Genomic DNA, 55093 nt, shown 5'->3' with positions numbered 1-55093 from the left:
CCCCGATCTTTTGACAGAAAGATTTGTTTTAAGATGTTTGCATCTTTTTTAGTGGGTTGTTTATTGGGGAGCAATCATCTTTTTAGGATCAACTAATCGGTCATAATCCTCTACAAAAACACCTGCTTTTAATGCTTCGGTGCGCAAAGTTGTATCATTTTTGTGCGCTGCTTTGGCAATTTCAGCAGCTTTTTCATAGCCAATTTCTGGTGCAAGAGCTGTGACTAACATGAGTGAGCGCTCCATGAGCGAGTGAATATGAACACGATTGGCCCGTAATCCTTGAATGCAATGCATATCAAAAGAACGCATGCAATCACCAAGAAGGGTAATTGATTGTAAAACGTTATAGCCAATAACAGGTTTATAAACGTTGAGTTCAAAATGTCCTTGGCTTGCGGCAAAGGTTACGCTGGTGTGATTACCAAAAACTTGGCATGCGACCATGGTTAAGGCTTCACATTGCGTGGGGTTGACTTTGCCGGGCATAATAGAAGATCCGGGTTCATTTTCAGGAAGACTGAGTTCCCCTAAACCGGAACGTGGACCAGAGCCTAAAAAACGAATGTCATTGGCAATTTTAAACAGATCAGCAGCGAGAGCATTCAAGCTCCCGTGGAAATGCGCAAGGGCGCCATGATGGGCAAGTGCTTCAAATTTATTGCTGGCAGTTTGGAACGTTATTTCTGTGAGAGTGCTCACTGTTTGCGCAAAAGCAACGTCAAAACCTTTTGGCGCATTCAGCCCTGTGCCAACAGCCGTACCACCTTGAGCAAGCATTTGGACATCGGTTAGAGCATTTTCAATACGCTGAAAATTGGCTTCTAATGCGGCACGATAGCCTGAAAATTCTTGCCCTAAGGTTAAAGGGGTTGCATCTTGCGTATGGGTGCGGCCGATTTTAATGATATCTGCAAATTCTTGCTCTTTTTGTTTTAATGTCGCAATAAGAGCTTCAAGGATTGGCAGTAAGTGTTGGCGTGTTTGCAACGTGGTGGCAATGTGAAGCGCCGTGGGAAAGGAATCGTTCGATGATTGGCTCATATTGACATGGTCATTGGGATGAACTGGTTTTTTGCTTCCAAGTTTTCCTCCCAAAATCTTACTAGCACGATTAGCAATGACTTCATTGACATTCATATTGCTTTGTGTGCCAGAACCTGTTTGCCAGACGGACAGTGGAAAATGCGTATCAAAATCGCCAGCAAGCACTTCATCAGCGGCGGCAATAATTGCTTTTCCAATATTTTCTGGTAGTTTTCCTTTGCCCATATTTACAATCGCTGCTGCTTTTTTGACAAGGACTAAGGCATAGATGATGGCAAGAGGCTGCTTTTCACTGCCAATATTAAAATTATGCAGAGAACGTTCAGTTTGTGCGCCCCAATAACGATCTTGACGTACCGAAATCGTTCCAAAGCTATCCGTTTCCTGACGTGTTTCAACCATGATAAGATCCTTTTTTGTTCACGGGTTCTCAAAAAAGATAGATAACGCGAAAGTGCAATAAGAGGCAAGACTTTGAAGCTTCATTTAGAGAAATTATTTTTATGGCTATTCTTGACATTGAGAGATGCCGATTTTATATCTAACACATGCTAGCACTCGTAATTTGAGAGTGCTAGCAAGAACTTTTAAGATTAATTCAATTATGTTCAGTTTTAAGGATTTAAAACATGGCTAATATACAATTCCGCCCACTTCACGACCGTGTCGTTGTCCGTCGGGTTGAATCTGAAAATAAAACGGCTGGTGGGATTATCATCCCTGATACAGCAAAAGAAAAACCCCAAGAAGGCGAAGTGATTGCTGTTGGCAATGGCGCTCTCGATGATAACGGAAAGCGCGTGCCTTTAGAAGTCAAAACAGGAGACCGTATTTTGTTTGGAAAATGGTCTGGAACTGAAGTCAAGATTAATGGGGAAGACCTCCTCATCATGAAAGAATCTGACATTATGGGAATTATGGGCTAATTGAAGCACTTAGTTTTTCATTGTGTACTATTTTGAGAAAACTCCAAGGAGAAATTAAATGGCTGCTAAAGAAGTCAAATTTGGCCGTGAAGCGCGTGAGCGTTTGTTGCGCGGTGTCGACATCCTTGCTAATGCTGTTAAGGTGACACTCGGCCCTAAAGGTCGCAATGTGGTGATTGATAAATCATTCGGTGCGCCTCGTATCACAAAAGATGGTGTATCCGTTGCAAAGGAAATCGAACTGGAAGATAAGTTCGAAAATATGGGTGCACAAATGTTGCGCGAAGTTGCTTCTAAAACCAATGATATCGCTGGTGATGGAACAACAACAGCAACTGTTTTAGGACAAGCTATTGTGCAAGAAGGTGTTAAAGCTGTTGCTGCGGGCATGAACCCAATGGATCTTAAACGTGGGATTGATGCTGCTGTTGAAGAAGTGGTGGCAAACCTCTTCAAAAAAGCAAAAAAAATCCAAACTTCAGCAGAAATTGCACAGGTGGGAACAATTTCCGCTAATGGCGCTGCTGAAATCGGTAAAATGATCGCTGATGCTATGGAAAAAGTGGGCAATGAAGGCGTCATTACCGTGGAAGAAGCTAAAACTGCTGAAACGGAATTAGAAGTCGTTGAAGGAATGCAATTTGACCGTGGGTATCTTTCCCCTTATTTTGTCACAAATGCTGAGAAAATGGTCGCTGATCTTGATGATCCTTACATTCTCATTCACGAAAAGAAATTGTCTAATTTGCAATCTCTTCTTCCTGTGCTTGAAGCTGTTGTTCAGTCTGGAAAACCACTTCTCATTATCGCTGAAGATGTGGAAGGTGAAGCTTTGGCAACGCTCGTTGTCAACAAATTGCGTGGTGGTTTGAAAATTGCTGCTGTAAAAGCTCCTGGATTTGGTGACCGTCGTAAAGCAATGTTAGAGGATATCGCTATCTTGACATCCGGACAGGTTATTTCTGAAGATGTGGGCATTAAACTTGAAAATGTCACTTTGGATATGCTTGGACGTGCAAAGAAAGTGAATATTTCTAAAGAAAACACCACCATTATTGATGGTGCTGGACAAAAGGCTGAAATTACTGCTCGCGTCAATCAAATCAAGGCTCAGATTGAAGAAACAACTTCTGACTATGACCGTGAAAAATTGCAAGAAAGACTTGCTAAACTCGCTGGTGGTGTTGCTGTTATCCGTGTGGGTGGTGCAACAGAAGTTGAAGTGAAAGAAAAGAAAGACCGTGTTGATGATGCTTTGAATGCAACACGTGCTGCTGTTGAAGAAGGTATTGTTGCTGGAGGTGGTACCGCATTGTTGCGTGCAGCAAATGCGTTGACCGTTAAGGGAAGTAATCCTGACCAAGAAGCTGGTATTAGTATCGTTCGTCGTGCTCTACAAGCACCAGCGCGCCAGATTGCAAGCAATGCTGGTGAAGAAGCCGCTATTATTGTGGGCAAAGTGCTGGAAAATAATGCTGACACTTATGGTTACAATACCGCAACTGGTGAATTCGGTGATTTGATTGCTTTGGGAATTGTTGATCCTGTGAAAGTTGTGCGCTCTGCTCTTCAGAATGCGGCTTCAATTGCGAGCCTTCTGATCACAACAGAAGCAATGGTTGCTGAAGTTCCAAAGAAAGATACACCAATGCCTCCGATGCCTGCTGGCGGAATGGGTGGAATGGGCGGAATGGATTTCTAAGCTTTTTTCCATAGAAATAATAAAGAAACGGGTCTTCTGTGCCCGTTTTTTTTATGCTTTTTCACGTTTCATACAGTTTTTCCTTTTATGATAGTTTCTTTATCTTATAGGATTGTTCTATTCTCCTCTGGTTGATCTACCGTTATTGTGAATGAATTTCACTCTTAATCCATAGCTTTTTCTCTTGTTTTTATGAAATGTTTCTATTGTGCGGGGATCGTGGTTTCCTTTGAAAATATTGTGCTAATAAAAATATAACTATTTGATTTATAATCATTTATTCATAATACAGTTCTGTTTTTTCATTTCAGGTTTATGCATGCACCGTTAAAAAATCCTGTGTTTGTGCTTCATAAGGTGAGAGGTCACTACGGTTTTTATGAACCAACGCAATCATTAAAAGTCAGTAGTTAAGAGTTAGTACCTATTGAGCGTTGGAAAGACAGAGTTGAAAAGAGCATGATGGGGCTGGTTTGTTTTTTATGAATAAGATGCTGGTATTTCAAGCTTTTGCATAGGAGAATAAGCATCTCTCTGTTTCGTTGATCTCTGAAATGGGGAGACTGCTCCATTTGAGAAGCTTAAAGATAAAAGCTAATTTTTCGCCTTGCTCTCATCTTTTTTTCGGTAAGCTCATCACCTAAACTGGAGCCAAACCCATATTGTTATACTCAAGTTCTGTTTGTTGCCTATATTGTGACAGAAAATTCTTGAGTGGGGAGCCATTTTTGAACTAAGGGGACCATGACAGGTAGCCGAAAAAAATCATGACAAGACAGTAGGCGTGCTTGTGTTAGAATTTTTAATGCTTCTGATGATAAAGGCACGCGAAATTCTGTTGTAGCCTCATGCCTTCTTTTCATATTTTCGAGCCAAGGATTTTCCATATATTCTCTTCAACTTGACCTTTATGCATAGAACATAAGGGAATTGGGAGGGTGGAAATTGGGAGGGTGGAAATTGAGAGGGTGGAAATTGGGAGGCAGGGCATTGAGAGGGTGGAAATTGGGAGGCAGGGAATTGGGAGGCAGGGAATTGGGAGGGTGGAAATTGGGAGGCAGGGAATTGGGAGGCAGGGAATTGGGAGGGTGGAAATTGGGAGGCAGGGAATTGAGAGGGTAGAAATTGGGAGGCAGGGCATTGAGAGGCAGGACATTGGGAAGGTGAGAGGAGCCTGCTTGCTTTTTTATTCAACGTAAAGATGAGAGGCTTTATGTAAGGCTACCATTACATTGCTTGTTTATGCACTTCTTTAAAAGAAATGTCTTTTAATACAAATTCTTGGCAATGCTATTTATGAAGAGTATAAAATCATTTGGATATCAATAGTTTATTAAAAAAATGTATGTTGGTATGATCCTTTTCTTATGTTACCAAAGTTGCTGACTTACGCGTTGGTTAAAAATCTCTCTTCATACCCCTAAATTCATTTCATGAAAGTGTTTGTGAAGAGTGTATAAAAATTTCTCGTGAGACATGAAAAATCATCAATAAAATCTCCATGTTTTCAAAAAATAACGAATGGCTTTTTATATTTAAAAGATTTAACACGTCTCACGTTTTTTATTTATTTTAGAGCTGAATATTCGATTTTTGTGTAAAAATACTTCCCAGCACATCTACGATCCGTGAAAAATCAAGTGCTAATAAGAAAATGATGAATATAATCCATTTCGTATAGCGTGACATCATTTTTACACTTTTATACGTTGTGATGATTTCTTGTAGGACTTCTTTTTCCTTTTCTGTAAGCTCTGTTTGTTTTTCCGTTTTTTTTCTAGCCATGTTTCCACCCACACATGTGTTCCCCTTGTTTGTTATGCTTTAAAATATCTCTTGCGAGATTTGAACTGATGATATTGAGATCTTTGTTGTCTAAATAAATGGGCATCCAACCAACGCAAGAAAAAGGCTCATTGATTGTTTTTATCGCGCAACCAGTGAGTAAGAGCAGCGCGTATATCAGCATCACTTTTTTGATTAATTTCATTTTCCACCTCTAGCCGTGTTGTTGATGACTTTAGCGTTTTTTCTATTTGCTTTTGTTGTTCAACCTTCTTTCCAAGAGTGAAAGCTTTTGCTAAAGCGATAAAAAAAGCGGTCAGAGCCGCTCCTGTTATCATCAGATTTTTTTTCAACCACCACATCATAAGCGCTGCTCCCGAAACCGTTTTGCCACAAAGAAAATGCCAACGCAGGCGGCTAAAACCATAATGGTTGCTAATGCCCATTGGATGGGACCATTGCCTGCCAATAAGCCCCCAAGTCCAGAAAAAGAACCAATAATCGGTGTAAGCGCTTCTGCTTTGAAAAATCCCATTGGAGCTTGCGTTTCTACAGTTTGGTAGTTGGGAGAAACATAAGCCCCTTTTGCCCATAATCCCGATTCTGCTGCACGACGGTGCACTAAACCGTGAAGACGTTTCCCTCCTGCTTTAGTCCACTTTTGTAACTCAGCAGGGACGGCTTCATATTCGCCATTATTGAGTTTTTTGAGCAGGGTCGAATTACAAAAAGCCGATGTTCCTATATTATAGCAAAACGATACGAGCGCGGCGAATTGTTCATCCGTTAAAGAAACCGTCACATGTTTTTCAACGGTATTTTCAAATTGTCTTAAATCTTGAGAAAGAACTTCTTCTGCTTGTTTTTCAGTAATGATCATGCCCTTGTGAACGAACGGTTTGCCAGCCGCGCTGGTATGACCATAGCCAATTGTCCACACCCCGATGGCATCTTTATAGGCTTGTAAACGCAATCCTTCCCATTGTTTAATGAGCGCAAGCCCTGCTTTAGATATTTTTCTCATTTGCTTCTCCATAAAATAAAGCCTCACGGTAACGTGAGGCTGGTTGACAGATTAAAAATGAATTTTTTCACGCTTCAAAAACAGAAGAGATGTGAAACTTTTATGAAATCAAAAGGTTGGTTGTGACATCTTAGGGAATGGGGGAATGGTTGGCCAAAAGGGATAATAGTTGGGTAAGTGGAATAATGGCTGGGCAAGAGGAGTAATAGTTGGGCTGGTGTTTTCCGTTAAGAGAGGTTGTAGATTTTAAGAGCTTGTCCTGGTGTTTTTTTATGGAGCCTTCTTGGTGTGCGGGCAGTTGTTGGGTTGATGCACGATAAGTGTGGTCTATTGCGGTTGTTTGGTCGTATGGTATTGATGTGGGGGTGTTTGAGATACGAAGTGGATACTCTCAGAAAAAAAAGACATATGCTTTTACTGAAGACGAAAGCATTAAATATTTTATGTATCAAACGTTTTGCTTATCCAAAGAGTCTCATTGTTACACAGAGCTTTGGGCTAACAAGAGCTGTGGAATTTTGATACAATTTTAAGAGGGGCTGGTTTTTATAGGACAATGGTGCTTTTTCTTTAAGAGGAAAGTTGTTGGCTATTTTTGTTTTATGAACGCAAAAGCTGGTTTTCTTAGAGAAATCTTAGCCGTAAAGCAGCCTCTCTTCGTTCTTTGATGAATAGGAATATGGAAAAAGCCTCAATTACATCGTTAAAGATTTGTATTCAGTAATCCTTTTTTGGTGCGAGGAAACAGAAACAGTTTTTCCTTCTGTTGTTCTTAAGTTTTTTTTCAAATCTCTCTCTCAGAGTTTCACCTTTTTTGTTGACTGTTTCATGTTCAGCATCCGGATTGGCTTTTAAATAGTGTTCTAGACGTCTTCTTCCTTGTGCGTGTTTATAAAAAGTGGTTGGAAGATAGGAATCTAACTTTTCAGCAGATAAAGATGAATTGGGTTCACATAATACACCCTTAACATTATCCTTATGCAATCTTGCTAATTTATCAGATTCAAGATGAAGCTTTTTGGCAAGGCTTAAGCTGAACATCCCGCATTCAGAAGAGCTTCGCTGAATATCCATTTCTGCCGTGGTAAAAGAATAAGGAGGCAGTTGAAGACATTGAAGGGTTTGATTTATTTTTCTCTCTAGTTTGCAAGCCGCGATATTCTGAAATGTTGTAGGTTCAAGCATAATCAAAGAGATTTTCTCATCAACTTTTTGATAATCAAGGACTGCAAAGTGGATTGTGCTTCCCGAATTGACTATAAATCGGGCAGAATTTGCGCCGCTCTCAACGACTTCTTTTAGGGCGTGCGAAAACTCTTCTGCTGTAAGAGCCAATTTGAGATTCATTTCTGGATATTTGCTGTTTGCTTTTTCTACGAGAGATGGCATCAATCTAATATCTGTGTTTTCATAATCCGCGTAAATCCAACGGCCGGTGACGAGATCATCTTCTAAGCCTGTAATAATATCTTTTAATTCGTCAGAACTCGGTGCAACATGTTCTTCTTCTGTTTGGATGGAACTTTGCATCAAACGTGCAATAAGGTCTTCTAAAGATTCATTTGCACTTGCTCCTTCTGGTGTTTGTGAGGAATGAGGGAGGGAAGAATTTTGTGGCTTCATAATCTTAGCCTCTATATTGATGATCGATAAATGATATTATTTCTTCAATTTTGGCTAAACAATGTTTGCAGGAAAGATTTTTATCTAAAAAAAACAAAGAGATGAAATCATCTTTATTTTAAAAAATTTTTGTTACGAAAGACAAAATCCCCCGCTTTTCAGAGTCAAAGGTAAGGTATCTTTTTATCTTTTAAGAGGTCACGTTGCTTACTGTTTGCATCTTTACCTCTTTACCTCAAAAGAAGATTTGCTAACAGCAATTTATGCCTTACCGTAAAGCCGCAGAGCTTCATTCTTTGTGGATGTGGAATATGGCTATGGCCAAAACGCTTATTACATCATTAGAGATTTGTATTCTGTGGCTCTTTTTCTGTGTTGTGAAACAGAAACAGTTTTTGTCTCTGTTTCCACTAAGCTTCTCTCAAATCTTTCGGTTAGGGTTTCGCCTTTTTTGTTTACTTTCTCCTGTGCTGCTTCTGGATTGGCTTTTAGATATTCCCCAAGACGTCTTCTGCCTTGCACGTGTTTGTAAAAAGAGGTTGGAAGATATGTATCTAACTTTTCAGGAGATAGAGGTGTATCTGGTTCACATAATACACCCTTAACATTATCCTTATGCAGTCTTTCTAATTTTTGAGATTCGGTATGAAGCTTTTTAGCAAGGGCTAAGCTGAACATTCCACATTCAGAAGAGCTTCGCTGAATATCCATTTCTACCATGGCAAAAGAACAATTGGGCAACTCATGCGCTTTAAGAGCCAATTGTGTTCTTAATGCCAGCACTGCTGGTTTCATATTGTTGAGTGTTGTAGGTTCAAAAAATATCACGGAGGTTTTGTCATCGATGGTTTGATGATCAATCACTGAAAAATGGATTCCCCTGTCCTTTGTGTGAATAATAAATCTAGAAGATTGAACGCCGTTTTCGATGGCTTCTTTGAGTGCAAGGGCAAAGTCGTGAGATGACGCTGCCAATTGAAGACGCATGTCGGGATATTTACGATTTGCCTGATCGACCAAGGCTGGCATTAGTTTAAGGTCTGTACTTGCATAATCAGCTGTGAACCAACGACCAGTTGAGATATCATCCTCTAAACGGGCAACAATATCTTTTAATTCTTCACGATTGAATGGGATATTTTTGCCTTTTTCGCTACTGGGTTGTTCTAAATGTGCAGTAAGAGTGTCTAACGATGCATTTGCACTTGCTCCTTCTGGTGTTTGTGAGGAATGAGGGAGGGAAGAATCTTGTGGCTTCATACTATTAGCCTCCATATTGATAATCGATAGGTGATATTATCTTCTTCAATTCTGGCTAAACAATGTTTGCAGGAAAGATTTTTATCTAAAAAAAACAAAGAGATGAAATCATCTTTATTTTAAAAAATTTTGTTACGAAAGACAAAATCCCCCGCTTTTAAGAGTCAAAGGTAAGGTATCTTTTTATCTTTTAAGAGATCACGTTGCTTACTGTTTGCATCTTTACCTCAAAAGAAGATTTGCTAACAGCAATTTATGCCTTACCGTAAAGCCGCAGAGCTTTATTCTTTGTGGATGTGGAATATGGCTATGGCTAAAACGCTTATTACATCATTAGAGATTTGTATTCTGTGGCTCTTTTTCTGTGTTGTGAAACAGAAACAGTTTTTGTCTCTGTTGCTACCAAGCTTCTCTCAAATCTTTCGGTTAGGGTTTCGCCTTTTTTGTTTACTTTCTCCTGTGCTGCTTCTGGGTTGGCTTTTAGATATTCCCCAAGACGTCTTCTTCCTTGCACGTGTTTGTATAAACGAGCTGGAAGATATGGATCTAATTTTTCAGCAGGTAAAGGCGTGTCTGGTTCACATAACACACCCTTAATATTATCTTTGTGTAGTCTTTCTAATTTTTGAGCTTCGAGATAAAGCTTTTTGGCAAGGCTTAAGCTGAACATCCCACATTCAGAGGAGCTTCGTTGAATATCCATTTCTACCATGGCAAAATGAATATTCGGAAATTGGTGATGTTCAATGGATTGTCGCGTTCTTAATGCAAGTAATGCGGGAAGCGTGTCACGCAGTAAGGTCGGTTCAAAAAAGATCAAAGATGTTTTATTATCAATGGTTTGATGATCGACAACCGCAAAATGAATTCCCCTATCTTGTGCGTTAACGATCAGCCTAGAAGATTTTATGCCCTTTTCGAGCGTTTCTTTGAGAGCAAGGGCAAAGCCGTCAGGGGGGCTTGTAAGTTTGAGATTCATCTCTGGATATTTACGATTTGCTTGATCGACCAAGGCTGGCATCATGTACAGATCTAGAATATCATAATAATTTTTGATCCAACTGCCATCGGCATTATGCTTTTCTAAACCGGCAATAATATCTTTTAATTCCGCACGATTAAAAGGGGTGTTTTTTATTTTTTCAATGTTAAGCCGTTCTAAATGTGCAGTAAGAGTGTCTAATGATGCATTTGCATGCGTCCCTTCAGGTGCACTTGCACCTTCTGGGGTTTGTGAGGAATGTGGTGGGGGAGAATCTTGTGGCTTCATAATCTTAGCCTCTATGTTGATGATCGATAAGTGATATTATCTTCTTCAATTCTGGCTAAACAATGTTTTGAAAAACAAGCCTTTGCATCTTGAAAGGTGAGGCGATGAGAGCATAATAATGCTGTTTTCATATTTTTATGCGTGTATTGCTCATCATTGCTGTGATGTATGATATTGGTATTTTATGGGGGGATTATTAGGGCGTTCTATTGAGAGCCCTTATTGAATACCACTTGTTTTGAAAATCTCAAAATTATAGAGTTGTTGGTGATGCAAATTGTGTAATGCAAAAGAAAACAGTCAGAAAAGGACGAAAGATACCTTCAAACCGTAAAGTTTTAAACATTGTCGCGAAACACACTGTTTTATAACAGTTTATAATAACTTATAATAGTCTATGATAATGCGAAAATTTTACGATGAAATCTGGACGCAGAAAACCCCTTGCCGCATCCATCATTAAATACGATTTTTCATATTCTGTCAACCGCAAAACGATTATTTTTCCTCCTTTATCGCGGGAAAAATCTACAGAAAAAAGCTCATTCATTAGCTATGCAGCAAAATATCTTGTTTTAATGGAAAAGTTTTTGATGTGGCAAAAAACATTTTCTCCTTTGAGAAAGGAGGGGAAAGGTGAAGGGAGAATTGTGGTTTTGAAATCCGTGGTATTTTATTGATGAAATTGGGAAGGCGGTGGTTGGAAGGTGTTGCGGGGCAAAGCTTTAGGTGTTGGCGATTTGTGGGGGTGATTGGGGTTGTGCTGGCTGTCGTATTAGTGGTGGTGTGATGGGTGTGGAGGGTTATCGGTGCAGTTGTTGATGAGGGAGAAGATTGTTAGTAGGGGCTTTTTCTTTCGTTTAAGGGATGATGCTTTTAATTGTGTCAAAAATCAACGGGTTGTTTTAATGATAAGCTATTGATTTATAGTGGATATTTTATCATTATTTATCTTGAATGAGAAAACCAGATTATGCTGAAATAAAAGCCATAGTTTTTGTCCGTCATAAGATCAGAAGAGCCATATAGAATTGTACAAGAAAAGACGTAAAATGACGATAATGAATTGTCTGAAGAGCTAAGGATGTTGCGATATTGGGTGAAGTGTATGATGAGGGTGGTTTGTTACAATGGGGGTAGAGAGAAGAATGTTGCTGTTTTTTAAAGAGGGGGCAATATTTATCCTGTCCATGCCGTGAAATATTGTCCTTTGAGGCATGGATTAAGTGAGGCACTGGTAGGTATAAGGTTAAGTCTCTTTGACAGTTGAAGTATTTTTTTAAAGGGCGTGGTGGATATTTTTAAGCTTGTTTGTTGTGCGCTTTAAGCTTGTCAATCCCATGAAATTCTATGAAAGGGCATGCTCAGAGGTTCTCAAGTGTCATTTGCCAAAGGGGGACTTTATAAAGGCGCTGGTTATAAAGAGGCATGTTATAAAAGAAGGGGGAGAATCTTTATCCTGTGAGGGGGAGGAAATGATGGGTGTTTTAGCCAAGGCTCTTTTGGGTAGAACTGTCAAAATGTTTATAAAGGGCATCAAGAATAATACGCAACGAACCAACAAGATTAGGCAGCGGTTGATCTTCTATAACAAGATAGTGTAATGCCGCATGAAAGTTGTGTTGACGATGTAGATATTGTGCTTCTTTAATCGCTTCTTGCATAGCTTCATAGTGTTCCGTTGCTCTTTGGACCCATTGCTTTTTTGCTTTCTCATCTGATGCGCTGTGCGTAAAACCATCATAATAACCGTTTGGTAAACCTTTTGCACATAAATAGTCGTTTCTAATTTGCAAGTATTGTTGCGCCGTGTCATATTGCTCTTTACTGATGCCTGATGAAGCCTCTTTATAGCCAAGCAAACAAAGACGCCCAATATAGGTTCCGACAAGCGGATTTTTCGCTTCTTCGAAGCTTAAACCAAAGTGTTTTGCACGCATTTCAATCGCAGATTGAAGCGCAGATTCGCTGGAATTTTGGGCACGTGAAATACAGCTATTGGGCTCTCGCTTTCCTGTTATTTTCGATCTACCGCGTTTTTTACGTATTTTCATGAACTTAACCATTTGAATGAAAAAGAAACTGTCTGTTGATGGGGGACAGTGATGTAAAAAGCACTTGGCGCAAATGTTGGGGGGAGCAAATACTTAAGAGGAGGAAAATACTTAAAAGGAGGAAAATACTTAAGAGGGGGAAAATACTTAAAAGGGGGAAAATACTGGGGGGGGAGTGAGCAAATACCGGGAAATATCAGCCGTTGCAGATCAAAAAACAAACGATACTAAAGGCGTTTTAAATGCAAAGAAAAGCAACGGTTTGGGGCGAAAAAATCATCTTTAAGGTGGTTTCTTACCTTTTTTATCTTATCCCTATCAGTCTTATCTTCCGCCCCTGTCATGCTTATTTTTTTATTGCTAGCGGATTATTTGCTTTCTAAATATTTCTTAACTGTTCTTGAGAGATTGAAGGAAAATTTTTGTCAAATGTGAATGAAAAAATAACAATGGATTTCAAGGGCATGTCATCGTCTTTCTAATAGGAAGTTTTTTCTAATGGGATTATTTGTCTCTTTTTTCACGAGCGCTTTGTGGAAATTTTTCAATTCCACTTTTGAAAGGTCATTGTTTTCTTAAGTTGGAAGCTTTTTATTTGGGTTCTCTTATTTTTTTGTTGTTGGGCGCTTTCCCAAGATATTTGATATACATCACGCTGTTAAGCATACTTTTATCCTTTATAGGAGATATATTGTCTTCTGTTGAGTGGCAGAGAGCGGCAAAAAGCAAACCTCCGCATTCTATTATAATAACATAAGATGCCCTATATTTTCAAATAAAATATCGTTTATCGGCTTAAAATAAACTGTGAATGATCTCGCTATTTTGTTTGGTGTATCCTTTGTAAGTATCCTTTATAGAGTATAATTTTCCGTTTTAATGGATCTCATCATAAGACGAGGGGATGTCGTTTAAAGGACGGAATGCATTATCGAAAGAGGCTGTTTTTATAAGAAGAAAATGCCTTTATAAAAAGATGCTTTTATAAGAGATGCCTTGATGAATGTAGGGGCTATACAAATGTAGGGGCTGTGAGATATTTCATCTTTAATGAAGAATTTTTAAAATGAAGCCTTTTTGATTAAGAAGCTTTCAAATGAGGATTAAGGTTGTTTGTCGCACGTTTTTTATACTGGATAATCGATTGCTTGTTTGACTTTGTTTTGTGTTGTGTTGCTTTTTAAAGAGCCATGTCTTAGGGCTCTCTTTTGCCCATTTTGCAAGGGTGCTCATGAAGGGTATAACGATAAAGTCCCCAATGAAATCCATATAAAGTTTGAATAATATAAAATCTATTGCACACTTCCATTTTTACGCTTGTGAAGAAGAAAGTCTATAGCATCACACATTTTGCCAGCTCTCATTGTTGCGGACAGCTCTTGGCATTTGAGGCGCTTCCTTAGAGGCATTTATCATCCTTTCTTAATGTTTTACTCTATATGGCTCTTTCTGCTTGTAACGCACAAGAGACATGGTTTGGGTTGATTTAATATGGAATAGGTTTGGAATAAGACAATCCTACGGTATTTAGGGTTCTCATTTAATATGAAAAACAATAAATTGTTATAAATCAGCGTATTGTTTGTAAACTTTACACATCAGATATTTCTTAGATTGAATATTTTTGCTTGTTGAGTTTTGTGAAACATTGTCTTTTGAAGTGTGGGTAATAGATAAGAGGATACAATGGCATTTGTGCTTGTAAGGTTTAGGGATTGTATGTTGTCACGTATGAGAAATTTTAAAAATAGACTTAAAGGGGCTTATAGCGCGTGTTTCATGGTGAAAAGAGTGCTAGATAAACCGGTTTTGCTGGTTGCATGTTCTCAAAGAGTGAGTGGGCATGTTAGAAGTGAGAAAATATCCGTATGATCGAAGATAAATCACAACACCAATCTGCCCATAAGGGAAATACGGCTTTTGCGTCACAGCCCGTGTTAAATCAGTGTGCGGTTTTCAAAAAATGGACGGCTCTCTCAAGAAAAGATTACGTCATCATTTTGTGTTTGGCTATCCTCTTGTTGGTGCTTTTTGCCGCGACTGTCTATATGAATCCTTTGGAGTTTTTTCACGTTATATCCAAAGAACAGTTTCAAGCACTGGGACAAATGGAACAAGGAGATCTTCGAAAAATGATTAAGGAGATCTTGAAACAGCCTTTTGAAAATAATCCTGCAATCGTGTTTTTGCGTGACGCGGGATGGAATAGTGTTTGGGCTTTTTTATGTCTCTTGCCGCAAATGATTTTTGGTGTTCTTGTGGTGTTCTTTCCACTCTTTTTTGTCTTTAACGCTATCTCTAAACGGGAGGTGAAGGAAATGATGAAGCTGTGGGATACATTGCCAGAGCAGCAACAGCTAGACAACCAATCTCTCAACAAAACACAATAGGGAAACAAGTGGCTGCTTCTTTTATAAGTACTTTTGTAATTTTGACTACAGTATGGTGGAGTACTGTCATGTTTCTCGGGGAGATCATGATACTTTTTTCTACTCTGATGACAATCTTGGTACTTTATTATTCTTTGATAAAACGGACAATATTGTTGTGTGGGATGCGGCGGAAATTAAAAAAGGGTGCATTACAGAATTTGGGGCATAATCAGAAAGTCAGCATAGGACAAAATACAGTTTTTGCAACAGAGCTCAGCTCCCTTTCTTTTAAAGAATCTTTGGAACTTTCAAGAAAAGATTATTGTATCATCTTTTTTCTAGCTTTCATTGTGATTGTGGTTTTCGCAGTTTTGCTCGCTTTTTTTGCTTTTTTTCCAAAATCTGTGATTTTTTTACACAATTATATGCCTCTATTGTTTAAGGTTGGCGTTTTTGGCATGCAGCTGCTGTTTTGGTTTTGTGCGTGTATTGTTGTCGCTTTACCTGTCATTTTAATCTTCCATAGTCTCCTTCATTATGGCGTGAAAAAAACAATAAAGAAATTAGAAATGGTTGCTTGAGAAGAGAATAAAAATGATGATTTCACATCAATGCGATAGGGGAAACACGTGACTATTGTTATAAAATTTTTGGCTTTTTTAGGGTTCACCATCATTGCCATTGTAATGTTTATGGTTATGATCCGGCTTCCTTACCGGTTGATCAAACATATCAGGTTATCTTTTAAACTCTCTCAAGACTTGAAAAAGAGTACAACGCAAAAAAAGCAAGCCATACAACAATTGTGCAATGATCTGGGAGAAATGAAAAGACACAATCTCGCCCATAAGACCCTTGATGCGACAATGCGCTTTCTTAACTTCAAAGAATTTCTGCCTCTTTCTTCAAAAGAATGTAAAATAATCTTTTTTATCTTTATCCTCTTTACTGTTTTGCAATCTGCTTTCTTTGTCGCAAATTTGGTATGGTGGAAGAGCGATATGGTCGGCGTTATCATGCAGCTGTTGAGCATTCTATGGTTTGGGCTTCTTCTCTTTTTTCCGATCATTGGGATCATGTGTATAAAATTAACGAGAAAATTGAACAAAAAACTTCAACAATTGAAAGAAGCAATACAACAACGCGATCAGGCAATTCGTATGAAGAATGGGCGTGGAGGATAAAATGACCAGTAGTCTTATAACATTAATGGCCTTTTCTTTCCTGTTCTTTATGGTCTTAAATGTTTTATTGTGGGTGCCAATCGTTGTCATTTATTACCTGTTTATCAAGCGTGCGCGGCTTTATTGTCGCGTGAAAAAGGAACTGAAATGCGTGCTGAATGAACGCGATATCGCCTTAAAACAGATCTCTCAAAAATAAAAAGCAGCTTTCTCTTGTTTGGCAAGACTATAAAAAAATATGCTATCTTTCTACGGTCATATTGACAGCTCCAACGGTTATAACTGTTGTCGTTAAGATATGGAGAGGGCAGGACTTTGTTTCTCTTGTCGTATTCGAGCCACTGGCATGGCTGCTTGCCTGTACTTTTTTATTCTTACCGATTGTTTTTATTATGCGTTTTATCGTGACCCGTCAGTTGAACAAAATGATACGGCAATTAGAAGAAGAGGTTGAGCAGAAAAAAGCACCCGTCATATTATACGATGTGAGTGAGGGGAAAATGAGCGAGGGGAAAAAGTGAAGAGAGGCTTTCGTTGAGCCTTGCTTTTGACTTGTTCATTAAGGAGCATGGGGGACACTTCTCGTTTTATGCTTTTTTTATATTTGTGTCGTGTTTTTTTAAAGAATTGAGGCTCTTACTTGAGTAGGATTCTTGCTTGAGTGCTGAGGGGAAAGTGAAGAGAGGCCGCTCTTGGACTTTACTTGCTGTTTCTGTTCTCTTAAAGAGAGAAAATCTTGTAACTTATTTTCTTTTTATCAAGCATAAAAATGTGTTTTACCAAGCGATATTGAGAGCGAAAAATCTATACTTAAAGCAAAAGATATTCTGGTGTTTGGGGAAGAAGAGCCCATTTTCTTGCAGGTGGAGAGGTAAGACGCATAGAGAAGATGAGCCAAAAGCACACGTTTTGCTCCATAGAAAGTGTAACAGTGCTTTTAAAGAGCCTGGGGTAGAGGGGGAAATTGAAAGAAAAGAGGGACATCTATTTATTTACGAGACCGTGAAGGACAGTTTCTCTCTCTGGATGAAAAAGGTTTTGTGCAATTTGGTTATGGAATTGTGAGAGACGCTGGTATCCATGCGGCGGCTTGCCAAATGATTAATCCTTATCATTTTAGGGCTTTATCATTTTGGGGGGGCCAGATTGACAACGAGGCATTGAGGCAAAGGGGTGGATTTTAAGGCAAAGGGATTGAAATTTTTTGAGGAAGAGGTAAGCGTAAGGCGTTTACGTCGTGCACTTGAGGAAGCTTGAGATAAGGGCAATGAATGAGGTTGATTTGGGACTGAGGTTGATCTTGTCTGCGTGCTTGGCTTTCAATAGAACACCCTTCCTTGGGAAAAGGGGTGTTTTGGGGCTTGTAAGCGCGCATGTATAAGCGCGTATAGGGCAAATGAATAAAATACGTAGAGGGGATTTATAGTGCTTGCATTACTCTGAGAAGGGTGCTAAGCGAATTTACCGCGCTGGTGGCGTGCTATCAAATATTGAAGAGTGGGAATTTTAGAAGTGGGGGAGTATCCGTATGATCGAAGATAAATCACAACACCAATTTGCCCATAAGGGAGATAAGGCTTTTGTATCACAGTCAGTGTTGGATCAATCGGCAACTTTCAAAAAATGGATGATGCTTTCAACAAGCGATTATATCATCATTTGTTGTTTGGCTATCCTCTTGTTGGTGCTTTTTTCCGCGTCTGCCTATATGGATCCTTTGGAATTTTTTCACGTTATATCCAAAGAACAGCTCCAAGCACTGGGACAAATGAAACAAGAAAGTCTTCAGGAAAGACTTCAGGAAAGTCTTAAACACCCTTTCCAAAATCCTATAATTCAGCATGTTCTTGATGCGGGGTGGAATAGTGTTTGGGCTTTTTTATGTCTCTTGCCGCAAATAATTTTTGGCGTTCTTTTTGGGTTGTTTCCGCTCTTTTTTGTCTTTAACGCCGTATTTAAACGGGATGTGAAGGAAATGATGCTACAATGGGAAACCTTGCCAGAGCAGCAACAGCTAGACAACCAATCTCTTAACAGAAGACAATAGGGGGGGAAAGTGACCGCTTCTTTAATCATTGGAATGTTGACTGCCGTAGGGACGACAATTTTTATTTGTTCTGCAATTTTTATGGTATTCCTTTCTACCGTGGTGACAATCGTTGCACTTTATTATTCGTTGATAAAACGGACAATCTTGTTATTGGTGACGCAGCGAAAATTAAAAAAGGGTGCAGCGCAGAATTTGAGGCATAATCAGGCAGAGGGTAGGGGACAGAATACAGTTCTTGCAACACAGTTGCGTGCCTTTTCTTTTCAAGAATCTTTGCTTCTCTCAAAAAAAGATTATTTTATGATCTTTTCTATCGCCTTCGTTATGGTTGCACTTAGCACAGGTGTTGTCGTTTTTTCAGCTTTTCTTCCAAAATCTGCGGTTTTTTTGCACAATTACGTGCCTATGATAGTGCTTCACATTATTGATTTTGTCATGCGACTGCTGTTTTGGGTCTGGACATGTATTGTTGTTTCTTTACCTGTCATTTTAATTCTCCATAGTCTCCTTCAGTATGGCGTGCAAGAAACAGTAAAGGAATTAGAAACATTTGCTTGAGAAGAAAATAAAAATGATGATTTCACATCAATGCGATAGGGAAAAAAAGGGAGCATTATGATGCAGCATTTGGCTTTTTTAGGGTTCATTATCATTGCCATTTTAATGGTTATGGTTATGGTTAGGCTTCCTTACCTGTTGATCAAATATATCAGGTTATCTTTTAAACTCGCTCAAGGCTTGAAAAAGAGTACGACGCAACAAAAGCAAGCCATACAACAATTGCGCAATGATCGGGGAGAAATGAAAAGACACAATCTCGCCCATAAGACCCTTGATGCGAAAATGCGCTTTCTTAACTTCAAAGAATCTCTGCCTTTTTATTCAAAAGAATGTAAAATAATCTTTTTTATCCTTATTCTCTTTTCTGTTTTGCAATCTGCTTTCTCTATCGCAAATTTTGTATGGTGGAAAAATGATAATGTTGCCTTTATCATGCAGCTGTTGAGCCTTATATGGTTAGGGGTTCTTCTCTTTTTTCCGATCATTGGGATCATGTGTATAAAATTAACGAGAAAATTGAACAAAATACTTCCACAATTGGAAGAAGCGATACAACAACGCGATCAGGCAATGCGTATGCAGAATGTGGAAGGGGGACAAAATGACGAGTAGTCTTATAACATTAATAGCCATTTCTTTCCTGTGTTTTACGCTCTTAGGTGTTTTAATATGGGCGCCAATCGTTGTCATTTATTACCTGTTTATCAAGCGTGCGAGGCTTTATTGTCGCGTGAAAAAGGAACTGAAATGCGTGTTGAATGAACGCGATATTGCCTTAAAACAGATCTCCCAAAAATAAAAAAGCAGCAGAATGTTTGATAAAAAACAGCTTTCTCTTGTTTGGCAAGACTATAAAAAAATATTCTATCTTTCTACGGTCATGGCGACTGCTCCAATAGTTATAACTGTTGTCGTTAAAATATGGAGAGGGCAGGACTTTGTTTCTCTTGTCGTATTCGAGCCACTGGCATGGATGCTTGCCTGTGTTTTTTTATTCTTACCGATTGTTTTTATTATGCGTTTTATCGTGACCCGTCAGTTGAACAAAATGATACGGCAATTAGAAGAAGAGGTTGAGCAGAAAGGAGCTCCCGTCATATTATACGATGTGAGCGAGGGGAAAGTGAGCGAAGGGAAAGTGAGCGAGGGGAAAATGAGCGAGGGGAAAGTGAGAGAGGGAAAGTGAGCGAGAGGAAAGTGAGCAAGGGGAAAGTGAGCGAGGGAAAGTGAGCGAGGGAAAGTGAGCGAGGGAAAGTGAGCGAGGGGAAAATGAGCGAGGGGAAAATGAGCGAGGGGAAAAAGTGAAGAGAGGCTTTCGTTGAGCCTTGCTTTTGACTTGTTCATTAAGGAGCATGGGGGACACTTCTCGTTTTATGCCTTTTTATATTTGTGTCGTGTTTTGAAAAGAATTGAGGCTCTTGCTTGAGAGGTGCTCTTGCTTGAGTGGTACTTTTGTTTGAGTGGGATTTTTGTGAGCTTTTAAGGGGAAAGTGAAGAGGGGCTGCTCTTGGACTTTACTTGCTGTTGGTGTTTTCTTAAAGAGTGAAAATCTTGTAACTTATTTTCTTTTATCAAGCATAAAAATGTGTTTTACCAAGCGATATTGAGAGCGAAAAATCTATACTTAAAGCAAAAGATATTCTGGTGTTTGGGGAAAAAAAGCCCATTTTCTTGCAGGTGGAGAGGCAAGACGCATAGAGAAGGTGAGCCAAAAGCACACGTTTTGCTCCATAGAAAGTGTAACAGTGCTTTTAAAGAGCTTGGGGTGGAGGGGGAAAATTGAAAGAAAAGAGGGACATCTATTTATTTACGAGACCGTTATTTATTTACGAGACCGTGAAGGACAGTTTCTCTCTCTGGATGAAAAAGGTTTTGTGCAATTTGGTTATGGAATTGTGAGAGGCGCTGGTATTCATGCGGCGGCTTGCCAAATGATTAATCCTTATCATTTTAGGGCTTTATCATTTTGGGGGGCCAGATTGACAACGAGGCATTGAGGCAAAGGGGTGGATTTTAAGGCAAAGGGATTGAAATTTCTTGAGGAAGAGGTAAGCGTAAGGCATTTATGCTGTGTACTTGAGGAAGTTTTCGATGAGGCAATGAATGAGGTTGATCTGGGACTGAGGTTGATCTTGTCTGCGTGCTTGGCTTTCAATAGAACACCCTTCCTTGGGAAAAGGAAATTGTGCTATCTCTCAAGTGGCTTCTTCTTTACTTGCACACCCTTGTGGTTTTGACATTGCTTGGTGATGTTAACATTTGGCAGCTTTCTCATAAAAGCTTTATGGAAGATGAAAGTTTGGGTTTTGAAAAAAATATCGAAAAAATCAATTTGGGCCGGTTTTGTTGATGATTTAAATCGTCATAAAGACAAAGCAACCTCGTTACGATTTTCTTGCACTCGTTTGCTTCTTCTTTGGAAAGCAGCTTATCTTCCTGAAAATAAAAAGAGCACTTAGAATTTTAGAGTCAGAGACCCAAATTTGTGCAATAGAAGAAGATATTTTTATGAAAATTTGATCGACGAGAAAAGAGAAGCCTTAAGATAATAGGGGGTACACTGTGAGTGATGAAAACATGATGTTTGAAGTTGATGAAAAAAAAGGCACCCCTGATATTGTCTTTATAAAAAATGAGGGGCAATGGAAAAAATGCATCATTGGATGAAGAATTACGGTCTTTTTCGCTGGAAGAAGCGTTTTTGACAAGCAAAAATTATAAAGTCATTTTTTTCATTGCTTTCATTGTGGCAGCTTTAAGAACGGCTCTTCTCTTCTTACTCATGTGGCTTGAGTGGAAGTTGGCGGGGTGGGAAGGGGATGTCGTGGCAGCTCTCTTTTGCATCGTGCAGGTTATATTAGATTTAATTTTTGTACTCATTCCTGTTGCCTTTGTGGTCGGTATCATTTTTACGCGTTTGTTGAAAAAAAAGATCGATAAGTTGGATCAAGAAATCTGGCAGCGAAGAAAAACGGCTTACCAACAAAACAGCGTGTGAAGGGAGGGCAGAAAATGAATACTGGTCTTTATATATTCTCATGCGTTGTAGGAGAGACCTTCTATTCGTGCGATGTTTGAAGGTGATGGAAAAAAATGCACCCTTGATATTGTCTTTATAAAAGATGAGGGATACAAGCGCTTGATATTGATGAACTCTCATTCATTGTGAGGACGAAAGCTTCGGTTCATGAAAATGGCTTGAAAATTGAAACAAATGAGGGATAAAAAATGAGGGGCAATGGAAAAAATTCACCATTGGATAAAGAACCACGGACTTTTGCGCTTGAAGAAGCGTTTCTGACACGCAAAAATTATAAAGTCATCTTTTGTATTGCTTTCATTGTGGCAGCTTTAAGAATGGCTCTTCGCTTCGTACCCATGTTGCTTGGGTGGAAGTTGGCGGAGTGGGAAGGGGATGTCGTGGCAGCTCTCTCGTTAATTATGGAGCTTATATCATGGTTTATTTTTTTGTTCATCCCTGTTGCCTTTGTGGTTCGTATCATTTTCACGGTTCTGTTGAAAGAAAAGATCGATATGTTGGAGCAAGCAATCTGGAAGCGGAGAAAAACCGCTTCTCAACAAAACAGCGCATGAAGGGGCGGAGAAAATGATAGATATTAAAATGATGGATATTATTGTTGTACTCTCGTGGGGTATGGGCTTGACGCTTTTCACGCTGCTTTCTGCTGTGGTCATGATGTTTATTTGGGCATTGTATTACTCTACTTTCAAGCGGGTGAGGCTGTATTGCCAAGTGACAAAAGAATTAAGCCGCGTGCTTGAACAACCTGTCGTTTTTGAGCCGTCTAGTGGAGCAATGCCGATGATTAAGCCGTTATCTGAGGAAAAAGAGTTTTCTCTTTCTGATGAGGAAATCTTAACGATGGAAAGTGCAACGGCGCTTTTAAAGAGTTTGGGGTGGAAGGTGGAAATTGAAGGAAAAGGAGATCATTTGGCCACCTATTATTTACCAGATCGTGAAGTGCAGTTTCTTTATAATGCTGAGAAGGGGTATCCGCGATTTGATTGTGCAATTGCGGTGGTTTCTGGTATCCATGCGGCGGCTTGCCAAACAATAGACCCTTATAATTCTGGAGGTTTGATTGCTCTTGAATTGAGTTTTGATGTGAAGGGGTTGGAAATTTTTGAAGAAAAGGTAAGCGTTGGATGTTTACGTCGTGTACTCGAGAAAGCTTTAGATGAGGCAATGACTGAGGTTGATCTTGGCAAGATGCTTCACTCTCAATATAGAATCCTGCCTTGGGAAAACAAAACTGTGGTCCCTCGGTTGGCTTCTTATTCCTTGCGTTATCTTGCTGCTCTGGCTTTGATGGGCGATGTTGAAACTTTACACTCTTATCACAAAAGCTTTATGGAAGGTGAGAAGCTGGGCTTTGAAACAAGCATCGAAGAGGAGCATCTGGAACGCGCAATGGTGATTGCTCAAGCGGTAGAAAAGACAAAGCAACCCAGTTACGATTTGCTTCAACAGGCGGCAAAGAATTTTTCCATGGAGGTGGAAAGCTATGAATGTTTTAGAGCTACAGATCCCAATTTGTGCAATAGAAGAAGAGATTCTTATGAAAATTTGATCGAGGAAAAAAGACAAGAATTAAGGCAACAGGGATATTTTGTTTATGAAAAGGACGCGATTTGTGAGGTTGATGGAAAAAACTATCGTCCTCATATTCTTTACATAAAGGATGGGGAGTTAGAATATATGGATGTAGAAATTAGGATTGATGAAAAAATTTATTGAGAAAAATAAAGAGTTTAGATAATTTAAAAAGAGCTTAAACCTAAAAATAATGCGTAAAAAGCGCGAAGCGTAAAAGCAGAGGGGAACAATGCAGGAGAAAAAAGCAACATTTGAAGAGTCTTTCTTTTCATTTAGAAAATTTATGGTGTCTTCAGTGGAAATGCGTAAAGGGGTGGGATGGTGTAAAATAATAGGGCACCGCTTTTTTATCATGTTTTGTACATGCCTTATCATGATGGCTTTAGAAGTTCCTGCGGGTGCAAAGTCTCTGGTACAGCCGTTGCAATGGACAAGATGGGAAGGAATTGGTTCTCTTATTTTTCTCTTACCAGTGTTGATATGGTTTTGTCTTCTCACACCCCTTTCTATTTTGTGGGGGATTTGTCGTTTTAAAGAGCGTAAATTGGAAAAAATAAAGAAAAAACTAAAAGAAAAAATAAAGCAGCAAGAGATTAATCAATGAGGTTATACGCATGAGGAGTGAGATCGCGGTTTTTATTTTTTTTCTGCCGATTGGATGTTTTTTTCTAAATGCAGTTACAGTTTTTGCCATTTTTGTGAATATGATTATTGTGGCGCCTTATTATTCTTTAATCAAGCGTTTGAGGCTCTATTACAGAGTGAAAAAACAAAGAGGTTTGATGAAAGAACAGCCGCAGCATTTTTGTTTCTTTGAAAAAAGCGGAAAAGAAAAAGAGAGAGTGCCGCAAAACTTAACACTAGAAACACAGATAAGTTTCTATTCGTTAAAAAAATGGCTCGCTTTTTCACGCAAAGATTATATCCTCCACGCATGCCTTTCTTTCATCATTATGTTTTTCAAAGCTTATGTCTATGTGATTTTCTTTAAAGAGATAGATGAGATCAGATTTGAATATTTTGTCATTCTCTTGCTTTTCTGGTTTTTTTTATCGGTATGTATTTTTGCAACGATCCCTGTTGTTGTGATCCTTCGTGAAATTTTAACCCATCGATTGAAAAAGAAGATTCAGCAGTTGGAAGAAGTGACTGAAGCAACCCAATCAATCAATTTATAAAGGGAAGGGGATAAAATGCATTACGAAATAGCGGCATTTTGGACGGTGATTTTGATCATTCTGCTGGGGGGTGTTTTTGATTTTTTCTTAACAATACCCATTGTGGCACTGTATATTTCTTTTATCAAGCGTTTGATCTCGTATTACAAGGTTACCAAACAATTAAACGCAGCGCTGAAAAAGCGCATGTAGTGCTCGTGTCATGGGGGAGGCGTAAGTTTTAGATCATGCCATTGCTTCACGGCTTGGGGAGAGGGCATCGATTGTTTTTCTCATTTTACGCTGATCTCTGGGGGAAAAGGGCTGTTGGCAATGAATAGGCTGATGATAGGTTTGTAATAGGCTGGTGATAGGCTTGTATAGGCTTTAATGGGGCGGTTTATCGGAAGTTTTGTTGTTTTCTGTGAATTTGCAAAATCGTAAAAACGTGAAACTGCAAAAAGGCGTGTGGTTGCTCAAGAGCCGTGAGGGTTGTGGGGAGGATATGGGGAGAAAAGGTGCCAATGGAGGCGTAATGGTTGGATTGTGCAATGCGTCAAAATTGGAATGGGGTAATGGGGAATTGGGGTAATGGAGGGCGTTGGGGGAAAAGGGTTGATGGCAATGAATAGGCTTGTATAGGCTTGTAATAGGCTGATGATAGGCTTTAATGGGGCGGTTTATCGGCAGTTTGCTTGTTTTCTGTAAATTTGCAAAATCGTAAAAACGTGAAACTGTAAAAAGGCGTGTGGTTGCTCAAGAGCCGTGATGGTTGTGGGGAGGATATGGGGTAAAGAGGGTGCCAATGGAGGATGGTTGGATTGTGCAATGCGTCAAAATTGGAATGTGGGAATGGGGGATTGGGGGAATGGAGGGCGTTGGGGGAAAAGGGTTGATGGCAATGAATAGGCTGATGATAGGTTTGTAATAGGCTGGTGATAGGCTTGTATAGGCTTTAATGGGGCGGTTTATCGGAAGTTTGTTGTTTTCTGTGAATTTGCAAAATCGTAAAAACGTGGAACTGTAAAAAGGTGTGTGGTTGCTCAAGAGCCGTGATGGTTGTGGGGAGGATATGGGGAGAAGAGGGTGCCAATGGAGGTGTAAAGGTTGGATTGTGCAATGTGTCATTGGAATGGGGGATTGGGGAATTGGGGTAATGGAGGGCGTTGGGGGAAAAGGGAAGTGTGTGTGGAATGGTGTTGAAAAGATAAGGAAAATAAAGTGCGCGTGTGGCACTGTATATTTCTTTATCAAGCGTTTGATCTCTTATTACAAGGTTACCAAACAATTAAACGCAGCGCTGAAAAAGCGCATGTAGTGCTCGTGTCATGGGGGAGGCGTAAGTTTTAGATCATGCCATTTCTTCACGGCTTGGGAGGAGGGCATCGATTGTTTTTCTCATTTTACGCTGATCTCTGGGGGAAAGGACTAATGGCAATGAATAGGCTGATGATAGGTTTGTAATAGGCTGATGATAGGCTGGTGATAGGCTTTAATGGGGCGGTTTATCGGCAGTTTGCTTGTTTTCTGTGAATTTGCAAAATTGTAAAAACGTGAAACTGTAAAAGGGCGTGTGGTTGGTCAAGAGCTGTGATGGTTGTGAGAGGGGGATAAGCCCGTGTGAGAAGGGTTAGAAAAACGTTTGGTTTTGAAGCTGTTGATATAGGCATGCTGTTTAGAGGCGTAAGGGAGGGGGATTGTTCGTTCTCAAAGCCTATGATGTAAGAGAGTATGGGCTATTCAAGAGGGTGTTCGGGTATGGATAGAGATTGAAGGGGTACTGCTTCTTTGCAAAGCCATAGGTGTTGCTCATAAGTTTTGTTTATTCATATGGTTTTTTATGGCATCCAGTACCTGTTGGCTTATCTCCTTATGGGTCAGCCATCGTAAACCTTTGGGCGTTGTTTTTTGTCCTAATTGAATGGGGATAAAATCAACCTTGTTTTTGCGCGCGCACTCGAGGATCATTTGATCATGCATGTTGGAACCAAAAATATGAAGAATACATGGCGGTTTAGGCAAAAGAGCCAACTGCTCAATTAATGCGCAAGAAAATGCATAGGCGGGCGAATGAATCCATAATATGCAATATTTTAGATCATGCCATTGCTTCACAGCTTCTAAAAATTGCGCCTTTGATGCCGCACAATCATAATCCAACGACACACACAACTGTTTGTTGTGCAATGCCTCAAGCTGGACTTTATGGGAAAGAAAGCGTGCAGCAATAATCACTTTTTGCGGCTCTAGTGATTGATACAAAGGGGCAAGCATCCCTGTGCCCCCTACCACTAAATAACGATAGTGCGCATCCTTTTTTTTCATGCCCCCTCCCTTATTGCTTTAAATCCCACCTCTTTGCTTTAAAAATGTGTACATTTCATCAGCAAGTCTTTCACAACGTGTTTGTACCTCTTCACTTGTAACTTTCCAAGTACGACCTTCATCATCTGAGGAAAAATCTTCGTTGGAAGAGGCGATTTGACATTGGAGTGTATAACCATAAAGCGTGTGTACCACCGGAACTAAATGCTCACACGGTTGTGCGCATTTTTTGGCCGTACTCCCATGAGAGATAAGCCCAACAGGTTTATTTAAAAAGGCATTATAGCTCAAATTATCAAGAGCATTTTTTAAAACACCCGAATAAGACCCTTGATAAACGGGGCTTGCTAGAATAACGCCATCAGCCGCTGCAATGGTTTTTACAAACTCACGGACCGCAGCACTTGGATTAGCCTCTACATGCTGATGATAATCTGGATCTGTCATCGGCAAGGGCTGTTCACGCAAATCAACCCACTGAAGTGATGCACCCCGCTTTATGAGGCAATCCGCTAAATAATTGGCTAAAGTTCTTGTTAAGGAAGGTTGACGCACAGACCCCAAAATAATTGCTATATTCAACAGGATTCTCCTTTATCTTTTCCCCACAAGCCTATAACGCAAGGCTTATAAAGAAGTGTGAGTAAAATGATGCGTATCATTATGCTGTTTATAAAGAGCAATTGTGATGATATCGCATCATCATAGAATCAGTTCATGCTAACAAGATTGTTAACAAAACAACACCTCAAACTTGCAAGGGAATGTTAGTGCTTTCATTAATATTAAAATGCTTGATCTCAAGAATTGCGGCTGTCTCTCTGTCTTAGAAGCGCTTTTATGAATATATTCTAAGCTATTGGCTTGCAAGAACTCTAATGAAAAATGGAATGTATCGTCATATTTTGAATGTTCATTGATCCTTTTTAATTGGAATAAGAAAATTGTAAGATTTTCTCATTTCAAATGCTCTTATTGCGCGATCAATTTGCGCATCAATGGAAGTTCCTTTTTTCATGTCTTAAGTGGGCGGAAAACAATAGAGAAAAGAATAAAAATGCTTCTGTCTTTTCAAGGGATAAAGGCTATCGTAGAAGCTAGATAGGGCTGTTTGTAGGGGGCAGCGGTATGGCTGTTTGTAGGGGGCAGAGCGGTATGGCTGTTTTAGGGGGCAGTGGTATGGCTGTTTGTAGGGGCAGAGCGGTATGGCTGTTTGTAGGGTGCGGGCGGGTATGGCTGTTTGTAGGGGGGGCGGGTAAAGGCTGTTGTAGAGGCAGCGGTATGGCTGTTGTAGGGGCAGAGCGGTATGGCTGTTTGTAGGGTGCGGGCGGGTATGGCTGTTTGTAGGGTGCGGGCGGGTATGGTTGTTGTCGGGAGCCTTAGGGTAATGGGGGGGGTGTCCGTGTTGAGGAACGAGTTATGGCGTGGCTTGTCGCAAGGGGAGGGTAAGGCTATTGTAGAGGCCGCAGGGGGCGTATATGAATGGCGCCGGATTACATTTTTTATTGAAACAATAGGGGTGATAGAGTTTATAGTAAGGGGATATATTCATGGGAGCGCTATTGTTATCCCTTTCATGGGGGATGTTCATGAAATGGGGTGTACGCGCGTTGGTTTGGAAGTGTTGAGAGATTTCTTTAAAACAAGCACGTGAATTGGCAAAAGTATTGGCAACATGAATATGCAATACGAGTATTTTCTGGGGTGTTCTGTTTGACCATAATGGATGCAATTGTGCTTGAGAGATTATGCGTGTCCTTATAAAAGTTAGGGACAAACAGTTGCATAAAAGGGAAGAGCAAATGAAGGGGGAAAATTCCACATTTTATAACAAACGGTGCTCTCTTTTTTTTGGAAAATCATTTCGTTCTTATAAAGATCATATGATTATTTGTCTTATTTCTATCCTTGTTGGGATAGGTTATAAAGCTCTTTTGATTCCATTAGAAGCCAAGTGGCCGTTGAGTGTATCACAGGATAGCACTCTTTTGGCGCTCTTTGTGCTGCGTGAAGTCATCATGGTTGTTGTTGTTGCCTTGATGCCTGTTTTATTGGTGCTTTATCTCATCTTAATGTATTTGTTGAAAAAAAAGATTCAGCAGTTAGAAGAGGCTATCCAGCAACGGGGTCACACAATCGATCAACAAAATAATCCAGTAAAAAACAATAGAGAAAAAATAATCTGTTTTTTTATCGTATACTTTTGGTTGATATTTCTGCTAAACGTCTTTTTTCCTGCGGGTGTTGTCATGCTCATTTTAGAATTTTATTATTTTGTTTTCAAGCGCGTGAGAACCTATTGTAGAGTGAAACGGGAATTAAAACGCGTAAGATAAAGAGAGTGACAAGGCGCTTTTGTAGCTATCGTGAGGGGTAAGAGGCAATGTTTAGAAGCTCTCGTGACACAAGAAGAGGGGATGGTTGGAAAATCATCAGGCAAAGAAGAGAGTCTATTTTCGTTTGTAATGAGGAGGATGCTCTTAATCATTGGGAAGAGCAACCACGCTTTTAGAAAATTGGGGTTTTTTGTTGAAAACAAGGGAAGCGCCATGCATCGCACTTTTCGTGGTTCTTAAAAGAGCGGGCATGAGATAAAGAAATGCGTTTTTCATAAAAAAAGGAAGAGCAATGAAGGGGAAAAATTCAGCATTTTGTAATGAACTGCGCCATTTTTTCGAAAAAAGTATTTTTTCTGAGAAAGAGCGTGTTGTCATTTGTTTCCTCTCCCTCATTATTGAGTTGTGGAACAGGATTTTCTTTCTCCCATCCTTAGGCAGCAAAGAGAACTTGACAGGGTGGCAGGATACACCCCTTTTTCTCTCTTTGTGTACGTTTTGGCAAATTATTACAGTGTGTGTTTGGGTCTTGTTCCCAGTTATGTTGATACTCTGCATAACATTGTGGCTTTTGTTGAGAAAAAATACTCAAAAATTGAAAGAAATAAACAAGCAACGGGGTAAAATAACCGATCAAAAGGATTGGTATAAAAAAGGCGATAGAGAAAAATGGAGTGATATTCTTGTTACAATATTTGGTCTCGTGCTTCTGTTCGTGACACTGTGGGTTGCTTGTATTCCCATGATGATTTTGGAACTTTATTATGGTGTCTTTAAGCAGGTGAGAACGTATCGCTGTTTAAGAAAAGAACTGAAAAACGTCTTGCAAGAACAGGATACAGCGCTTGAGAAGTCATGAGAGGGAAAAAATAATGAAGAAATTATGAGAGATTCAGCCTTTATAGGGATTGCTCTCTATACCATTTTGCCTTTGATATGTTTTGGTGCTCTTTATGGGGTGTCCGTAAAACATTGCTTTAAAGGAGCAGTGTTGGGTGGCATTGAGTGGAAGAAAAGCCGATTATGGATCAGTGTTGATTAAAGGGAATAAGAGCCCGTGGGGTTTAGAGCCTAGAGTGAGCGCTTGGGACTTACTTTATCGTTTGAGGCGTGAGGAAGGAACGGTTTTGCTCGTAGGGGCGCGCGGTATATGGGTTGTTTTCGTATTTTTATGAGCCTTGTTCATTCAAGCTTTGAATTGAATCCTATTGAAGTGGGGATGCAGGGTCATTTTCTTGAAAATAGGAGAATTTTTAGGAAGAAAAAGCTGAATTGTGACTATTGTTTATAGATTGGCGTGGTTTGAAAATCTTTATTGTTTGCAATGTGAGGAAGGTAAGAGGGTAGCAAGGTAGCAGGAATATTATTATTTTTATTATGACGCAATCCATAATGGTCTGTGTACTTTTCTTGATTTCGGTGATATTTGGGTTTTGCATCATCATAATGCGTAAATTGGAAAAAAAGATCCAGAAACGAGAAGAGGCAATCTCTGTGTGATAGCAAATAAGCTCTCTGTCACACGGGGTCTTTTCAAAGAGTGAGAGGGGAATACATGAAGGAGCAAAATTGGGCATCAGAGCAAGAAACGCATAAAGGAGCGCATTCTTTTTCGCTCCAGCACGTATTGCTTTCAGCAAAGGATTATAAAATTATCTTTGCTATTGCGGTTCTCATTATCATGTGGAAAATGGTTCTAGAAATACCAGGTGTATTGAATTGGCAGCTGACAGGGTGGCAATATGTTGTGCATGCCGTTCTCTTTAAAACAACGGACATCATAACGGTTTGTGTTATTATTTTTATTCCGGTTATGTTACGGCTTCGCACCAAAGTGACGGGTGAGTTGCGAAAAAATATTCAGAAACTAGAAGAAGCAATCTCTGTAGGAGAGCACATAAGCTCTCTGTCGCACGGGCTTTGTAAAGACTGAGAGGGGAAAAATGAACAGTGATCCTATAGCCGTATTTCTATTAGATCCCGGATTCTGGGTGATGATTGTTATTTGCATGATCATTATCATGCTTGTTTTAGCTCTTTATACCTCTGTCTTTAAACGGATGAAAATGAATTTCCAAGTGAAAGGCGAGCTGGAAAGAGTGCTTAAAGAAAATGATCTTGCAACGCAGCAGTTTTGGAAAGATGAAGCTGTGGTGCAGGAGAGGCGTTTGCAACTAAAGGAAAAAGAGTTCTCTGCCGATTATGATGATGATGATGAAATTCTCACGATAGAAAGTGCAACAGGGCTTTTAAAAAGCTTGGGATGGTCGGTGGAAATCGAGGGAAAGGGAGATTATTTGGCAACCCTCTTTTTACCAGATCGCGAAGTGCAGTTTCTTTATAACGAGAAACGAGTGGAAGAGTTTTCGCCTTTTGATCGCGGACTTTTAATTATGAGCGGTATTTTTGCGGCGGCTTGTCAGACGATTAATCCTCATAATTCTGGGGTTGTGCCAACGGTATTTATGAATTTTGTACCCAATGGATTGGAAATTTTTGAAGAAAAAGTGAGCGTCCAGCTTTTAAAGAAAGCACTCGATAAAACTTTAAAATGGACAATGGAAGATGATTCTTTGCATGAAATGTTTCGCTCTCAATATGGTATTTCCCCTTGGGAAAAAGACTCTTTATCTTGGGCACCGGATGATGACATAGAGCTCGCACCTTATGCTTTGCTGCATCTTGCTGCTCTTGCCTTACTGGGCGATGTTGAGACTTTAGCTTCTTATGACGAAAGTTTTACGGCAGGGGAGAAGCTTGGCTTTGATGAAACCATTGAAAAAGTTCATTTGGAACGCGCGATGGTGATTGCTCAAGAAGTGAAAAGGGAAGGAAAGTTCAGTTACGATCTACTGGAACGGGTTGCTGAGAAGTGGTCCATAGCCATGGACTATCAGCTTTTCAGAGTGAGATCCCCTAATACGTGTAATCAAAAACGCGCTTTGCATAAAAAATTAGTCGAGGAGAAAAAACAAGAATTAAGGGAACAAGGGTTTGAAGGGGTGAGTGATGAACAGTTCGTGTTTGAAGCAGAGGGGGTAAAACATGCTCCTGATATTACTTATATTAAAGATGGTAAAATCGCATTTATGGATATAAAAATTGATTAGTGTTGTACTCTCCTGTTGAAGAAAAGCACTCTTATTTAAAAGATGTGAAAGCGCTATGATTGAGACGCTTTCACATCTTTCTTACCAGAGCAAAATAAAGGGTTCGAAAAATCAAGAATAATAGCCAAGATTAAAAAAATAGACTGAAAATGGCTTGATCCTCAAGAATAGGGGAAAAAATCAATTATAAATTCTACTCTCTTCTTTAAGATGGTTTTGTTGTTTTGTTAGAAAATTCTCATAAATCATTGCTTATTCAAGCGGTATGAGGGGAAGCTCCATTGACTAAAGGCGCTATGGGGAAGCTCTATTGACTAAAGCGCTATGGGGGAAGCTCTATTGACTAAAGTGCTATGGGAGGGAAGCTAGGGGGTAGAGCCTTTGTCATTTGAGGTGAGAGGAAGGCAAAAAATGGCATTTTTGAGCAGTGTTAAGCTCTTTTGCCTTTGAGGTATTTTTTGTCTTTTTAAGAAGTCCTTGCCAATGAAGCAGCGCTTGTTAAGCTTCAACAGTGTTTCAGTATGGTGATATTGATATAAAAAGTTATGGTGTTTTTGTGTTTTTCAGTCTGCTTCATGGAGATCTGTAAGCCAATCCGATGACAGAGGAGATGCATGGTCATTTTCTTGAAAACAGAAGAATTTTTGGGAAGAACAAGAAGATTGCGGACCCTTATTAACGAAAGCGCTATGGGAGCGAAGCTAGGGAGTTAGAGCCTTTGTCATTTGAGATGTGAGACAAGTAAAAATGGCATTTTTGAAGGCGATGATATTTGGCCAATAAAAATAAAAACACAATAAAAACTAAACTAAAACAAAGGAAAAATTAAACTAAAAAAGGCCCCATTTTATAAAGGGCCTTTTTATTTAAATTTTACAATATATACAAAATGTATATAACCTTACTTTAAGAACTTTTTGTATCTTATATTCTAGTAGCAACAAGTTGTACGAAATATATAATAAGTGATCCTAAAAAACCAGCTATTGCATTCAATAAATTTTCTGCTTTATCGTATATATCGTTGATTGATGCTTGTTCTGATGCGCTTCTATTACTGACTCTCAGTATATTCAATGTATCCGATGTGTCCCTTACTTGTTTAACAAACTGTAAATTTGTTTTCTCAATAGTATAAGGAGCAACAATAGGAGAGGGTTGTTTATTGACTATACGATCAGATTTTTGAATCGCGAGAGCTAAACCACTTGTAATAGCCCCAGCTATGAAAAAATATCTGATATTCATAGTTTTTCTCCTATATTTATTTCGATAAATAAATATCGATACGTATCATATATAAATTCGATTTAAATAACTATAGTAAAAATACAACAATCACAAAAAAGAATAAACTTTGTCTATATTTTGACAAAATTTACTCTTAATTGCCTTAATGAATTCTTTCAGATTCGATTTTATGAAGGCGTAAAAAAGTTTGAAAGCTCTGTAGGCAAGTGGAATCCCATAAGGTGGGTGATACAATAGTTGCTAGCAAACTTCTTTTTGTGCCTTTGACCAAGGATTCATAAAAATGAGGGTTCATAAAAATGAGATGCGATGAAAATTGAGTAAAACCCTTGAAGGGAAGGATTCACTCTATTGAAGGCGGAGTGCATCTTTTCCATGGATTGGATACTGCCTTTATGAGGGTTTGGCAGTTTCCGTTGAGGGGAAGGATGCACTCTTTTTGAGGGCTAGGGTGCATCCTCATAGATTGGATACTGCCTTATGAGGGTTTGGCAGTTTCCGTTGAGGGGAAGGATGCACTCTTTTGAGGGCTAGGGTGCATCCTCTTATGGATTGGATACTGCCTTATGAGGGTTTGGCAGTTTCCGTTGAGGGGAAGGATGCACTCTTTTTGAGGGCTAGAGTGCATCTCCTCTTATGGATTGGATACTGCCTTTATGAGGGTTTGGCGGTATCCGTTGAGGGGAAGGATGCACTCTTTTGAGGGCTAGAGTGCATCCTCTTATGGATTGGATACTGCCTTATGAGGGTTTGGCAGTTTCCGTTGAGGGGAAGGATGCACTCTTTTGAGGGCTAGAGTGCATCCTCTTATGGATTGGATACTGCCTTATGAGGGTTTGGCAGTTTCCGTTGAGGGGAAGGATGCACTCTTTTTAAGGCGCGGAGTGCATCCTCTTATGGATTGGATACTGCCTTATGAGGGTTTGGCAGTTTCCGTTGAGGGGAAGGATGCACTCTTTTTGAGGGCTGGAGTGCATCCTTTCCATGGATTGAATGCACTCTTTGGAGGCTAAAGTGCATCCATAGGGAAAGGCATATTCCATAAGAAACAGAGATAACAAAAAGATTTGTTTTTATATTTTTATTGATAGGTTGCTGTATTTGCGAGGGCTATTCATTCTTTATTCTCAATATTTAAGATGATTATGTGATAAGGGTTGTTCGTCAATACAATCGTAAAAGACGCTGATGTATTTTTATAAAAATTGAGATATTTTTGTGCCTTTTTCTTGTTTTTTTTGTGTTTACACAAGATATGCACGGCTTTTCAACAGTTTGTTTTTTTAGCTTTGCTAAGGGCGATGGCGTTGGCTAAACACTTCAATTGTTTTAACTGCTTCAATACCGCCTTAAAAAACAGTGCTTTATAATATGACAAAATAAGTTGTATAACTTTTGATTCTTAAGCGATGCTAGAAAAAGGGGAATGTTAGGAGAGATGTTGTCTATATTCTCAGTTTATCTCTTAAGGTAGGAAGATTAACATACTTTCCGGATCTATTTTTATTCGGTTTGACGGTTAAAGAGCAATATCTGAATGGAATCACACTTGTCTCATGTTTTTATCTTCACGCTTTAGATTTTTTCTCATAGGGATTTTGTTTTTAATGGGGGATTTTGTTTTTAATGGGGGATTTTGTTTTTAATGGGGGATTTTGTTTTTTAATGGGAGTTTACGCGACTCACATAAAACAGAATATTCTAAATAGAATATATTTGTGTTGCACATTTACCTACTTGTTTAAAAACATTATGTGATCTTATTATCACAATTATATTGGTGATTGGGGATATTGGTAAATCTGATAATGGAGAAATCTCTTGTGAAGTGGATAAGCCTTTCTTTAAATTCTCATAAGGAAAAGCCAGCACATTATCATACTATTCGCGCCTCATATGATGACAGCCTTTGGCTCTTGAGCGTGTTCATAAGAGGCATTTTGATTCTTTATCTTTGAAATCTTTGAAGTGCTTTATTTCATATGTCTCTTATGTTTGTAATGTGGAAAAGACAAGGTGTTGATTGATGCAACATGAAATAAATTTAAAATGAGAGAATCCCTATGATATCTGCGTCTCTTAATTTTATATGGATAACGGGATATGATGATTATAAATCAATATGTTGTCGTGATACATCAACCTGTTGGGGGGCGATAAAGAAAGTTATCCAATAGTTAAGTCATTCTGTTATGCCGTAAAACACGGTCATTTGAGGTTTGGTGATATGAAGCAAGCTTCCTTGGATATGTTTTAAGTGTTTTTTTAAGGGCGTGGTGAATTTTTGAGACAGAGCAAGTTTCTGTTGCGCCTTGAGTTTAGCGGAAAAACCTGAATAGAAGCCAAGAGGGAATGGCAAACCAAGAGGGAAGTGTATCCAAGCTGTTTGTAAATCAGATTGAGTTAAGAATCTTTGTTCTTTAAGAATGGAACGCAAGTCAATTTGACAAAAGAATGATCTATTTTGCGGGTAAACCTTATGGAGGAATTATCACAAAGCTCATAAGGAAGTGATTTAAGACAATACAGTTATAAAAAGTACAGTTATAAAAAAAAGTCCTCCGTCGCAATCAGAGGACCAAAAAGCAGGAGAATTTTAACATTGACTCGCAGGACGTGTCAAAAAAGAATAAATTTAAAAGGCCGTACTAAATACAAAAAAATCATACTTAAAGAACCTACCATATTATAGTTAGCAGAGAATTGAAAAAATAGCAATATAAAAAATACTTTTTACAAAAAATTTTGTCATTTTGCATTAAAACTTAATACTTTTTTCAATTGAATATTTGTTTTAAGACTCGATATTAATTAAACTATATTTAAAAATATTATGATACATGCAAGCATCTTGAGAATATTCTTCAATCAAAAACGAATTAAGAGCCCCTCATGATTATAGGACTGATATGGGGGAAGGCTTTTTGTTTTTAAGAGTGTGGGGTGTATCTTAAGTATGTGTGAGGGGGGTGAAGTATTGTCCTTTTGGGTGTGGGCAAGGTAATGAAAATAGGGGCGAGAGCTGCTGGATGCTTGAGCCCGTGTGGGGGAGGTTTCTTTAGAGGGGGCGGGGCAACATGGGAGGCCGCTTAAAATGGCGAGGGAGATTATTCAAAATGTTTATGGTTTGCATATCCCCAATGAAATGCGAGCAAGTCTAAACAATCTCGTAAATGATCGGCAAGGGAGTTTTGTTTGCGTTTTGAAGAACTTAATTCTTTGATCGCTTGTCCATAGCCGATAACGCGTTCAAGCAGTGAATAGCCAAGAATACCCAGTTGAACTTTAATGGTTTTTAATTGATTGGAGGCTTCTATTTGACGTTCAATGGGCTGTGTGTACCCTTGGCTACAGGAAACCTTTTCACGGGTGTAGTCAAGGCTCATGTGGAGATCGGCTTGGCTTTGACGCCAGTAAAAATAAAAACGTTCTGCCGCTTTATATTGGGCTTTGCTGAGATGTCCTTTCGCATATAAAAGGGCAATGGGATGGCTTTGTGCATTGGCAATGGCATTGATAGTGCGCGGGTTGCTGGAACTTTCTCGATGATTGGGTTTAAAATAAGGATTACGCGTTTCTACAGGGATTTCTTGCGTCTTTAAATGACCAATGTGCTTTTCTTGATTTTGATGATCAAGCGGGCAGGTTTGCGTATTTTTTTTCTGCTTATGGGTCATAGCATCTCCTTAAAAATTTTAATTTTGCTTCTCGTTTTTTAAAAAATGTTGCTTGATCTAGGCAAAAGAGGGGGGTGAGAGGAAGACATGTGTTGGAGTGTGCCGTGGGGGTATGCGCTCTTGGGGGTGACTTGGACTGTTGCGCTTGTGTGTGGGAGCCCCATGGATTTGGCTCTTGAAAAGAGGGGTGTTTTGTCGCATGGTGGATTTTCCTTGAATGACTTGATGAGGGAGGTGAGTGATGGCGCGCGGGCTTTTGTCTTTGAAGGGATTGGTGTTTAGCTGTATTGTAGCTTATGTCTCTGTGGCTGTTTATGTGGAAATGAAGGCGTTGGGGATGACGTGGGGCGTATTTTTACGAGCTGTGGCGTTTTATGGCATTCCCAGTATTTTCCTTATGTTGGGTTATGAAGTAATGCAGCGGCGTGGTGTAACGAAGGGTTTGTTCCTCAAGATGGTGTTGTTGAGCTTCATTTTGGCTGCTGTCTCTGATTTTGTTTATAAGCAAGCTGAGCATTTTGGTTTGGCTCAGGTGTGGTTTTCAAACAAGTGGGTGTTTTATGTCCTTTTGGGCTTTGTCCTTGCTCTTATTTATAGAGGGGCAAGGCGTCTTGGGTTTAGGCTTTCATTCTTTGAAAAGGATTGATCTTTTGCTGCATTTTTGGCATGGTCTCTGATTTTTATTGATGAAGGAGCGGGGCGTATGGTGGTTGCGCGGGACATGTTTTTGAAGGGGCTGGCGTTTTTCTGCGTTATTGGCTTGGTTCTTGGTTTTGCTTATGAAGATGCGGGGCGACCGGCTATTACGTGGGAGGTGTTTTGGCAGGGGATGGAGCTTTCTTGCATTGCTGGCGCTGTCCTTTGTTTTATTGTTGTGGGAGCAAATAGTAGAACTGTATCGTGGGGCGTGTTTTTCAAGGCTGTGGTGTTTTGCGCCATTGCTGTAGTGGTTCTTGGCTTTGCTTATAAGGGAGTGAAGCGTTTTGATATATCATGGGAATTTTTAGTGATAGGAGCGGTGTTTGTTGCATTGCTGGACCTGTCCTTGGTTTTGCTTATGAGGGTTCGAGGTAAATGGATATCGCGTGGGGTGTGGTGCTTCAAGTGGGTGGTGTTTTCTTGTATTATTGGCACTGTCGTTGGGTTGGCGCATGTGGGAGTAAAGCATATGGGCTGGAGCACGCTTTGGTTCTTGAACGATGGGGGGTTCTTGAACGATGGGGTGTTTGTGAGCAGTGTTGGATTCGTTCCTTTGTTTGTTTTGGAGGGGGTACGGTGTGTGCGTGTACTGTTGGGGTGGTGCTTAAAAAAAATGAGCATTTTTCTTCCCCACGGGCGTGATCTTTGATGTTCTTTCTGTGAGGGGTATTTGATGTCGAACGATGTGATGTTTTTGCAGTGGTTGGGGTTTTTCTGCCCTTTGGCTCTCGCCTTTGTTTCTATTTATGTGGGAATAAGGTTTTTCGGGTTTACAAGGAAGGACTTTTTTAAGGGTGGGGTGCTTGCATTCTTTGTTGGCGTGACCTCTAAGTTTGTTTATGCGAAAGCTGAGCATTTTGGTTTGGCTCAGGTGTGGTTTTCAAACAAGTGGGTTTTTTACATTCTTTTTGGCGTTGTCTTTGGTCTTATCCTTGGGCTTATTTGTCTAGGGGCAAAGCGTCTTGGGTTTAGGCTTTCATTCTTTGTAAAGGATTGATCTTTTGCTGCATTTTGGGCATGGTCTTTGGTTTTGCTTAATAAAGGTGCGGGGCGTATGGTGGTTGCATGGGACATGTTTTTTAAGGGGCTGGTGTTTGGTGGCGTTGTTGGAGCTGTTGTTGGGTTGGCACATGTGGGAGTAAAGCATATGGGCTGGAGCACGCATTGGTTCTTGAACAATGGGGTGTTTCTGGGCACTATTGGACTTGTTCCTTTTTTTGTTTTGGAGGGGGTACGCTGTATGCGTGTACTGTTGGGGTGGTGCTTAAAAAAATGAGCATTTTTCTTTCCCACGGGCGTGATCTTTGATGTTCTTTCTGTGAGGGGTATTTGATGTCGAACAATGTGATGTTTTGGCTGTTGCCTTGGTTTTTCTACTTTTTTGCTGTTGCCTTGATTTTTATTTATAAGATTGCCAAGCGTCGCTCTGTTACAGGTTGGATGTTTTGGAGATGGGTGGTGCTTTATGGCGTTGTTGGCCACCTACCTTGGTTTTATTTATGTGGGCGTGGGCAGGCGCGCTGTTGACGGGGAGCTGCTCTTGAAGGGGGCGGTGTTTTCTTGCATTTTTGCAACTGTCCTTGGTTTGGTGCATCTGGGCGTCAAGAGTATGCCTGTGGCGGGGCAAGTGTTCTTAAAGGCGGTCATGTTTTGTTGCATGATGGGCTTTATCCTGTGGTTCGCTGCTGTGGGCGTCAGGGATATGGATAGCATAAGGGCGGTATTCTTAAAGGTTTTGCTCTTGTCTGTATTGTTGAAAGTGCTCTTGGGGTTCTTTATACGCGAGCAAAGTGATACTGTGTTACAGAGGTTGTTGCGTGCTTTGAATTTTGTGCTGTTTTTCTGCATTTTGGCACCAATCCTTTGTTTTACCCGTCTGGGAGCAGAGAATCTAGGGTTGAGCTGGCTTTGGTTCTCGGATGAGAGGGTGTTGCCCTTTATTGTTGGATTTTTTTCTCCTTTGATTTATCAGGGTGTAAGGCGTGCGCGTGTTCTATGGGCTTGGTTCTTAAAGTAGGGGGTGTTTTTTTGTCTCATGGGTGTGATCTTTAATGGGCTTTCTGTGAGGGGTATTTGATGTCGAACGATGTGATGTTTTGGCTGTTGTTGGTGTTTTCCTACCTTTTTATTATTGTCGTTATTGGTACTTATAAAGTTTCCAAGCGCTTCGATATTCCGTGGTGGCGGGCGGCGTTTTATTGTATTTTTGGTGTTTCCCTCTTTTGAAGGAAGTGCTGTTTTACGGCGTTTTAGGAGTCGTCCTTTTTTTAGCTCTTTGGGGGATGGAGAATATGGACATACCATGGGGACTCCTGTCCTTGATAGGGATCGTGTTTGCTGCACTGTTGGAGTGGTTTTTGATTTTGCATATGAGGGGGTGGCGAGATGGGGTGGTGACGCATTGTTTGTGGTTATTGAAGGGGGGGCGCCGTTGTTGGAGCGATCTTTTTTTGTTTGCGTTTGGGAGCAGAGAAACTAGGGTTGAGCGGGCTTTGGTTCGCGAAGGATTGGGTGTTTTTCGTCATTTGTGGATTGATCCTTCCTGTTGTTTCTATGGGAGCAAGACGTGCGCGTGTGAAAGCGGAGGCGTTTTATTGTATTTTTGGTGTTTTCCTCTTTTTGAAGGAAGTACTGTTTTACGGCGTTTTAGGAGTCGTCCTTTTTTTAGCTCTTGTGGGGATGGAGAATATGGACATACCATGGGGACTATTGTCCTTGATGGGGCTGGTGTTTGCTGCACTGTTGGAGTGGTTTTTGATTTTGCATATGAGGGGGTGGCGAGATGGGGTGGTGACGCGTTGTTTGTGGTTATTGAAGGGGGTGGTGTTTTGCGCTGTTGTTGGAGCGATCTTTTTTTGTTTACGTCTGGGAGCAGAGAAACTAGGGTTGAGCGGGCTTTGGTTCGCGAAGGATTGGGTGTTTTTCGTCATTTGTGGATTGATCCTTCCTGTTGTTTCTATGGGAGCAAGACGTGCGCGTGTGAAAGCGGAGGCGTTTTATTGTATTTTTGGTGTTTTCCTCTTTTTGAAGGAAGTACTGTTTTACGGCGTTTTAGGAGTCGTCCTTTTTTTAGCTCTTGTGGGGATGGAGAATATGGACATACCATGGGGACTATTGTCCTTGATGGGGCTGGTGTTTGCTGCACTGTTGGAGTGGTTTTTGATTTTGCATATGAGGGGGTGGCGAGATGGGGTGGTGACGCGTTGTTTGTGGTTATTGAAGGGGGTGGTGTTTTGCGCTGTTGTTGGAGCGATCTTTTTTTGTTTACGTCTGGGAGCAGAGAAACTAGGGTTGAGCGGGCTTTGGTTCGCGAAGGATTGGGTGTTTTTCGTCATTTGTGGATTGATCCTTCCTGTTGTTTCTATGGGAGCAGGGCGTGTGCGTGTGAAAGCGGAGGCGTTTTTAAAGAGAGTGGGGTTTATGGGGCATTACAGATAACGTCGAGGGAATGATTGTTCAAAAGAACAGCGATAGCGATAAGTTTGGGGATCAAACCAAAGCCCTATTTTGCCTTCAAAATCACCAGAACGTTGTTTGGCAATATTCATAATAACGCCGGGGCGTTTGGCTAAATCTGCTTTTTCTTGTGCGAGAGAGGCGGCAAAGATTTTGTCTTCTAACGGTCGATTGCGCCAAATGGTGATGATGTTAAAGGCATTGGCGCCAATCTCTGAGGCGCCTTTAATGTCTTCTGTGCTGGGGATATCTTTATCCAGACCGCCTTTGCGGGCATGGGCGACAAGGTGAATATGTACATTGTTTAAAACAGCCCAATCAACCATTTTATAAACGGCTTGTTCTTGTCTTGCATAATCATCAGAGGCAATGCCAAGCCGCATCAAACTGTCGATGATAAATTGATCGCAGCCATAGCGCGCACGGCAATAGTCAAAGACTTCAAGCAAGGTATCTACGCTCGATTTGCCAACATGCTCATAAAGAATAAGCCCATCGTCTAAAAAATGAAGAATCCGTTCAATCGTTTCTTTTGTAGGCTGTTCTAAGCCGCCCGTTTGTTTGGTTAAACGGCGAAGCGATTGTTCTCCTTTCATTTCTAGAGACGCTAAGCAAAGGCGACTCTTTTGTGCAATCCAATGGGGAATACAATCTGATAATAATTGGCTTTTACCTGCACCACTCGCACCGCTCCAGAGCGTTAATTCTGCTGGGCGGAAATGCAATTTGTCCTTCAGTTTAGGATAGGGAACCGTATAACCAAGATGTTTTTCAGGCTCTGGCCAAAAAAGCCCAATCACTTGATCTTTATAGTCTGAGGCGCGCCGTAAACCTTCTGGTGCAAAGCTTTGTGCTGAGGAAAAGGCGGCTTTTATGGTGGCTTTATCGATCCCTGCGGTTAAACAGTCATTGGCATCTTTGCGAGGTAAACGGACACGGTAGCAACGGTGGCGTCCAAGCCTGCTGGCAATCTCACGGGCTGCTTCTTCTCCGGGCGGATCCATATCGGTGGCTAAAAAAATCGTTTCAAAAGATTCTAAATGATCAAATTCATTTTCAATCCAGTTGTGTTTTCCTCCACTGCCTCCTCCAAAGGGAACAGAAACCGCCGGATATCCATAGGCGGCTAAGGATAGCGCATCAATTTCTCCTTCAGTGATAACAATGGTACGGTTTGTTGAAGAAAGAATGGGAAATGGCGCCTGTTGGGGGGGGTGTGTGGGTGCCTGTTGGTGTGTGTGTGTGGAGGTGGGGTTGGTTGAGGCGGTGTTTTGGGATGCCTTTGTGGAGGTGGGGTTGATTGAGGGTACCTGTTGGGATGTGTGTTGGAATACTTGCTGAGGTGTGTGCTGGGTTGCCTGTTGGGATGTGTGCGGGGATGCCTGCGTGGAGGCGTGGTTGGTTGAGGCGGTGTTTTGGGGTGCCTGTGTAGAGGCGGGGTTGGTTGAGGGTACCTGCTGGGGTGTGTGTTGGAATACTTGCTGAGGTGTGTGCTGGGTTGCCTGTTGGGATGTGTGCGTGGGCGCCTGCGTGGAGGGATGGTTAGTTGAGGGTACCTGCTGGGCGGTGTTTTGGGGTACCTGCTGAGGTGTGTGTTGGAATGCTTGCTGAGGTGCCTGTTGGAGCGCCTGCGTGGAGGGGTGGTTTGTGGGGTAAAGGGCTTGCCAACCAAATAAAATCGGTTCACATTGGGAGGCTGTTGGTTTTGTTTTTGCTCCCGTTTGTGCAAGCCGTTCTTTGACTAAAGCAAGGGTGCCGTCGGGTTTATAAAAGGGGAAAATGATTTTTTCGCCATTTTCTCCTATGCGGTAACGCTTTATAATCTCTAGAGGAATGCGGCGTTCTTCATGGAGATAGGTTTTTACAAGATTCTGCGGGCTCTGCCCTTTAGGAACCGGTGGACGGCGATAGGAACGATGAGGCGCCATAAAGGGTTTGGGGCGTGTCAGATTGAGAGTCGCGCGTGCTTCTTCTAAGGCTTGAGAGAGGCTAATGCCTTTGACTTCACACCAAAGGTCTAAAAGATCTCCTCCTGTGCTTTCTGCAAAATCATACCAAAGTCCTGCTTTACTACCACTTAAGCAAATCGATAAACTTTGACCAGCTTCACCACGTGTGTTGCCTACAATCCAATTGTTGCCTCGTTTGTGCCCTTGGGGAAGAAGCATTTCTGCTATTTTATCGGCTTGTGAGATAAGTTTTTGTTTGATTTCAAAAATTGTGCTCATGGTCATTCGTGATATTATTGTCGTTTTTCTCAAGATGTGGGAGGTGAGGATTCTGTTTTTGCTGTTCTCGTTGTTCGATCACATGGTGAAAGGTCTTATGCTATACGGTCCTTTTTTGCGCGGGACTTGCTCTATCCTGAAAGTTTTTGAAATGGCTGTGTTGGTATCTGTTTGCCAAGGGTTTAGGAAGGTGGAGCCCTTTGAGAGGGGCGCGTTGGAAGCAGGTAGGGTGGATGATGCAAGAAGGTGGGTGGATATATCTGTGAGGGTGTGGTGCATGTTGGAGTCCTGTTTTGGGATACCTTGTTGGGGCATGTGTTGGGATGCCTGTGTGGGAGGGGGAGTGCCAAAGAGTTTGCTTTTCATTGAAGGTTTTTGAAGCTGCTCTGTTGATGTCTGCTTGCCAAGAGCATGGGAAGTGGCGCCTTGAGAAAAAGGAGGAAAGCGGAAAGGAGGAAGGGGGTGAAAGAAGGGCGGGGTGGATATGTCTGTGAGGGTGTGGTGCATGTTGGAGTGTCCTGTTGGGGGGGTGGGGCATGAGTTGGGGTGCCTGTGTGGAGGGGTGTTTTGTTACCAAAGAGTTTGCTTTTCATTGAAGTTTTTTGAAGCTGCTCTGTTGATGTCTGTTTGCCAAGAGCATGGGAAGTGGCGCCTTGGGAAAAGGAGGAAGGTGGAAAGGAGGAAGGATGCAAGAAGGTGGGGCGGATGCCTGTGAGGGGGTGGTGCATGCTGGAGTCCTGGTGTATTGGGGTGCATGTTGGGGTGTGTATGTTGGGGTGCCTGTGGGGGTCTTTTGCGTGGGGAAAACGCTTTTGTGATGAGAGCAAAATGGTCGATGTTGACGCGTTTTGCTGTGTGAATCGCCTATCCAAATGTTGTTTTGCCGCCTTTTGTTTTGTCCGATGCTGTTGTGGTTTTGAAGCATTTTTGTCCCCGCGCTTGCTTGAAAAATACGTTGTTTGTGTGATGTCAAAAATTGTCGTTATAGTTGATCAAACTGCGGTAAAGCGTGTCATTGTTCTCAGAGGTAAAAGATGAGGAGCCTCCCTGTTTTTGCTGTTCTTGCCGTTCGATCTCACGGCGAAACCAGTTGCGCCATGTGGCTTGCCAGTCTACTTTGAGAGCTTCTTTGCCGCCCTTGGCTTGCCAATAGTCGCGAAACTTCTTTTCTTGCCAATGGGCTTGGCTTTCACTCAAACCTTCTGAAACTGCCGCCTTGATGTCTGCTTGCCAATGCTCAGGAAGACGATGCCCTTTGGCAACTGAGGTTGTGGTTTTTTTGTTGGTGCAAAGCGGGATGGAGGCAGGAAGATTGCTGGGGGGAAGAGTGGTGGCGGATTTTGTTTTTTCCCCCGTGACAATTTGCGCGATAGGGGCGGGAGTGAACTCGTCTTGGGGAGCTTTTAAAGGGGAGGCGTTTTTTTGCTCCGCTTCTGCTTGGGCAGGCAAAGGGAGAGGTGAATCAAGAGCCGATAAGGGTGATGGATGATCGCTTTGTTCAAAGTTCTCTTCGCAGGAAAAACAAGGTTCTGTCTCATCAAACAAAATTTTCTTTTCTAAAACACCGTAAGGTGTTTCCTTTTCTTCTGCCTTTTGAGCTTTTGAGTTTTGTGCAACATCTTTTGGACTTTCGTTAAGCAGTTGTTGCATCTCTGCATTGATTTTCTTGCGTTTTTTTGCCGAAGAACGACCCGCAAAGGATTTTTGTTCAAGCAATTTTTCACGCTCTTGAAAAACATTTTCGCAACGCTTGTTCCATAATCCATTGGCTAAATTTAAAATCTTACCCTCTTGGATGAGCATCTCTAAAACATTAACAAAAGTTCGCTTGTCACAACCACAAAGACGCGCTAAACGTTCTTTCGATATTTCTAAAGGTCGGCCACGGGCATACATTTCATTGAGAAGAATCGTATAGATTCCAATTTCGTGTGCGCGCATCCCACGTACACCTCCTAGAAAGTCATTTTGATACCAACAAACATATGGAAGCCTAGACGATTCATAATGAGGAGTTTCTTGTTGATTAGCGTGTTTCATACTGCAATCTACTTTCTTCTTTTTTATACATTTTTATTGATGATAAAAGCTCAAATAAGGATTTAACTTGTGTTGCTTTTGGCTCTGTTCGATGATGACTAGAGGCTTCTTTACGATGCTTATAAATGATTGGCTGTGCTTGAAGAGCATGCAAACTTACGATTTAAGATTGCGGTGATGGAAAAAATAAAGAATACCACACATTCTCAACGTACTTGCTTTTGGGCAGAAGCTTTGGAGGTGGTCTTTTATATCCGGTAGGGTGGTTAAAGTGTTTTTATGATCTAAAAATAAAAAAAATTTCCCCCGAAAAAGTAAAATTTGTTTCCTTAATTTTATCCTTTTTAGAGGATAATGCAAGCCCGTTTTATAAAAAGGACGTGTTTTTTTAAAAAGACGCGCTATATGGTGAAATTATGAATATCGATGGTTGGCGTCAAAGATTAAGAATCGCTTTGGAAAAAAGTGGGCGGTCAAAAAGATCTATCTCCCTCGCTGCCGGTAAAGGCGCGGGGTACCTTCATTCTATTCTTTCTGAAGGAAAAGAACCAACAATCGAATCTCTCTCGCGAATTTGTCACGAAATTAATATCAGTATGAATTATATTCTTTACGGGAAAGGGGCTAGCCCTGAAGATAAAGAATTTATAGAGCTTATTTCGAAACTCTCTCCGCAAGAGAGACAGGCGATTTTGACTCTTTTGCGGCGACCAATTGACGAAGCTTCAAAATAACTTCCTTCTGTGCTTTTGAGTCAAGGCGACTCCAGTGTTTTATTAATATTATGTCACTCATTTTATCTCTCCTGTGTGTTTATAATTGCAATTTTGTAAGAACAAATAGAGAACAACAAAGGGGCATGAGAGGAACAAAGAATAATAGATTTTTCTTTACATATGTCATTTGAACCCCGTAGATATTTAAAATATATCTTTTATGAAGGATAAAATGGTTGACATCTCTCCTATAGAGGATATAAGACTAACGCTATATTTAGTCTTGTCAAGACAAGGCTATGCTTTATCAACTATCTAAAGGGGGAAATCATGAAAAATATTTCATTCGTTAAAGAGGATGAAATCATTGTCGTTTTATGCGAAGAGGAAAATCCTTGTACTTATGAAGGACCAATCGACGAAATCGAAGAAGTGCTCGAACTGATTGAAGAATGTGAAACTGTTTATAGAGTTTTACGACTCGATCTGACAACTTCTCATGCTGAAGATATTACGGAACAAATGGCGGATTTTTATGTCGAAAATCATGAAATAAATGAAGAAAATACACAATTGCAGCCCTTCATTTTGAATAGTGAAGCTTATCATGCTTGTTTAAATGAAAGAGCGGCTTGCGATTATGAAGATAATCTCTATGGCTCTTATGAAAAACAGCATCGTTTACGCCCATGTGATGTCTTGACAGATTATTGGTGGTAAACATGCCAAGTTATCTCAAGACTTCGTATCAAGGGATTCCACTTTATTATGCTGGAAATATGCGGAATTTAATCAGACTCGAACCACAAAAACACAACGCTATACTTTTTATATCGCAAGAGGTGGCTCAGTCTATGGCAAAAAAATTGGAGGAAGAATATTGCCGCCATGATTTTTTCGTCGTGCAGTAGCAGGGTTGAAAAAGAATCCGCAATGATGGGCCCAAGTGCTTTTTCATTGCGGTGACAATGGTGCACGTTATGCTTTCGTTCTTGGGGGGGTGGGGAGCTTGGGAGGAGGAGCTTTGCGGGGATTTTCTTAGCCGATATGGAAAGGAGGGCATGAAGAAAAGAGCCCTATATATGGGGAATTGCGGACGCTTGTGTGTGGGGGGCAGTTGCCGGCTGGTTCATTGGGGGGGGGTAAGGCAATGAAGCAGCAGCGGGTTATCCAGTGGGGTTGGAGTGATATGAAAGCATGCTGGAGAACAAAAATGAAGGCTTAGGGGGAAGAGAAGCAGCAGTACAGACAGGTTCCAACCTATAAAAAGGCACGTTCAAGGGGGAAAAGAGCCGGTTTTTGTGTTTTTGCGGCATGCAAGTAGGGAGCTTGGAATGATACCTAAAGCATGCTGGAAAATGGAAGGAGGTGTTTGACGGGGGAGGTCGTTAAAGCTTGTTTAGACATATTGGGACACGTGGGGGGCTTTGGGGTGCTTTTGTGTTGAGTGCTGGGAGAGCGCAATGATGGGCCCAAGTGTTTTTTCATTGTGGTGACAATGGTGTGCGTTATGCTTTCGTTCTTGGGGGAGACGACTTGGGGGGGCTTAGCTGATATGGAAAAGGAGGGGATGAGAAACTTGTGGGGAGGAGGGATGTTGGGGGGAAGCTTGTTGGGGAAAATGTTGGTGGTTGGCTGGTTAAGAGGGAGAACGAGTGGGGGGAGAGGAGAGCTTGAAGCGTATGTAAGGCATATGCTGGAGGGGAGATATGAGGTGTGGAAAAGGGGCAGCCGTACAAGCGTTGAGGAGATGTCAATCTTTAAAAAAAGTTCCGTGTAGGGGGAAGGAGTAGAGTGTTGGAGGAGGGGGAAAAGTAGAGGGCTTGGAGCGCAGGGAGTGCAAAGAGCTTGGATATGAATGTGAAAGCATGTTGGGAAATGAGGGAAGGTGTTTGAGAGGGAAGAAGAGGAAGGCGCTATGGGAGCGCGGTTCTGACCGTTTTTGTATTGAGCCTTAGAGGGCAATGATGGGCGAGAGGTTTTTTTATCGGGGAGAAAATATCACGCGTTATGCTTTCGTCTAGGGAGGGCGCCGCTTGGGGGCTTAACCGATATGGAAAAGGAGGGGATGAGAAACTTGTGGGGAGGGGGATGTTGAGGGGGGCGTTTCCAACAGCTTTTGTGATTTCAGCAGCACAATATTTAAGGATGCTGTCATTCTTAGTGGGGAATGCATCTTAAAAGATATGAATGTTTCAAAGAGAATATGTTGCAAAAAAAAACACCTTAAAGATGAAGGGGAGAAATACTATGCCAATCATTATCGATTGTATTCAAGGAACAGAGGAATGGCAGCAAGCGCGTAATGGTTTGATTACGGCTTCGTTGTTTGAGATGGTTATGGCACGAACAAAACAAGGGCAAAAAACGTCACGCTATCAGAGTGTGATGATGAAATTGGCGGGAGAAAGAATTACAGGAAAAACTGTTGATGAAGGGGCAACACTTTCTATGCGACGTGGGACAGAATTAGAACCAATCGCACGACAGCTTTATGGGGAACTTACACATACAGAACCTGAATGTATTGGCTTTGTTTTGGCAGATGACCGCAGACAAGGATTTTCCCCCGATGCTTTTGTGGGAAAAAATGGCTTATTAGAAATTAAAACAAAAAAACCTGAAATTTTGATCCCTCATTTCATGCAAAAGAGCTTTCCAGCAGAACATAAAGCACAATGTCAAGGGGGATTATGGATTTCTCAACGCGAATGGGTGGATTTAATGCTCTATTGGCCGGATATGCCTCCTTTGATTAAACGGGCTTATCGTGATGAAGCATATATTTGCAAGCTTGAAAATGAAATTAGCCGTTTTAATGAGGCTTTGGAGAAGATGGTACAGCAAATTAAATCGGTTGAGACAGGTTTTCATATAAGAACAGAAATTGCTTTGAAGGAGGGAGAAAGCGGGGAGTTTGGAGCGCATGCAAGACGTATGCTGGAGGGCAAAACAAGAATGAGGCGGGCAAGAAAGGGATCTTGTGTAGCGTTGAGGAGAGGCAAAGTTCTATAAAAAGGAAAGAGCAGAGGGGGAAAAGAGCAAAGCATATGTTGGAAGAGGGTGCTAAATAAGGGGGCGCAAAGAGTGCAGGGAGCACAAAGAGCTTGGTCATGAATGTGAAAGCATGGTGGGAAAATGGGGAAAGAAAGGGTGCTTGGAGCGCATGCAAGGCGGCGCGGTATGCTGGAGGGGAAAACGAGAATGGGGAGTAAGGCTAAGTGTTCAGAGGTATGGAGGCTGTGATTTTGGGTGCTTTTGTGGTGAGTGTTGGGGGGGAGCCGCAATGAAAGGGCTGAGTTGCTTTTTCATTGTGGTGACAATGGTGTACGTTATGCTTTCGTTCTTGGGGGGGGAGAGCTTTGCGGGGGCTTGGGGGATTTTCTTAGCCGATATGGAAAAGGGGGAGATACGCGGCTTTGGGAAGAGAAATGTTGGAGCGGGATGAGGAGGAAATAGTGGGGATGAAGGGGGCAGGTCGTTATCCTGTGACTTGGAGTGACACGAAAGCATGCTAGAGAACAAAAATGAGGTTTAGGGGGAAGGGAAGCAGCAGTGCAGACAGGTTCCAACCTATAAAAAGGCACGTTCAAGGAGGAAAAGAGCTGGTTTTTGTGTTTGAGGAGGGTGCAAGCAAAGAGCGCAAAGAGTGTAGGGAGCGCAAAGAGCTTGGTCATGAATGTGAAAGGCATGGTGGGAAAATGTGGGAAGAAAGGGTGCTTGGAGCGCATGCAAGGCGGCGCGGTATGCTGGAAGGGAAAACGAGAATGGGGAGTAAGGCCAAGTTGTTTAGAGATATGGTGGTGTGATTTTGGGTGCTTTTGTGGTGAGTACTGTGGGGGAGTGGCAATGATGGGCCAATTGCTTTTTCATTGCTGTGACAATGGTGTACGTTATGCTTTCGTTCTTGGGGGGAGAGAGCTTTGCGGGGGCTTGGGGGATTTTTTTTAGCCGATATGGGAAAAGGATGTAGGGGCATGAGAAAAAGTCTGTGTGGAGTCAAGTGGGCTTGTTGGGGAAAAGATTGGGGGGCAGGTTGTGGAAAAAAATAGAGGGGTGGAGGAAACGGGAGAATAAGAAAAGAACGGATAGAGACATTATAATCTTTATGTTTTTCTACACTACCTTGTTATAGAAAATCAAAAATTACCACACCTTGTGAATTCACTGCGGGACTGATCTTAAAGCTCTTCAAAAGCACTGATCAATAGATACTTCTCCATATAACTTTGATAAATGATATTAGTATGATCCCGAAGATAAATGCACCAATATTTACCAAATATCCTTTTATACTGATGAAAATTAATAACCCTATACTTATTATTCCTAGTGGTATATTCCACGTAAAAAACGAAATATAGGTATTATTCCACAAATAATGAAAATTACATTCATGATACTACCAATTACATGCTCGGTATTATCTTGTCGTCTGTTCTCTTGCTTTCTACTAATTTCAGAAGCCTTGTCATTATCTTTAAAAGTTTTATGATAGAACTGATTGTAAGCAGCTCTCTTTTGAGGATCTTTAAGAACTTCATAGGCTTCACAAATTTTTCTGAATTTTTGTTCTGCTTCGGTACTAGAATTATGATCAGGGTGGTATTGCAGAGCTAATTTACGAAAAGCAGATTTTATCTGTTTATCGTTGCATGCGTAGCTTACACCAAGAATTCCATAATAATCGTCTTCATTTACTATCATTAAATACAGCCACTTTGTGTATTGCTCTTATTTTATAAGATCGTTTAATTGATCTCTTTTGAATGTATCGACATGTGTTATTTTTATGTTAGAAATATGGTGAACATTGTATTGAGTGGCATGGCTGTACTTGGGGCTATTGTCTCTAAATGAGAGGAGATACAGTTCAAAACGCTTAAAAATGCAGGGTGTTTTTAATATTTTAGAAATATTTTTTACAAAAATAGATTAAAAGAGAGACGATAAATCAAATGTAAAAGGGACGGCAATAATAGCCAAGGTTGTCATTATTGTAAATAAACAGGCAGGAACCTTAAATCTAAAACGCCAAAGTAAACTTATGGGAACAGACATTATCGTTGTTATTACGAATGCTACGATAAACCATTGCAGGAATAAGTTCATTATATTAATTTCATTATTAAAATGATTTTGATTAAGACGATTTTGTTTTAGTTCTTCCTCTGAAACACAATCGATAATAGAAAAGCCATAATAAACAGGAAATTTTCCACCTGGACAAGCGCTAACAGAAAATTGTTCAAGCTCTAACCATTCTCTTTCGCGTTCTTTTTCTAATAGCTTCTTTTTTATTTTCTGTCTTATATATTCTTTTGAAATACAATTGATCGGAGAAGTACTTCCAACAAAAAGACCATCTGTTGTACATCCACTCGTTGTATGATGCGTAAATAAAACAGCGCTTATTACGATAGCGAAGAAAATAAAGTGTTTAAACATAAGGTATTTATTGTCGTTTGTTTCTGATGAGCTTTTATAAGTCATTTCTGTTGAATAAATCAATATGTGTTATTTTTGTGTTGAAAATATACGTAAAAACGTATTTAATAAAAATGGTTATAATGATCATAATGTGTCTAAATAAAGGTGTGGTACTGGCTAAAACCCCGCATATGTGGGGTTTTAGCTTATTGGAGGAGGTATGACAGCAGAAAATATGCAGAATATATAAGGGGATCTGTAGCCAAAATGGTTGTCCTAGGGTGGGGAGAGTAGGCAATATCCAAAATACTCCAAATGAAATATACTTGTTGTTGTACATTCACGCACTTGTTTTAATAAAGATATCTCGCTCTAAGCTCATTTCACAGCCATTTTATGCCGGCGTTCATAAATTTCATACTGGCGCTTGTGAATAATATCGTGAGGGGTATAACGGTCAAGCCCCGTAAATTATAAACCCCAGAGGTTATAAAACCCTGTAGATTATAAACATTGCGTACCCTATCTTACTTTATGAAAAAGTAAGTTGGTACTATTGGGGGCCCGTTGCCAAAATTGCGGCATGGGCTGTAGCTCTTGAGACGATTCATAATCTCGTTTACTGGGAGGCTTCTTACGAAGAGATATGCTTTTCTTGGAAAGTTTCTCGCCATACGGATCTTTCTGTTTGTGAACTGTAAGCGAAGAGGAGTGATTGATTTCAATAGAATAGAGGGGGAGAGAATTTTTTGCTCTTCGGATTCTTATGCAAGAGGAATAACGCTATCTGTATCAATCAAAGTATTCGTATAAAAAAGATGCTTGTTGAAAGAGGGATGGCTTAGAACACGTGGAAAATCATAGTGTATAAAATTGGTAATGAGGGATCTTCTTTGAAACCGCGGGCTATCAATTTTCTGGTATATGGGATGTTTGCCATATGGGATTTTTGCCATATGGGAGCGTGGGGTGGCTTCTTGAAAGCTTTATTGAGGGGGATTTTATCACTGTTTGGTTTTTGCTTTTGGTAAGGGGTGGGGAGAATGGGAAAGGCGTTGAGAGGAGGTTCTGGAAATGGCTCTGTTAGATTTGTTGTAAATGACGAATAGGATCGATGAAGCTTATTCTAATTTTTACAGGGAATACTTGTGTTGCTTGAGGTGGATAGAGAGGCTAGAAAGATAAGATTATTCGTTTTGGGTCGGATAAAGGTATCAATGGGATATGTTCAAACAATGAGTTTATAATAATTCATTATTGAGATTCAATTTGAATTTCAATGAGAGCCCGAAATAGTGTGAGATGTTCTTATTTCAACCCTTCTTATTCAGACGCTCTTATATTGAATCAAGTAAAATCGTTTGTTTGCATATTACAAACAGGGTGAGCTTGTGGGGAAAAATATTCAAGAAATAAAATATTGAAAAAATAAAAATGCCTATACCGTCTCAAGTGCTAAGAGCTGTTGCAACAGTGAGGCTTGGTAAAGAGAAGGAGTAAAGGGGGACAATCTTACAGAAATGAAAGAGAGGGGAGGCAAGGAAAGGGGGAGGCAAGGAAAGGGGAGGCAAGGAAAGGGGTGGGGGGATATTCTTTGGGGGCGGTCAATTTCAAAAGCCGTTCGTAAGGCATTTTAGAGATTAAGCGTGGCATTGAGGCTCTTGATTTTGAAGCTACTGATTTTGAGGCTATTGAAGCGCATGGTTTAAAGGATGGAGGATTTGATGAAGCCGATGAAGGTTGGGGAAAAGATTTAGGCTTATAGGGAAGACTTATAAGGGCAAGAAGAGAGAGGCAAAAGAAGAATAAAATGGTGCTGCGAGAGAGGATTGAACTCTCGACCTCTCCCTTACCAAGGGAGTGCTCTACCACTGAGCTACCGCAGCCCTTTTCAATCTTTGCGCTGTCTTGTGCCATATTGTCAGAAAATAGGCAAGAGAACATTTGTATATTCTTGCAAGAAAACGTATCTTATGTCATGACATATGTTTCTTATATGCTTAAATATTTAAGGTTATGAGTTGCTTGGATAGAAGCTCAACACTGTTTAAAAGGTTGCGCAATGACACAAATGCATCAAAAACAAAAACAAAATGAAATTAATCATCAAGATGAAAAAGCAAAACGACGTCAAGAAAGATTGGCACAACAATTGCGTCAAAACCTGAAACGTCGAAAAGAGCAAAGCCGAAAAAGAGCACAACCAGAGCTCTAAAATGCAAAAAGCTCTAAAATGCAAAAAAATGTTTTTTAGTAAATTTTTGCAACCAAACTTCTCAATAATTTGTTCTCATAGTTAGAATGCGTTCTAAAACGATTAATAAAGCATAACTTCCCGAAGGGGGACAATCCTTTGGAAGGGCAGGCACAAAGGAAAAGAGGGAAAACACGATGGATTCTATTCAAATTGTTGGGGGAAAAAAACTTCAAGGAACAATTCCTATATCAGGGGCAAAAAATGCTGCATTGCCTCTTATGATTGCGGCGCTGCTGACAGAAGAAACGCTCACTTTAGAAAATATTCCGCATCTGGCCGATGTTGAATTGCTTATTCGTATTCTCAATAATCATGGTGTTGGATATGCCGTTGATGGACAAGAGTTTAACGATGAATGTGTGAATTCAAGAACAATTCATTTTACGGCGCAAAAAATAGCCACAACACGGGCACCATATGAACTGGTGAAAAAAATGCGTGCAAGCTTTTGGGTTATCGGACCACTGCTTGCACGATGTGCAGAGGCTTATGTTTCGCTTCCTGGAGGATGCGCTATTGGAACAAGACCTGTCGATTTTATCCTTGAGGGACTTAAAACTTTAGGCGCACAGATTACGATCGAAAATGGATATGTTCATGCAAAAGCGCTAAAGGGGTTAAAAGGTGCTCACTATCGTTTCCCTAAAGTCACTGTTGGTGGAACCCATGTGCTGCTGATGGCGGCGACAATGGCAAAGGGAACAACCACTCTTGAGAATGCAGCTTGTGAGCCAGAAGTGACAAACCTTATTCGAACCCTGAATGCTATGGGGGCTCAAATAACCGGTGAAGGAACAACAACGCTTACAATTGAAGGGGTTAAAAAACTCAACGGTGCTAGAGTACGCGTTATTGCTGATCGAATCGAAGCGGGAACATATGCAATGGCTGTTGCTATGACGGGAGGAGATGTCTTTCTTAAAAATGCAAATCCT

The 55093-nt window shown here is 40.7% G+C and carries 66 protein-coding genes, 1 tRNA gene and 4 pseudogenes (1 of these 71 running past the window's edge); 50 read left to right on the top strand and 21 right to left on the bottom strand.

The window, feature by feature from the left end; all coding sequences use genetic code 11:
* Positions 1–60 precede the first annotated feature (60 nt).
* The gene (gene fumC, locus ACFIMK_RS01615) at positions 61–1449 is read right to left on the bottom strand and encodes a class II fumarate hydratase (RefSeq protein ID WP_375611602.1); all 1389 of its coding nucleotides are present in this window, start codon (positions 1447–1449) and stop codon (positions 61–63) included.
* A 227-nt stretch (positions 1450–1676) separates the two neighbouring features.
* On the opposite strand from fumC, the gene groES reads away from it, so the two are divergent.
* Entirely contained in the window at positions 1677–1973 is a 297-nt protein-coding gene (groES, locus tag ACFIMK_RS01610; protein WP_005774667.1) for a co-chaperone GroES, read from the top strand.
* Between the two features lie 58 nt (positions 1974–2031).
* Complete coding sequence (gene groL, locus ACFIMK_RS01605; RefSeq protein WP_375606493.1) at positions 2032–3675, top strand: chaperonin GroEL; 1644 nt, start codon at positions 2032–2034, stop codon at positions 3673–3675.
* Positions 3676–4433: 758 nt separating this feature from the next.
* Here groL and ACFIMK_RS01600 read toward each other — a convergent pair.
* A pseudogene (locus tag ACFIMK_RS01600) lies at positions 4434–4603 on the bottom strand (integrase); the annotation flags it as partial.
* Between the two features lie 10 nt (positions 4604–4613).
* On the opposite strand from ACFIMK_RS01600, the gene ACFIMK_RS01595 reads away from it, so the two are divergent.
* Positions 4614–4874 carry a hypothetical protein gene (locus tag ACFIMK_RS01595; protein WP_375682923.1) on the top strand — a complete coding sequence of 87 codons (261 nt, stop codon included), beginning with the start codon at positions 4614–4616 and terminating at the stop codon, positions 4872–4874.
* 373 nt (positions 4875–5247) lie between these two features.
* On the opposite strand, the gene ACFIMK_RS01590 is transcribed toward ACFIMK_RS01595, so the two are convergent.
* The 8 genes and pseudogenes from ACFIMK_RS01590 to ACFIMK_RS01555 form a co-directional block, all read right to left on the bottom strand.
* On the bottom strand, positions 5248–5460 hold the full coding sequence (locus tag ACFIMK_RS01590) for a hypothetical protein (RefSeq protein WP_375610233.1): 213 nt from the start codon (positions 5458–5460) through the stop codon (positions 5248–5250).
* Between the two features lie 128 nt (positions 5461–5588).
* Entirely contained in the window at positions 5589–5825 is a 237-nt protein-coding gene (locus ACFIMK_RS01585; RefSeq protein WP_375611603.1) for a hypothetical protein, read from the bottom strand.
* Positions 5822–6484: a lysozyme gene (locus ACFIMK_RS01580; RefSeq protein ID WP_375631969.1), complete on the bottom strand. Its 663-nt coding sequence runs from the start codon at positions 6482–6484 to the stop codon at positions 5822–5824. Before ACFIMK_RS01580 ends, ACFIMK_RS01585 begins: the two co-directional genes overlap by 4 nt.
* 695 nt (positions 6485–7179) lie before the next feature.
* Positions 7180–8107, bottom strand: a pseudogene (locus ACFIMK_RS01575) (YopJ/AvrA family T3SS effector serine/threonine acetyltransferase).
* 333 nt (positions 8108–8440) lie between these two features.
* The gene (locus ACFIMK_RS01570) at positions 8441–9367 is read right to left on the bottom strand and encodes a YopJ/AvrA family T3SS effector serine/threonine acetyltransferase (protein ID WP_375682714.1); all 927 of its coding nucleotides are present in this window, start codon (positions 9365–9367) and stop codon (positions 8441–8443) included.
* Positions 9368–9692: 325 nt separating this feature from the next.
* Complete coding sequence (locus ACFIMK_RS01565) at positions 9693–10637, bottom strand: YopJ/AvrA family T3SS effector serine/threonine acetyltransferase (RefSeq protein ID WP_375682713.1); 945 nt, start codon at positions 10635–10637, stop codon at positions 9693–9695.
* A 385-nt stretch (positions 10638–11022) separates the two neighbouring features.
* Entirely contained in the window at positions 11023–11187 is a 165-nt protein-coding gene (locus ACFIMK_RS01560; RefSeq protein WP_375682888.1) for a hypothetical protein, read from the bottom strand.
* Between the two features lie 937 nt (positions 11188–12124).
* Positions 12125–12691 (bottom strand): hypothetical protein, encoded by a 567-nt coding sequence (locus tag ACFIMK_RS01555; protein ID WP_375633370.1) that lies wholly within the window; start codon positions 12689–12691, stop codon positions 12125–12127.
* Positions 12692–14559: 1868 nt separating this feature from the next.
* On the opposite strand from ACFIMK_RS01555, the gene ACFIMK_RS01550 reads away from it, so the two are divergent.
* From ACFIMK_RS01550 to ACFIMK_RS01530, 5 genes are all read left to right on the top strand, one after another.
* Complete coding sequence (locus ACFIMK_RS01550; protein WP_375613261.1) at positions 14560–15081, top strand: hypothetical protein; 522 nt, start codon at positions 14560–14562, stop codon at positions 15079–15081.
* Between the two features lie 8 nt (positions 15082–15089).
* Entirely contained in the window at positions 15090–15644 is a 555-nt protein-coding gene (locus ACFIMK_RS01545; protein ID WP_375611610.1) for a hypothetical protein, read from the top strand.
* Positions 15645–15692: 48 nt separating this feature from the next.
* Positions 15693–16247 (top strand): hypothetical protein, encoded by a 555-nt coding sequence (locus ACFIMK_RS01540; RefSeq protein WP_375630091.1) that lies wholly within the window; start codon positions 15693–15695, stop codon positions 16245–16247.
* 1 nt (position 16248) lies between these two features.
* Entirely contained in the window at positions 16249–16446 is a 198-nt protein-coding gene (locus ACFIMK_RS01535) for a hypothetical protein (protein ID WP_375647100.1), read from the top strand.
* Positions 16447–16507: 61 nt separating this feature from the next.
* Positions 16508–16768, top strand: coding sequence for a hypothetical protein (locus tag ACFIMK_RS01530; protein ID WP_375682710.1), 261 nt, complete (start codon positions 16508–16510; stop codon positions 16766–16768).
* A gap of 659 nt (positions 16769–17427) precedes the next feature.
* On the opposite strand, the gene ACFIMK_RS01525 is transcribed toward ACFIMK_RS01530, so the two are convergent.
* The gene (locus ACFIMK_RS01525) at positions 17428–17622 is read right to left on the bottom strand and encodes a hypothetical protein (protein ID WP_375682887.1); all 195 of its coding nucleotides are present in this window, start codon (positions 17620–17622) and stop codon (positions 17428–17430) included.
* A gap of 153 nt (positions 17623–17775) precedes the next feature.
* On the opposite strand from ACFIMK_RS01525, the gene ACFIMK_RS01520 reads away from it, so the two are divergent.
* From ACFIMK_RS01520 to ACFIMK_RS01465, 12 genes are all read left to right on the top strand, one after another.
* Positions 17776–18294 carry a hypothetical protein gene (locus ACFIMK_RS01520; protein WP_375682886.1) on the top strand — a complete coding sequence of 173 codons (519 nt, stop codon included), beginning with the start codon at positions 17776–17778 and terminating at the stop codon, positions 18292–18294.
* A 9-nt stretch (positions 18295–18303) separates the two neighbouring features.
* The gene (locus tag ACFIMK_RS01515) at positions 18304–18855 is read left to right on the top strand and encodes a hypothetical protein (RefSeq protein WP_375668238.1); all 552 of its coding nucleotides are present in this window, start codon (positions 18304–18306) and stop codon (positions 18853–18855) included.
* A 57-nt stretch (positions 18856–18912) separates the two neighbouring features.
* Entirely contained in the window at positions 18913–19470 is a 558-nt protein-coding gene (locus ACFIMK_RS01510; protein ID WP_375668237.1) for a hypothetical protein, read from the top strand.
* Positions 19460–19657, top strand: coding sequence for a hypothetical protein (locus ACFIMK_RS01505; protein ID WP_375664355.1), 198 nt, complete (start codon positions 19460–19462; stop codon positions 19655–19657). Before ACFIMK_RS01510 ends, ACFIMK_RS01505 begins: the two co-directional genes overlap by 11 nt.
* A gap of 12 nt (positions 19658–19669) precedes the next feature.
* Positions 19670–20044, top strand: coding sequence for a hypothetical protein (locus ACFIMK_RS01500; RefSeq protein ID WP_375682885.1), 375 nt, complete (start codon positions 19670–19672; stop codon positions 20042–20044).
* Positions 20045–20603: 559 nt separating this feature from the next.
* On the top strand, positions 20604–20855 hold the full coding sequence (locus ACFIMK_RS01495) for a hypothetical protein (protein ID WP_375611617.1): 252 nt from the start codon (positions 20604–20606) through the stop codon (positions 20853–20855).
* Between the two features lie 662 nt (positions 20856–21517).
* Positions 21518–21856, top strand: a complete 339-nt coding sequence (locus ACFIMK_RS01490) for a hypothetical protein (RefSeq protein WP_375675290.1) — start codon at positions 21518–21520, stop codon at positions 21854–21856.
* A gap of 230 nt (positions 21857–22086) precedes the next feature.
* A complete protein-coding gene (locus ACFIMK_RS01485; RefSeq protein WP_375627744.1) occupies positions 22087–22452 on the top strand; it encodes a hypothetical protein in 366 nt (121 codons plus the stop codon).
* Positions 22453–22465: 13 nt separating this feature from the next.
* Positions 22466–23617, top strand: coding sequence for a DUF6990 domain-containing protein (locus tag ACFIMK_RS01480; protein WP_375682884.1), 1152 nt, complete (start codon positions 22466–22468; stop codon positions 23615–23617).
* Positions 23618–23705: 88 nt separating this feature from the next.
* Positions 23706–24080, top strand: a complete 375-nt coding sequence (locus ACFIMK_RS01475) for a hypothetical protein (protein WP_375682701.1) — start codon at positions 23706–23708, stop codon at positions 24078–24080.
* Positions 24081–24090: 10 nt separating this feature from the next.
* Complete coding sequence (locus ACFIMK_RS01470) at positions 24091–24654, top strand: hypothetical protein (RefSeq protein ID WP_375630080.1); 564 nt, start codon at positions 24091–24093, stop codon at positions 24652–24654.
* A 747-nt stretch (positions 24655–25401) separates the two neighbouring features.
* Positions 25402–25542 carry a hypothetical protein gene (locus tag ACFIMK_RS01465; protein ID WP_375681506.1) on the top strand — a complete coding sequence of 47 codons (141 nt, stop codon included), beginning with the start codon at positions 25402–25404 and terminating at the stop codon, positions 25540–25542.
* Between the two features lie 900 nt (positions 25543–26442).
* Here ACFIMK_RS01465 and ACFIMK_RS01460 read toward each other — a convergent pair.
* Both ACFIMK_RS01460 and ACFIMK_RS01455 read right to left on the bottom strand, forming a co-directional pair.
* Positions 26443–26958 (bottom strand): short-chain dehydrogenase, encoded by a 516-nt coding sequence (locus ACFIMK_RS01460; RefSeq protein ID WP_375638452.1) that lies wholly within the window; start codon positions 26956–26958, stop codon positions 26443–26445.
* Positions 26959–26976: 18 nt separating this feature from the next.
* Positions 26977–27540, bottom strand: coding sequence for an NADPH-dependent FMN reductase (locus ACFIMK_RS01455; RefSeq protein WP_375682883.1), 564 nt, complete (start codon positions 27538–27540; stop codon positions 26977–26979).
* 546 nt (positions 27541–28086) lie between these two features.
* On the opposite strand from ACFIMK_RS01455, the gene ACFIMK_RS01450 reads away from it, so the two are divergent.
* The 3 genes from ACFIMK_RS01450 (at position 28087) to ACFIMK_RS01440 (ending at position 29294) form a co-directional block, all read left to right on the top strand.
* Complete coding sequence (locus ACFIMK_RS01450) at positions 28087–28278, top strand: hypothetical protein (protein ID WP_375675264.1); 192 nt, start codon at positions 28087–28089, stop codon at positions 28276–28278.
* Complete coding sequence (locus ACFIMK_RS01445) at positions 28265–28612, top strand: hypothetical protein (protein WP_375682882.1); 348 nt, start codon at positions 28265–28267, stop codon at positions 28610–28612. The genes ACFIMK_RS01450 and ACFIMK_RS01445 overlap by 14 nt, the downstream gene beginning before the upstream one ends.
* A 148-nt stretch (positions 28613–28760) precedes the next feature.
* Positions 28761–29294 carry a hypothetical protein gene (locus tag ACFIMK_RS01440; RefSeq protein ID WP_375638454.1) on the top strand — a complete coding sequence of 178 codons (534 nt, stop codon included), beginning with the start codon at positions 28761–28763 and terminating at the stop codon, positions 29292–29294.
* A 144-nt stretch (positions 29295–29438) separates the two neighbouring features.
* Here ACFIMK_RS01440 and ACFIMK_RS01435 read toward each other — a convergent pair whose 3' ends face one another.
* Positions 29439–29672, bottom strand: a complete 234-nt coding sequence (locus ACFIMK_RS01435) for a hypothetical protein (RefSeq protein WP_375682693.1) — start codon at positions 29670–29672, stop codon at positions 29439–29441.
* A gap of 196 nt (positions 29673–29868) precedes the next feature.
* On the opposite strand from ACFIMK_RS01435, the gene ACFIMK_RS01430 reads away from it, so the two are divergent.
* From ACFIMK_RS01430 to ACFIMK_RS01415, 4 genes are all read left to right on the top strand, one after another.
* Positions 29869–30153, top strand: coding sequence for a hypothetical protein (locus ACFIMK_RS01430; protein ID WP_375682692.1), 285 nt, complete (start codon positions 29869–29871; stop codon positions 30151–30153).
* A 136-nt stretch (positions 30154–30289) separates the two neighbouring features.
* Positions 30290–30469 carry a hypothetical protein gene (locus ACFIMK_RS01425; RefSeq protein ID WP_375613624.1) on the top strand — a complete coding sequence of 60 codons (180 nt, stop codon included), beginning with the start codon at positions 30290–30292 and terminating at the stop codon, positions 30467–30469.
* A 380-nt stretch (positions 30470–30849) separates the two neighbouring features.
* On the top strand, positions 30850–31227 hold the full coding sequence (locus tag ACFIMK_RS01420; protein ID WP_375658261.1) for a hypothetical protein: 378 nt from the start codon (positions 30850–30852) through the stop codon (positions 31225–31227).
* Between the two features lie 10 nt (positions 31228–31237).
* Positions 31238–32404 (top strand): DUF6990 domain-containing protein, encoded by a 1167-nt coding sequence (locus ACFIMK_RS01415; protein ID WP_375682881.1) that lies wholly within the window; start codon positions 31238–31240, stop codon positions 32402–32404.
* A 924-nt stretch (positions 32405–33328) separates the two neighbouring features.
* On the opposite strand, the gene ACFIMK_RS01410 is transcribed toward ACFIMK_RS01415, so the two are convergent.
* Positions 33329–33652, bottom strand: coding sequence for a hypothetical protein (locus ACFIMK_RS01410; protein ID WP_375613621.1), 324 nt, complete (start codon positions 33650–33652; stop codon positions 33329–33331).
* 550 nt (positions 33653–34202) lie between these two features.
* Here ACFIMK_RS01410 and ACFIMK_RS01405 point away from each other — a divergent pair.
* Positions 34203–34358 (top strand): hypothetical protein, encoded by a 156-nt coding sequence (locus tag ACFIMK_RS01405; protein WP_375693509.1) that lies wholly within the window; start codon positions 34203–34205, stop codon positions 34356–34358.
* Positions 34359–34440: 82 nt separating this feature from the next.
* Positions 34441–34668, top strand: coding sequence for a hypothetical protein (locus ACFIMK_RS01400; RefSeq protein WP_375693508.1), 228 nt, complete (start codon positions 34441–34443; stop codon positions 34666–34668).
* A gap of 2094 nt (positions 34669–36762) precedes the next feature.
* Here ACFIMK_RS01400 and ACFIMK_RS01395 read toward each other — a convergent pair.
* On the bottom strand, positions 36763–37332 hold the full coding sequence (locus tag ACFIMK_RS01395) for a hypothetical protein (protein ID WP_375682688.1): 570 nt from the start codon (positions 37330–37332) through the stop codon (positions 36763–36765).
* 87 nt (positions 37333–37419) lie between these two features.
* Between ACFIMK_RS01395 and ACFIMK_RS01390 the strand changes: the two genes are divergently transcribed.
* Genes ACFIMK_RS01390 through ACFIMK_RS01345 form a run of 10 tightly spaced genes read left to right on the top strand, consistent with a single transcriptional unit; the run spans position 37420 to position 41469 of the window.
* Positions 37420–37614 (top strand): hypothetical protein, encoded by a 195-nt coding sequence (locus ACFIMK_RS01390; protein WP_375651155.1) that lies wholly within the window; start codon positions 37420–37422, stop codon positions 37612–37614.
* Positions 37574–37978: a hypothetical protein gene (locus ACFIMK_RS01385; RefSeq protein WP_375651153.1), complete on the top strand. Its 405-nt coding sequence runs from the start codon at positions 37574–37576 to the stop codon at positions 37976–37978. Before ACFIMK_RS01390 ends, ACFIMK_RS01385 begins: the two co-directional genes overlap by 41 nt.
* A 15-nt stretch (positions 37979–37993) precedes the next feature.
* Entirely contained in the window at positions 37994–38680 is a 687-nt protein-coding gene (locus ACFIMK_RS01380) for a hypothetical protein (protein ID WP_375693507.1), read from the top strand.
* A 24-nt stretch (positions 38681–38704) separates the two neighbouring features.
* Positions 38705–39028 carry a hypothetical protein gene (locus ACFIMK_RS01375; protein WP_375682966.1) on the top strand — a complete coding sequence of 108 codons (324 nt, stop codon included), beginning with the start codon at positions 38705–38707 and terminating at the stop codon, positions 39026–39028.
* 27 nt (positions 39029–39055) lie between these two features.
* Positions 39056–39307, top strand: a complete 252-nt coding sequence (locus tag ACFIMK_RS01370) for a hypothetical protein (RefSeq protein WP_375682965.1) — start codon at positions 39056–39058, stop codon at positions 39305–39307.
* A 56-nt stretch (positions 39308–39363) separates the two neighbouring features.
* Complete coding sequence (locus ACFIMK_RS01365) at positions 39364–39558, top strand: hypothetical protein (protein WP_375682964.1); 195 nt, start codon at positions 39364–39366, stop codon at positions 39556–39558.
* Complete coding sequence (locus ACFIMK_RS01360; protein ID WP_375682963.1) at positions 39497–40048, top strand: hypothetical protein; 552 nt, start codon at positions 39497–39499, stop codon at positions 40046–40048. Before ACFIMK_RS01365 ends, ACFIMK_RS01360 begins: the two co-directional genes overlap by 62 nt.
* Positions 40049–40107: 59 nt before the next feature.
* Positions 40108–40257: a hypothetical protein gene (locus ACFIMK_RS01355; protein ID WP_375654123.1), complete on the top strand. Its 150-nt coding sequence runs from the start codon at positions 40108–40110 to the stop codon at positions 40255–40257.
* A complete protein-coding gene (locus tag ACFIMK_RS01350; RefSeq protein ID WP_375682962.1) occupies positions 40241–40510 on the top strand; it encodes a hypothetical protein in 270 nt (89 codons plus the stop codon). Before ACFIMK_RS01355 ends, ACFIMK_RS01350 begins: the two co-directional genes overlap by 17 nt.
* Positions 40486–41469, top strand: coding sequence for a hypothetical protein (locus ACFIMK_RS01345; RefSeq protein WP_375693506.1), 984 nt, complete (start codon positions 40486–40488; stop codon positions 41467–41469). The genes ACFIMK_RS01350 and ACFIMK_RS01345 overlap by 25 nt, the downstream gene beginning before the upstream one ends.
* Here the strand turns inward: ACFIMK_RS01345 and ACFIMK_RS01340 are convergent.
* Positions 41463–43715, bottom strand: a pseudogene (locus tag ACFIMK_RS01340) (toprim domain-containing protein); the annotation flags it as partial. The gene ACFIMK_RS01345 and the pseudogene ACFIMK_RS01340 overlap by 7 nt on opposite strands.
* A 969-nt stretch (positions 43716–44684) precedes the next feature.
* Positions 44685–45755, bottom strand: coding sequence for a YdaU family protein (locus tag ACFIMK_RS01335; RefSeq protein ID WP_375682082.1), 1071 nt, complete (start codon positions 45753–45755; stop codon positions 44685–44687).
* Between the two features lie 416 nt (positions 45756–46171).
* On the opposite strand from ACFIMK_RS01335, the gene ACFIMK_RS01330 reads away from it, so the two are divergent.
* From ACFIMK_RS01330 to ACFIMK_RS01290, 9 genes are all read left to right on the top strand, one after another.
* Positions 46172–46489, top strand: coding sequence for an XRE family transcriptional regulator (locus tag ACFIMK_RS01330; protein ID WP_273790852.1), 318 nt, complete (start codon positions 46172–46174; stop codon positions 46487–46489).
* A 312-nt stretch (positions 46490–46801) separates the two neighbouring features.
* On the top strand, positions 46802–47191 hold the full coding sequence (locus tag ACFIMK_RS01325; protein WP_375627718.1) for a hypothetical protein: 390 nt from the start codon (positions 46802–46804) through the stop codon (positions 47189–47191).
* Between the two features lie 2 nt (positions 47192–47193).
* A complete protein-coding gene (locus ACFIMK_RS01320; protein ID WP_375668415.1) occupies positions 47194–47382 on the top strand; it encodes a hypothetical protein in 189 nt (62 codons plus the stop codon).
* A gap of 179 nt (positions 47383–47561) precedes the next feature.
* Complete coding sequence (locus ACFIMK_RS01315) at positions 47562–47696, top strand: hypothetical protein (protein ID WP_375682960.1); 135 nt, start codon at positions 47562–47564, stop codon at positions 47694–47696.
* Positions 47697–47981: 285 nt separating this feature from the next.
* The gene (locus ACFIMK_RS01310; RefSeq protein ID WP_375611645.1) at positions 47982–48251 is read left to right on the top strand and encodes a hypothetical protein; all 270 of its coding nucleotides are present in this window, start codon (positions 47982–47984) and stop codon (positions 48249–48251) included.
* Between the two features lie 230 nt (positions 48252–48481).
* Complete coding sequence (locus tag ACFIMK_RS01305; protein WP_375638470.1) at positions 48482–48652, top strand: hypothetical protein; 171 nt, start codon at positions 48482–48484, stop codon at positions 48650–48652.
* A 69-nt stretch (positions 48653–48721) separates the two neighbouring features.
* Positions 48722–49486, top strand: coding sequence for a lambda exonuclease family protein (locus tag ACFIMK_RS01300; protein ID WP_375646990.1), 765 nt, complete (start codon positions 48722–48724; stop codon positions 49484–49486).
* A 271-nt stretch (positions 49487–49757) separates the two neighbouring features.
* Entirely contained in the window at positions 49758–49919 is a 162-nt protein-coding gene (locus ACFIMK_RS01295; protein WP_375613608.1) for a hypothetical protein, read from the top strand.
* A 79-nt stretch (positions 49920–49998) separates the two neighbouring features.
* On the top strand, positions 49999–50280 hold the full coding sequence (locus tag ACFIMK_RS01290) for a hypothetical protein (RefSeq protein ID WP_375693505.1): 282 nt from the start codon (positions 49999–50001) through the stop codon (positions 50278–50280).
* A 658-nt stretch (positions 50281–50938) separates the two neighbouring features.
* On the opposite strand, the pseudogene ACFIMK_RS01285 reads toward ACFIMK_RS01290, so the two are convergent.
* The 3 genes and pseudogenes from ACFIMK_RS01285 to ACFIMK_RS01275 form a co-directional block, all read right to left on the bottom strand.
* Positions 50939–51178 (bottom strand): annotated as a pseudogene (locus ACFIMK_RS01285) (DnaJ domain-containing protein); the annotation flags it as partial.
* A gap of 228 nt (positions 51179–51406) precedes the next feature.
* Positions 51407–51964 (bottom strand): hypothetical protein, encoded by a 558-nt coding sequence (locus ACFIMK_RS01280; protein WP_375693504.1) that lies wholly within the window; start codon positions 51962–51964, stop codon positions 51407–51409.
* A 1748-nt stretch (positions 51965–53712) separates the two neighbouring features.
* Positions 53713–53787: transfer RNA gene (locus ACFIMK_RS01275), tRNA-Thr, on the bottom strand.
* Between the two features lie 176 nt (positions 53788–53963).
* Between ACFIMK_RS01275 and ACFIMK_RS01270 the strand changes: the two genes are divergently transcribed.
* Both ACFIMK_RS01270 and murA read left to right on the top strand, forming a co-directional pair.
* Positions 53964–54116: a hypothetical protein gene (locus ACFIMK_RS01270; RefSeq protein WP_375607050.1), complete on the top strand. Its 153-nt coding sequence runs from the start codon at positions 53964–53966 to the stop codon at positions 54114–54116.
* A 176-nt stretch (positions 54117–54292) separates the two neighbouring features.
* Positions 54293–55093: the 5' portion of a UDP-N-acetylglucosamine 1-carboxyvinyltransferase gene (gene murA / locus ACFIMK_RS01265; protein ID WP_375693503.1), read on the top strand. It continues 495 nt past the right edge of the window; only the first 801 of its 1296 coding nucleotides appear in the window; its start codon is at positions 54293–54295; its stop codon lies beyond the right edge, outside the window.

This window comes from Bartonella sp. AP280QHHD, assembly GCF_042196125.1.
Taxonomy (GTDB): domain Bacteria; phylum Pseudomonadota; class Alphaproteobacteria; order Rhizobiales; family Rhizobiaceae; genus Bartonella.
Note: the sequence above shows the minus strand (reverse complement) of the source record. Positions and strands in the feature narration are given on the sequence as shown.

Bases quoted from the DNA above. Each gene is read 5' to 3' on its own strand.
- fumC (WP_375611602.1), bottom strand. From the start codon at position 1,449: ATGGTTGAAACACGTCAGGAAACGGATAGCTTTGGAACGATTTCGGTA.
- groES (WP_005774667.1), top strand. From the start codon at position 1,677: ATGGCTAATATACAATTCCGCCCACTTCACGACCGTGTCGTTGTCCGT.
- groL (WP_375606493.1), top strand. From the start codon at position 2,032: ATGGCTGCTAAAGAAGTCAAATTTGGCCGTGAAGCGCGTGAGCGTTTG.
- ACFIMK_RS01590 (WP_375610233.1), bottom strand. From the start codon at position 5,460: ATGGCTAGAAAAAAAACGGAAAAACAAACAGAGCTTACAGAAAAGGAA.
- ACFIMK_RS01585 (WP_375611603.1), bottom strand. From the start codon at position 5,825: ATGATGTGGTGGTTGAAAAAAAATCTGATGATAACAGGAGCGGCTCTG.
- ACFIMK_RS01580 (WP_375631969.1), bottom strand. From the start codon at position 6,484: ATGAGAAAAATATCTAAAGCAGGGCTTGCGCTCATTAAACAATGGGAA.
- ACFIMK_RS01570 (WP_375682714.1), bottom strand. From the start codon at position 9,367: ATGAAGCCACAAGATTCTTCCCTCCCTCATTCCTCACAAACACCAGAA.
- ACFIMK_RS01565 (WP_375682713.1), bottom strand. From the start codon at position 10,637: ATGAAGCCACAAGATTCTCCCCCACCACATTCCTCACAAACCCCAGAA.
- ACFIMK_RS01560 (WP_375682888.1), bottom strand. From the start codon at position 11,187: ATGAATGAGCTTTTTTCTGTAGATTTTTCCCGCGATAAAGGAGGAAAA.
- ACFIMK_RS01555 (WP_375633370.1), bottom strand. From the start codon at position 12,691: ATGAAAATACGTAAAAAACGCGGTAGATCGAAAATAACAGGAAAGCGA.
- ACFIMK_RS01550 (WP_375613261.1), top strand. From the start codon at position 14,560: ATGATCGAAGATAAATCACAACACCAATCTGCCCATAAGGGAAATACG.
- ACFIMK_RS01535 (WP_375647100.1), top strand. From the start codon at position 16,249: ATGACCAGTAGTCTTATAACATTAATGGCCTTTTCTTTCCTGTTCTTT.
- ACFIMK_RS01525 (WP_375682887.1), bottom strand. From the start codon at position 17,622: ATGCGCGCTTACAAGCCCCAAAACACCCCTTTTCCCAAGGAAGGGTGT.
- ACFIMK_RS01520 (WP_375682886.1), top strand. From the start codon at position 17,776: ATGATCGAAGATAAATCACAACACCAATTTGCCCATAAGGGAGATAAG.
- ACFIMK_RS01510 (WP_375668237.1), top strand. From the start codon at position 18,913: ATGATGCAGCATTTGGCTTTTTTAGGGTTCATTATCATTGCCATTTTA.
- ACFIMK_RS01505 (WP_375664355.1), top strand. From the start codon at position 19,460: ATGACGAGTAGTCTTATAACATTAATAGCCATTTCTTTCCTGTGTTTT.
- ACFIMK_RS01500 (WP_375682885.1), top strand. From the start codon at position 19,670: ATGTTTGATAAAAAACAGCTTTCTCTTGTTTGGCAAGACTATAAAAAA.
- ACFIMK_RS01485 (WP_375627744.1), top strand. From the start codon at position 22,087: ATGAGGGGCAATGGAAAAAATTCACCATTGGATAAAGAACCACGGACT.
- ACFIMK_RS01480 (WP_375682884.1), top strand. From the start codon at position 22,466: ATGATAGATATTAAAATGATGGATATTATTGTTGTACTCTCGTGGGGT.
- ACFIMK_RS01475 (WP_375682701.1), top strand. From the start codon at position 23,706: ATGCAGGAGAAAAAAGCAACATTTGAAGAGTCTTTCTTTTCATTTAGA.
- ACFIMK_RS01470 (WP_375630080.1), top strand. From the start codon at position 24,091: ATGAGGAGTGAGATCGCGGTTTTTATTTTTTTTCTGCCGATTGGATGT.
- ACFIMK_RS01465 (WP_375681506.1), top strand. From the start codon at position 25,402: ATGGTTGTGGGGAGGATATGGGGTAAAGAGGGTGCCAATGGAGGATGG.
- ACFIMK_RS01460 (WP_375638452.1), bottom strand. From the start codon at position 26,958: ATGAAAAAAAAGGATGCGCACTATCGTTATTTAGTGGTAGGGGGCACA.
- ACFIMK_RS01450 (WP_375675264.1), top strand. From the start codon at position 28,087: ATGGCTGTTTGTAGGGGGCAGAGCGGTATGGCTGTTTTAGGGGGCAGT.
- ACFIMK_RS01445 (WP_375682882.1), top strand. From the start codon at position 28,265: ATGGCTGTTTGTAGGGTGCGGGCGGGTATGGCTGTTTGTAGGGTGCGG.
- ACFIMK_RS01440 (WP_375638454.1), top strand. From the start codon at position 28,761: ATGAAGGGGGAAAATTCCACATTTTATAACAAACGGTGCTCTCTTTTT.
- ACFIMK_RS01435 (WP_375682693.1), bottom strand. From the start codon at position 29,672: ATGACAACACGCTCTTTCTCAGAAAAAATACTTTTTTCGAAAAAATGG.
- ACFIMK_RS01420 (WP_375658261.1), top strand. From the start codon at position 30,850: ATGAAGGAGCAAAATTGGGCATCAGAGCAAGAAACGCATAAAGGAGCG.
- ACFIMK_RS01415 (WP_375682881.1), top strand. From the start codon at position 31,238: ATGAACAGTGATCCTATAGCCGTATTTCTATTAGATCCCGGATTCTGG.
- ACFIMK_RS01410 (WP_375613621.1), bottom strand. From the start codon at position 33,652: ATGAATATCAGATATTTTTTCATAGCTGGGGCTATTACAAGTGGTTTA.
- ACFIMK_RS01405 (WP_375693509.1), top strand. From the start codon at position 34,203: ATGGATTGGATACTGCCTTATGAGGGTTTGGCAGTTTCCGTTGAGGGG.
- ACFIMK_RS01395 (WP_375682688.1), bottom strand. From the start codon at position 37,332: ATGACCCATAAGCAGAAAAAAAATACGCAAACCTGCCCGCTTGATCAT.
- ACFIMK_RS01390 (WP_375651155.1), top strand. From the start codon at position 37,420: ATGTGTTGGAGTGTGCCGTGGGGGTATGCGCTCTTGGGGGTGACTTGG.
- ACFIMK_RS01385 (WP_375651153.1), top strand. From the start codon at position 37,574: ATGGCGCGCGGGCTTTTGTCTTTGAAGGGATTGGTGTTTAGCTGTATT.
- ACFIMK_RS01375 (WP_375682966.1), top strand. From the start codon at position 38,705: ATGTCGAACGATGTGATGTTTTTGCAGTGGTTGGGGTTTTTCTGCCCT.
- ACFIMK_RS01365 (WP_375682964.1), top strand. From the start codon at position 39,364: ATGTCGAACAATGTGATGTTTTGGCTGTTGCCTTGGTTTTTCTACTTT.
- ACFIMK_RS01360 (WP_375682963.1), top strand. From the start codon at position 39,497: ATGGCGTTGTTGGCCACCTACCTTGGTTTTATTTATGTGGGCGTGGGC.
- ACFIMK_RS01355 (WP_375654123.1), top strand. From the start codon at position 40,108: ATGTCGAACGATGTGATGTTTTGGCTGTTGTTGGTGTTTTCCTACCTT.
- ACFIMK_RS01335 (WP_375682082.1), bottom strand. From the start codon at position 45,755: ATGAAACACGCTAATCAACAAGAAACTCCTCATTATGAATCGTCTAGG.
- ACFIMK_RS01330 (WP_273790852.1), top strand. From the start codon at position 46,172: ATGAATATCGATGGTTGGCGTCAAAGATTAAGAATCGCTTTGGAAAAA.
- ACFIMK_RS01325 (WP_375627718.1), top strand. From the start codon at position 46,802: ATGAAAAATATTTCATTCGTTAAAGAGGATGAAATCATTGTCGTTTTA.
- ACFIMK_RS01320 (WP_375668415.1), top strand. From the start codon at position 47,194: ATGCCAAGTTATCTCAAGACTTCGTATCAAGGGATTCCACTTTATTAT.
- ACFIMK_RS01310 (WP_375611645.1), top strand. From the start codon at position 47,982: ATGCTTTCGTTCTTGGGGGAGACGACTTGGGGGGGCTTAGCTGATATG.
- ACFIMK_RS01305 (WP_375638470.1), top strand. From the start codon at position 48,482: ATGCTTTCGTCTAGGGAGGGCGCCGCTTGGGGGCTTAACCGATATGGA.
- ACFIMK_RS01300 (WP_375646990.1), top strand. From the start codon at position 48,722: ATGCCAATCATTATCGATTGTATTCAAGGAACAGAGGAATGGCAGCAA.
- ACFIMK_RS01295 (WP_375613608.1), top strand. From the start codon at position 49,758: ATGAAAGGGCTGAGTTGCTTTTTCATTGTGGTGACAATGGTGTACGTT.
- ACFIMK_RS01290 (WP_375693505.1), top strand. From the start codon at position 49,999: ATGAGGTTTAGGGGGAAGGGAAGCAGCAGTGCAGACAGGTTCCAACCT.
- ACFIMK_RS01280 (WP_375693504.1), bottom strand. From the start codon at position 51,964: ATGACTTATAAAAGCTCATCAGAAACAAACGACAATAAATACCTTATG.
- ACFIMK_RS01270 (WP_375607050.1), top strand. From the start codon at position 53,964: ATGACACAAATGCATCAAAAACAAAAACAAAATGAAATTAATCATCAA.